Genomic DNA, 57,671 nt, shown 5'->3' with positions numbered 1-57,671 from the left:
CACAATATATATAACCCCAACACATCAAAAAACAAAAAAACTGCATAAAACCAAGGTAACAAACCTTGATTCCAAGCAGTTTCAAAACGGCACAGTACAAAATAGTAAACAAATTTATCTAATCAACGTCACCTATGCTGTCATTATGCCTTGTGCTGTCCTTTCAACCATTCAATTGCAACACTTGCATGTAAAGCAGCCCCGTATTTAAAGATGCTTTCGTCTTGCTTCATGCGTGGATTGTGGACAGGCGCATCGCCTTCTTTTCCAGTGCCTAAAACGACAAATGCAGAAGGGACAAGCTGAGAAATATACGAAAAATCTTCTGATCCGCTCATTGGCCCGTTGTCTATCAGATTGTCTAGACCCACCACATCTTGTAAAGCCGCGCTAATCTCATCAATGAACCCAGGATCGTTGTACGTTGTCGGAGTGTGGAATTCTGTTGTGCTATACTCACCACGCCAAGCTTTCACCGTGTGGTCTATCATTTCAGGAATGCGACTACACAGATGATCACGTGTTGTTTGATCATAACTCCGCATATTTCCACTCAATACAGCTTTATCGGGAATGACATTCGTCACTGTCCCACCGTTCATTGAACCGATTGAAAACGTCACATTATGATTGGGAGGAACTTCACGTGTGAATAAAAGATTTAAACTCGTGTACAGCTGATTCATGATCATATTGGCGTCAATTGTCTTATGGGGTTGCGAACTATGACCGCCAGAACCTTTAATATCCACAATGTACGTGTCCATCGCTTGTGTCAGTGTACCTTTTGTCACGGATAATGTGCCCGCTTCCTGGTCAGGCATAATGTGTATCCCGAACGCAGCATCCACTTTTGGGTTTTCAAGAGCGCCAACGTCAATCATTAGTTTTGAACCGTATCCCCATTCTTCACCGGGTTGGAAAAATAATTTTACAGTTCCTTGTAATTCATTTTCACGATTCTTCAAAATTTGAGCAGCGCCTAACAACATGGCGACATGCGAATCATGTCCGCATGCATGCATGAGACCAGGTTTTGTCGACTTAAACGTCGTTTCTACTTCTTCTTCAATCGGTAATGCATCCATATCGGCACGAAGTAGAATGCAAGGAGTGCCTTGACCGATTGTTGCGATTACACCTGTACAATTTGCTTGTTCCGCAAATCCAGCACGGGCATATTTTTCACGCACTTCAGGAGGAACGACACCGCACGTTTTGTGTGCAATCCCCATTTCATCAAGACGTTGTTGAATGAACTTTTGCGTATTTGGAAGGTCGAAACCTAACTCGGGATGTTGATGCAAATAACGGCGGTCATTAATAATCTGCTCTTCATAGCGCTTTGCTTCTTCAAGAATAGTAGTCATCTATCGTTCTCTCCTTTATTCGTAAAATAATTGAGGATCTAGTAGAAATAGTGAGAGGCGTCGTGCTCACGTTCTAGCACGTCCGCCTTTCTCAAATTACGGCATTACAATGAATAATCGCACCGATTAGTGTGGTCCTAATCCAAGATAATTTGCAATGACAATTAATAAAAATGCAGCGAAATGTAGTAACAGGAATAACTTCATTGAAAACTTAACCCATGCTGAATAACTTACATTGGACATTCCTAGAGCAGCCATTAATCCACCAGATGTCGGCCATAAGTAGTTTGTAAAACCGTCCCCAAACTGATAAACGACAACCATTACTTGTTGATTGATACCTAAAATCTTTCCTAATGGCCCCATAATCGGCATAAGAATGACGGCTTTTCCGCTTCCTGAGACGACAAAGAAATTAAAGAAGATGACGACTAGGAAAAGTACAAGTAACGTAATAACAGAGCCTGTATTGCTCAATAATCCTGATAATGCATGGACAGCTGTATCAATGATTTGTGCTTGTGTCATTAATATCATGACCGAACGTGCAAAACCAATTGCAAGTGCAGTAGGGAGAAGTCTAGCAGCGCCTGTCCCGAAAGTCGTCGCAGCTTCACTCGGATTAATACGCAAAATGATGACTAAGAATACGGCGTAAATTGCATAGACAGCAGATAATTGAGGCATGCCCCAATCAAGTTGGATTGCACCGAAGGCACTACCGACTAAGACGCCTACTAGTCCTAACAATGCAATTTTGCGAGGGAGGGTAAAAGCTTCCTCTTCATACTCGGCAGATTTTGCATTTTCTAATTGCTCGCTATATTCTTCTGCAACAATACTCTTTGTTGGATCGGCTTTTGTTTTATTCGCATAACGAAGAATGTACACAACCGATATGGCGATAAAAATGACCAATGCGATTATTCTGAAAATTAAACCCGAGTAAATCGGCAAACCAACGATAGATTGGCTGACGCCCGTCGTGTAAAAGTTAACGGCTCCAGCAGTGAAACCGATCGCTAAACCGACTGTTGACGTAGCAAAGGCGGTAATTCGGTCATAGCCCATTCCCATGACAACCGCCATAGCGAGGGGGATGAAAGGAATTCCACCTTCACCAAATCCAATCGTACCCATAATTGCAAACACTGTTAGTAAGACAAAAATAATTAGTTTCTCTTTACCTTCAGCTACTCGCAATAGTTTATGAATACCCGCTGCAATTGCATCCGACTTCTCTAGAATGTAAAGTGCACCACTTGCAAACAACAGCATGACGATAATATCAGCGGATTGGACGACACCGTTATGGAGCGCCGTAAAGAAGTCCATAAATCCAATAGGATCTGATTTCTCGACGTAATTAAACACGTCCGTGTTCAATTTTACTGCTCCTGTCACAGGATCTTCTACACGCTCATATTGTCCGCTCGGTACAATCCAAGATAAAGCGACAACAAGAAGCATAACGATTAGAAACATAATATACACGTGTGGATAGTTAAATCCTTTACGTTTTTTCTCTTGCTTCATTCAAAATTCCCCCTAAACCCTTTTCGTATTGGTTGATCCATTACATTTCTGCTAATCCTTTAAAAAGTTCAACACCTGATTCAATTAGTTCATCACGGAAATCATACTCGCTCGTATGGACATTCGGGTACTCTTCTCCGTTTCCGATGAAGCAATAGGCACCTTTTGTTAATTTCGTAAAGTGGCCAAAGTCTTCCGATCCGCGGAAAGCTTCTTGTAGTTCCACAACATCCATCCCTTTGTTAGTCGCCACGGTGCGAATTTTGTCTGCACTTTCTTTATGGTTAACTGTTTCTGGGAATTCATCGTTATAGTCGAACCGTACAGTAAGACCAAATTCTTCTGCTTGTGTTTTTGCAAAGTTTTCCAAGTTTTCTTGTAGTTGGTCTAATCCCTTCTCGTAAAGCGCACGAATCGTCATGCGAAGTGCACCTTTAGAAGCGGAGAGTCCAAAAGCAGGTTCACCAACGTCAATTTGAACAACCGTACAGAGCACAAGGCCTTCATTGTTTGCCGGTGAAATGAACGAAGGGATTTCTCGAACAATATTGGCAATAGCAAGAGAAGGATTTACTCCATGTTCAGGTTGGCTGGCATGTGCTGGAGAACCTTCCATATGGATTGTCATTCCTTTAGATGCACACAATGCTGTGCCGTCAATAATGGCAACTGATTTGTAAGGAAGCCCACTCATATTATGATAAGCAAAAATTTCATCGATGCTATGTTCATGAATGAAATCTACACACTGGATTGCGCCATCTCCTGTTTCTTCAGCAGGTTGGAAGAGGCAAAAGATATTTTTGTCTGCTCCGTTTTGGTCGACTTCAAGTGCAAACGCTGCCAAAGTTGCAGAGTGTCCATCATGTCCACATTTATGAGCTTTTCCCGGGAATTTAGAAGCCCAAGGGAGATCAATTACTTCGTCCATTGGAAGCGCATCAAAATCCGCGCGAAATGCGATATTCGGCTTGTTTTCACCTGCACGGTAAATCGTGTAAAACCAATTTCCTCTGTCGACAATCTCAAGGTTTGATGTATGCGTTTTCAAAAAGTCTATTAAATACTGTTTGGTCCATACTTCTTCGTTAGAAAGTTCAGGGTGCTGATGCAAGTCGTGACGTAAACGTTGTGCTAATTCATAATTTTGACAATTCAAGATAGAGAACCTCCATACAATCCAAATCATTTTGTATCGCATAATAATACTTGCTTTTAAATATATTGTATATTGTACATTATATTTGATTGATTTCAATAAAAAAATTCTGTTCAGAACAGAATTTTTTGGTGATTGCCTATTTTATAAAGGTAAAAGTGCCGCTTTTTCAGGATTCCAATGTACTTCTTTCATAAACACTTCCAACTCGGATGTCTTGCCCGTTCGAAACAATTCTAACATGTGGCGGTGTTCATTGTTCGTTTCAGTTAGTTTAATTGCAGTCCACTCATGGTCTTCCATCCACTCAAAGTTTTTCAAGAATTTCTTTTCTAATTTCAGTAATAGATTCACGAGACTCTGATTGGGACAGAGGGATAAATACACATGATGAAAGGCCTCCTGCATTTTGTGATACATTGCAAAGTTGCCTGTGTTAATTGCTAAATCAATGCTTTCAATATAAAACTCCATCTCTTTCAGGTGCTTCTCCTTCAGCAATGGGGTTGAAAGGGAAGCAGCTAATCCATCTAATGCACCAATAATAAAATACGTTTCCATTGCTTCTTCTTTCGAAAGACTTTTAATGAAAAAACCTTTTCTCGGAACATTCTCTAGCAAACCTTCCGAGGCAAGTTGTATGAGTGCTTCTCTCACAGGTGTCCTACTGACATTCAGAGCCTCACTCACGACGTTCTCATTAATTTTCTTGTTAGACTGCAGCGTACCACTGTTTATTTGCTCCACAATGTAATTGTATACATGATCCGTCAACGAAAGATAAGTCGTCATACAAATACTCCCATCTCTTTTTCTCCATTATATATAATATATTTTAATACTACAACGGTGCCAGTCCCCGACACAATTCTGAATTGTTTTGGGGACTGGCACCCGTTTTATCGATGTTGGTCGACGAGTATGGGGTTTCCGTCTGGGTCTTCAATCATGAAGTGTGCAGGGCCGGAAGTGGATTCGTCGGCTTCTGCGATGAAGGTAATGCCTTTAGATTTAAGATCATTTTGTAATGCTCTTATGTCTGTAAACGTATCAAGATTTTCTGCATTTTCATTCCAACCTGGATTGAAGGTGAGCATATTCTTTTCAAACATTCCTTGAAACAAACCAATGATGCAACTGCCGTTCTTTAAGATAATCCAACCACCTGTAGCGTTTCCGCCCATAGCTTGAAATCCTAATTTTTCGTAAAAAGTGATTGATTTGTTGAGGTCTTTTACAGTTAAACTATTTGAAAAGGCACCAAGTTCCATGGATGTCACTCCTTTTTATTTGATAATTAAATCATTTCTTTTTTTAGTATACAAAAGTCTTTACTCGCAATCCAGATATACTAATTTGTTTTATCAAAGCATAGAAGGATTTTGAAGAACGGTTGGAGAATTGTAATGTAGACGGGAAGAAGGGGGATATGGAAGATGCTCGCGGATGAATATGGTGCTCTAAAAATTCCTGAGGATGTAGCAAAACTCGTGCGTTTGGAACAAGAATTGCGAAAGAAGAATATGACATTAGATTTAATTGGTTTGATCCCAATCGAGACGCAATATGCGTATGCAATTACACCGATTGACGTTATTCCATTTGCCAATACAGGTGGGGATGGTATACATTTTGGCTTTCTAACTGACTTTGGAAGGATTTCCAATTTAGCAGAAGCACCAATCGTATGCGTCACGCCTACTGATGATCCACCCATTCGCTTAATGGCGCGTTCACTGGATGAATTTTTACAAATGGCGACTTCTGTTCCGCATGTAGAACTACTTGAACGTTTTTGGCCAGGTACAGATGAAGAAAGAATCACCAACGAGATAGAAGAGTTTCTTACTGATGAATTTGATCGAGTACGGGAACCGATAAGAAGTCGGTTAAGAGAGACGTTTCAAAAGGAAGTTGTCGACGTTGCGTCATGCATTAGACAAGCAATGGACGAGCGGCAACAAGCAATTGCATTGCCAACGTTAGATGGGTTAGGCGTTGTTGCTTATCAGGATGAAGTAGCAGAAAAGCGCTACACGTTCAATCCGAATCGGAGTCAAGATGAGCAAGAACTTGCAAACATGCGGGCTTTTCTTGAAGGGGCCAATGTGACAGAAAAACTAGCTTTCGTCCGTGATGCTTCTTATTGGTATATCCTCGCACCAGATTATGACGATAAAATCTTACAACTCATCCGCGAAATACTGCACACACTGCAACTGGAAGATGAACGCAAAAGACTCGAGTTCAGAAATAATTGAGTGCCAGTCCCCGGCACAATTCAGAATTGTGTTGGGGACTGGCACCTAAAAAACAAGGGAGGCGTAGAAAATGGGTAGAGTCATTCATTTTGAAATCCATGTTTCGGACATGGAGCGTGCAAAAGCTTTTTATGGAGAAGTCTTTGGGTGGGAATTTCAAGACTGGAGCGATTACGCAGGAATGCCGTATTTCGGTGTCGTCACAGGCGACGATAGTGAACCAGGCATAAATGGCGCATTGATGCTTCGATTAAGCGGGGAGCCAGATTTGAGTAATGGATTCCATGCTTACGCCTGTACAATCGGAATCGATCATTATGATGAGACAGAAGAAAAAATTCTCCAAAATGGCGGGAAAGTGGCGAAACCGAAAGGGGCATTGCCTGGTATGGCGTGGCAAGGCTATTATGTAGACACGGAAGGCAATATTTTCGGTATCCATCAACCTGACGAAAACGCAAAATAAGCAAACAGAAAAAAGGTGCCAGTCCCCCCGAACAATTCCGAATTGTTTTGGGGACTGGCACCAAATTTATTATTCGATTTTGCCGTCTCGCATTGTAATAATACGGTTTGCGTATGGGAGCATTTCGTCGTCGTGTGTGACCATGAGTGTTGTTAAGCCGAGTGATGTAGTGAGTTGCTTGATTAGCTCCATCACTTCTTTTTTACGCTTCGTATCTAAGCTTGCAGTCGGTTCATCGGCAAATAAGATTTTCGGTTTGTGGATGATGGCACGTGCGATGGCAACGCGTTGTTTTTCTCCACCGGATAATGAAGGGGGATAGGCATCTTTTCGATGCTCCATGCCAACGAGTTTAAGAATGTTAACAATCTCTTCCTTTTGTTGTTTTCTCTCCATCTTCGTTTCAGACACGTCGAGCATCAGTTCCAATTGTTCTTCGACAGTCAAGAAAGGCACGAGGTGTGATGCTTGAAAGACGAAACCGAATTCGCTGGACCGTATTTTACGGATGTCCTCTTGGCTCATCGTTGTCAAATCTTTGCCGTCAAACAAAATTTGGCCACCTGACGCTTTTTGCAAGCCAGCTGCAATTGTCAAAATCGTGGACTTACCAGAACCAGAAGGACCGACAAGTGCTGTAATTTCACCTTCCTGCAATGCTAAACTGACCCCTTTTAATACTTTCTCTTCAATTTCACCGTTTGGAAAGGATTTCGTAACGTCTTCAATTTTGAATGCTGACATTTTACATCTCTCCTTGTTGAATCGCTTGAAGCGGTTCGATCTTTTTAATTTGCAAACCTGAAATTGTCGCGCCTATGAACCCGACAACTAAAAATACAGCTGACAAGATGAGTATAGTGTCCACAGTCAACGCAAAAGGCATCCCTTCCGGTGCTAACAAGTTGAATCCTTGACTAAAGAGAATGGAAAGTAGCAATGCAACGGCTGTAATCGCAAGCATTTGATACCAGATCATCTGAAACAGTGAGATGGTTTTCATGCCGATTGCTTTTAGTATCCCGTATAAGCCAATCTTTTGGACATTCATCATATAGAAGAAAATTGCAAAGAGCATTCCGCTAATGATGACAAGAAACCAAATAATCATGTTCAATGACATTTGCTCTGCGTTATAGCTTGGAATCGTGTTCAAGAACCCTTTATTCGTAAATGAATCAAGGCCACCTATTACTGGTGCATCTTGACCGGGAATAAACAATGTCTGCATCTCCATGACACGATACATTTCTTGATAGTTTGTCATATGAATATAAGCGACAGGGGCATGACTATATTTCTTTTGATCGACAAACCCAGCAACAGTAAATGAGCCGCTAAATTGATTATTCGTCAATACATCTCCAACTTGAATACCTTCTTTTTCAAGTGAGCGATCGAGGACAATTTCTCCGTCTTTCACGCCCTCAAACAAATCCGAATCAGTCGATGTAACGAAAGCGACACTATGTTGTTTATCTTCCGCATCGTTGACAAACCCCATTTGAATGGAAAATGCAGTCGCCTCTGGATGTTCTTTAAGTACGCTTGCCTGCACGTCTTCGTCAATTTTAGATAAATTATACGTACCATCGGCAGCTTCATCTAAGTAAAAGTGGCCGCTCGGTAGGTCTTTAATGAGCGCTGCGTTGTCTTGCGATAGCCCGTTCGCAAGTCCTGAGATGATGAATGTTAAAAAACTAACTAAGAAAATTATTGAGCCAAGAATAAGGAATTTTGATTTACTTTTTTTCATTTCCTTCCAAGCTAACTTCATGAACATCGCCTCCGTAATCTTTTGTTGTCTTTATAGTAATCCTCCAACATGAACGGAGAATGAACAGCAGGTTACAGATCAAAAAGGTGCCAGTCCCCAAAACAATTCGGAATTGTTTTGGGGACTGGCACCGTTCTTTTTGAAAGTTAAACGTCATAAATTAAAATAACATTGACAGTAAACTATCAATTTAGTAGAATCAGATTAATGAAATTTGAAAACGTTTTCAATGAAGGGGGATGACGAGGCGAGCTACTTGTTTCATTCGTAAGACTAGACTTGTTGTTTCACGTAACAAACAATACATGTAAAGGTGAGGGGAAGAGAATATGAAAAAGGGACTTGCAAAATTTGGGGCATCACTCGTACTGCTGTTTGGACTCGCTGCTTGTTCGGATGAAGGGGATTCGGGTAGCACAAGTAAAGGGGATGCCAAGGAATCTTATGAATTGAAGTTTGGAATGGTAGCAGGCAATCAGCAAAATGAGTACAAAGCTGCTGAAAAATTAGCAGAGTATGTTGACAAAGAAAGTGATGGACGTTTGACGATTAAGTTGTTCCCGAATTCTCAGTTAGGGGATGATCGAGCAATGCTGGAGCAAGTTCAAGCAGGTAGCCTGGATCTTACTTTTGCAGAAACAGGACGATTTGGAACATGGGTACCACGCGCGTCGTTAATGAATTTACCGTATATTGTTGATGATTTTGACCATGCACTTCAAGCGGTTTATGAAACAGAGTACGGAAAAGATTTGCATGAAGAACTCCTTACAGATTACAACTGGAAAATTATGAAGACTGCATATAATGGAACGCGTCAAACGACTTCTAACCGTGCAATTGAATCGTTGGAAGATATGAAAGGGCTAAAATTGCGCGTGCCTGAAGTGGATACATTGCTGGACTATGCAAAATACACGGGAGCCTCTCCAACGCCAATGGCTTTCACGGAAGTGTATTTAGCTTTACAAACGAATGCGGTAGATGCACAGGAAAATCCATTATCAACAATTAACGCCCAGAAGTTCTACGAAGTGCAGGAATATTTAGCGTTGACGAACCATGTAGTGAACGATGCAAACTATGTGATGAGCAATAAAAAGTGGGAAAGTCTACCGGAAGATTTACAAAGCATTTTAGAAAAAGGCATTGAAGAAGCAGCGGAATATCACACAAGCCTTTTCATGGATGAAGAAGAAACATTGGTCTCGAAGTTTGAAGATGCAGGCGTTACTGTAACGAAACCGGATTTAGAGCCATTCAAAAAAGCTGTTGCAGAAGCATACCCGAATTACTTAAAAGCCATCGGTGATGAGGGAGAACAGTACTTACAACAAATCCAGGATGCAAATAAATAAAAAATTAGGTGAAAAGAATGAAAAAGTTTATGCGTAACTTGGAAGAGATCGTTGGCGGAATTCTTTTCATCATCATGTTAGTCGTTTTGGCATTACAAATCTTCTCTCGTCAAGTAGTAGACAACCCACTAACTTGGTCAGAAGGACTTGCAAAATTTATCTTTGTGTATGTCGGTTACTTATCCGTTTCCATTGGTATTAAAGAAAATGGTCATGTGTTCATTGATTATTTTGTGAAGAAATTCCCAAGACGTATCCAAACGATTATTAACTATTTATTTCAAGCGACCATTGCGATTGTCATAATCGCAATGGGCTACATCGGATACGAAATGGCAATGCGTAAAGTACCTGTCCAAATCGTTTCGCTCGGTATATCCTATGCGTATATGTATATGGCATTACCGTTATTGTCCGTCCTGATGTTATATCGTTTACTTGAACGGAATATCCAAGAAATTAGAAACAAAAACGAGGTGAAGTAAGTGAGTGTATTATTCATATTCATTGGCTGGCTCCTCCTATTGTTTTTAGGAATGCCGGTAGGTTTCACACTAATCGTTGCTGCACTCGCTTATTTCGTCGTCACGGATTGGTCGTTAGTGTTCTTTTCTGGAGCTAGACTTATTGACAGTATTGATAGTTTTGCGTTATTAGCGGTTCCGTTTTTTATCCTAACAGGTACACTAATGAATTCTTCAGGCATTACACAACGCATTTTTGCTTTTGCAAAATCCCTCGTTGGTCATTTTACCGGTGGACTTGGGCATGTAAACATTTTAGCAAGTTTGATGTTTTCAGGAATGTCTGGTTCGGCGTTAGCGGACGCTGGAGGATTAGGTCAATTAGAAATCAAGTCGATGAGAGATGAGAAATACGATGATGACTATTCCGGTGGTTTGACAGCAGCTTCAGCCATTATCGGACCGATTATTCCACCGAGTATCCCGCTGATCATTTATGGGGTTATTTCCGATCAATCCATTACAAAGTTGTTTTTAGCAGGTGTTTTGCCTGGATTGCTCATGACGTTTTCGTTAATGGTTGTTGCGTATACGTTTGCAAAAAAGAGAGGCTATGCAAAAGCACCTAAAGCGACAGCGAAAGAAAGATGGTTTTATTTTAAACGGGCCATTTGGGCGTTGCTGACACCAGTTATTATTATTGGTGGTATTTTCTCAGGGCAATTCACACCGACTGAAGCAGCAGTTATTGCGACATTGTATGCAATGTTCTTAGGGTTTTTTGTGTATAAAGAACTGACATTAAAGAAGTTCTTCCTTAACGTAGTAGATTCCATGAAGCTAACAGGTGTTGCCGTATTAATGATTATAGGTGTGGAATTTTTTGGCCAAATGATTGTGCATGAACAAGTGGCAATAACGGTTGCGAATTTCTTCTTATCCATATCAGACAATCCGCTCATGCTTTTGTTGCTCATTAATCTGTTGCTAATCTTTTTAGGGATGTTCATCGAATCGTTAGCATTATTAATCTTGCTCGTCCCTATATTAATACCCGTCATACTGACAGCGGGTATTGATCCAATCCATTTTGGCATTATCGTCATCTTAAACTTAATGATCGGCATCCTAACCCCTCCGATGGGGATGGCTCTGTTTGTGGTTTCGAGAGTAGGAAACATACCCGTTTCGGTCATTACGCGTGGTGTAATTCCGTTTATCGTTCCATTACTAGTCTGTTTGGTACTCATTACACTTTTTCCGCAAATCGTTCTATTTCTACCAAACTTACTGAGTAAATAAAGGATACATGTAGAGGAGAAGTTATATGCTGATAGCTGTTTTCGATATTGGTGGCACATCAATTAAATATGGTGTAGTAGATGAACAGGGGGAAATCCTTTTTTCCTCCTCTTTACATACACATGCTCATTTAGGCGGCTTACAAGTTGTTCGAAATGTCATCGCGACTGCTAAAGAGCTACAGAGGGATTGGCCGATTGTTGGTGTATCTGTCAGTACTGCTGGACAAGTCGATGACCGAGGCAGGGTAATTTATGCCTCCGATAATATACCAGCGTACACAGGTTTACACGTGCAAGAAATGATTACCGAACACTTGAATTTGCCAGTAGTTGTTGAAAACGATGCAAATTGTGCAGCGATTGGAGAGCATTGGAAAGGAGCCGCTCAAGGGATTGATAATTTTATTTGCATCACGTTAGGTACTGGTATTGGCGGAGCGATTTCATTAAACGGTAAAGTCTATACAGGAAGTGCATACTCTGCTGGTGAAATTGGACACATGAATCTCTATCCAAATGGCAAGCCCTGTTCTTGTGGAATGAATGGATGCTATGAACAATATGCTTCGAGTCGGGCACTACAAATGCTTGTATCTGATAGGTTGAATGAACCTCTCTCCTTAACGGAATTTTTTCAAAGGATTCATGTAAACGATGCACAAAGTTTACAAGTATATGAGAGATGGTTAGACGATTTGACCATCGGTTTGAAATCAATTATTCACTTTTTGGATCCCCAGTTGGTTGTTATCGGCGGTGGCATCTCTGAACAAGGGGATCGTTTTCTAGAAGCGATTAAGGATGCACTTTATCCTAAACTCATGATGAGTCATGCGAGGAATGTACAGATAAAGCTTGCAGAACAAGGGAATCGTGCCCAGTTATTAGGGGCGGCACAAAATTTCTTTCAGTTCAAATTCGAATGAGGGGGAGTATTGAACATGTCTACAAGTTATTTTGAGAATGGAAATGCACGCAAACCTTCTATTCTGATGGAACAATATAAACCTACTTTTACGAAATCTGAATTGAAGATTTATGACTATATACAAGAACATCCCGATCAAGTTCTTTATTGCTCATTGACGGAGTTATCAGAGGCTTGTGAAGTGGCAGAGGCGACAATTTTACGATTCTTTCGCAAGCTGCAGTTAAAAGGGTTTCAGGAGTTTAAATTACTGTTTGCACAAGAAGTGTCTTCCGCTTCTCAAGACAACAGTGGAGAGACGTATATTGGTAAGATTAAAAATAGTGCAATCCAAGCAATTTCCGATTCATCGGAGATTGTAAGTAAAAAATCGTTGGATGAAGCGATTGAACGGATTGCAAGTTCAAAGGATGTTGTGTTGTTTGGTATTGGCTCTTCGGGCATTGCTGGCTTGGACATGCACAATCGTCTAATGCGTATTGGGAAAAATGTTGAGGTCATTACGGATTCTCATTTCCAAGTGATGCGTGCAGCTTCGATGACCAACAATACGGTTGTTGTGGCAATTAGTTTGACAGGGAGTACAAAAGATATCGTAGATGCAGTAAGTGCAGCAAAAGAAAATGGCGCGACAATTATTGCATTGACAAGTTATGCAAAATCACCGTTAACAAAATTTGCAGATGTCGTACTTTTATCTTCCGCAAAGGAAAGTCCGTTGGATAGCGGGTCGCTCGTATCGAAAATATCGCAGTTATATCTAATTGACCTTGTATGTACAGGATTGGCAATGAAAAATGTGGAAGAAGCAAAATCAATTAAGATGAAGATTTCAGAAAATACCTCCAGCAAACTGTATTAACAAATGGAGTGAAATATTCGTTGTAAGGGAGTTAGCAGATGGACAATTACAAACTGATAGAAGAACTTAGAGGAGGCCTGGTTGTTTCTTGTCAAGCTTTAGCAGACGAGCCGTTACACAGTTCATTTATCATGTCCAAAATGGCTCTTGCAGCAAAACGTGGTGGGGCTGTTGGTATAAGGGCAAATGGATTTGAAGATATTACTGCCATTCGACAAGAAGTTGAACTTCCGGTCATTGGAATCGTGAAAAAGGATTACCCGGATAGTCCAATCTATATTACTGCCACGATGAAGGAAGTGCAAGAAGTTGTTGAGGCAGGTGCAGAGATTGTTGCAATTGACGGAACAAATCGGGTAAGACCAAATGGCCAATTGCTTGAAGAATTTTATGTGGACATTAGAAATACGTATCCTAACGTGTTGATCATGGCGGACATATCTACATTTGAAGAAGGAAAAAAAGCAAGTGAACTAGGGGTTGATTTAATCGCTACGACACTTTGTGGCTACACCGATTACACGAAAAACGTCGCCTTGCCAAATACTGAACTAGTTAAGTCCCTAAGTGATCAATTGCCTACACCCGTTATGGCGGAAGGTGGATATTGGACGCTTGAGGATGTTGAACAAGCAATGATGGCAGGTGCACACGGTTGTATTATTGGATCGGCCATTACACGACCAATGGAGATTACAAAACGTTTTGTCGGAAAAATAGCAGAACTGAAATTAATGGAGTAGGGGGAGAGGCATCTTGAAGGGCTTATTTACTGCGCTAATGGTATCTTACGACCAAGATGGCAACATTAACGAAAAAGGGTTACGTGAAATCATCCGCTATAATGTGGATGTCAATAAAGTTGACGGATTGTATGTTAACGGGAGTACCGGAGAAAATTTCATGATCTCTACAGAAGAGAAAAAAGAGATTTTCCGAATCACAAAAGATGAAGTAAAGGATCAAGTGCAATTGATTGCCCAAGTAGGTTCAGTGAATGTAAAGGAAGCTATTGAACTTGCAAAATATGCAACCGATTTAGGGTATGGTGCGCTGTCGGCTGTTACGCCGTTTTACTATAAATTTGATTTTGAAGAGATTAAACAATATTACAACAGTATTATCAATGCCGTTGATAATAAAATGATCATCTACTCCATCCCGTTTTTGACAGGCGTCAACATGAGTTTGAGTCAGTTTGAAGAACTATTTGAAAATGAAAAAATCATCGGTGTGAAATTTACAGCAGGCGACTTTTATTTATTGGAAAGAATGCGCAAGACATTCCCCGATAAACTGATTTATGCAGGTTTTGATGAAATGCTTTTATCTGCGACAGTCCTTGGTGTAGACGGAGCGATCGGAAGCACATTCAATGTGAATGGAAAGAGAGCTAGGCAAATTTTTGAACTTGCCCAGCAAGGGAAAATTGAGGAAGCGAGAGCAATTCAACATGTTACAAATGACTTGATAACAGCTGTTCTAGACAACGGGTTGTATCAGACATTAAAAGAAATCTTAAAAGATAAAGGTGTGGACGCTGGGTATTGCCGTCAACCGATGAAAGAGTTATCGAGTGAAAAAATAGCTGTTGCGAAAGAGATTTCCAATCTATTTTTATAAGAATCGGTGTAATGTGAGTCAGCTGAATCCGTTAACATTTGCACGAGTAGATTTTATCCAGACACAGGTCATGTCCATTTGACGACTGTGTTTTTTTGTAGACTGTGAGATGAGAAAGGATAGAAAAGATGACTGTAACAGACAATAAGATCTTGTTGAAGGGTGCGCAGCTATATGTAAACGGAAAGTTTGAAGCAAATGGCTACGTAAAGGTTGAAGGGGATAAAATTGTTGATTTAGGAATATGGGAAGAAAGTTTCCATGATAACTGTTACCAAGTGTTTGAACTTATGTCGAATGATAAAATTATACCTGGATTTATAGATATTCATATTCACGGTGCGGCAGATGCAGATACAATGGATGCCACGGTAGAAGCGTTAGAAACGATTGCAAATGTACTACCGTCAGAAGGAACGACAAGTTTTTTGGCGACAACAATCACTTCATCAAACGATCATATTGAAAAAGCGCTAGTCAATGTAAAGGATTTTATAGAGGGTATTCAACCTGAAGGTCAAGCTGAAATAGTAGGTATACATTTGGAAGGTCCATTCATTAACCCTGCGCGAGCTGGAGCCCAACCGCTGGAACACATACGCCCTCATGATCGGCATCAACTGAAGGAGTGGTTATCGCTTGCCGGTGGTCATATTAAGCAAGTGACATTAGCCCCCGAACAAACAGATGGGCTGCCTGTCGTAGAGCTATTAACTCGCCATGGTGTGATCACTTCCATCGGTCATTCGGATGCAACTTTTGAAGAAGTTCGTGCTGCTGTGGAGGTAGGTGCGACATGTGTAACACATCTATACAACCAAATGAGGGGGCTGCATCATCGGGAACCCGGAACAGTTGGAGCAGCATTCTTGTTCAATGAAATGCGAGCGGAAATCATCGTAGATGGTATTCATGTAAGACCTGAAATGGTGCAACTCGCTTTCAAACAGAAAGGGAAAGAAGGGCTAATCTTAATTACGGATGCGATGCGTGCAAAATATTTAGGGGATGGCGTATACGACTTGGGCGGACAGCAAGTAACAGTGACTGGTGAAACAGCTATGTTAGAGGATGGGGCGTTAGCAGGAAGTGTACTCAAAATGGTGAACGCTGTGAAGAATATGATGACGTATACAGGTTGTAGTTTAGCGGATGCAATTATGATGGCTTCAGAAAACCCTGCAAGACAAGTGAATGTTTTTGATCGAAAAGGAAGCCTTGCGATTGGGAAGGATGCAGATATTGTCATTCTAAATGAAAGCAATCAAGTAGTTAAGACGTTTTGTCGGGGAGTGCTTGCTTATACTGCAAAAGGAGAGTGCCATGAAAATCATTGAGCTAGAAACATACGAAGAAATGAGTCAATTGGCAGCGCAAATCATTATTCAAAAGGTACGAGAGCATCCTACTACAGTGCTCGGACTTGCGACGGGAAGTACACCAAGTGGATTATACGAAAAGCTCGTTCAAGATCATGTTCATAACATGACTTCTTATAAGGAAGTGAACACATTTAATTTGGATGAATACATCGGCTTAGCTGAGACGCATGAACAAAGCTACCACACATATATGGACAAAAACTTGTTTAGTAAGATTAATCTACGAAAAGAACAAACACATATCCCAAAAGGAGATGCCGTTGATCATCTTATAGAAGCTCAAAAATACGAAGAACGCATACAACAAGCTGGGGGTATTGATTTGCAAGTTCTTGGGATAGGGAAAAATGGGCATATTGGTTTTAATGAGCCTGGAACATCTTTTTCCTCCAGAACACATGTTGTTGACTTGACCCCATCGACAAGGCAAGCCAATCAGCTTTTCTTCAATTCACTTGACGAAGTACCCAAAAAGGCAATATCAATGGGCATTGCAACCATTATGGAAAGCAAGGAAATCCTCTTGCTTATCTCAGGTACATCCAAAAACGATGCATACAAACGTCTCTTACACGGTGCAATCGATGAACAATTTCCAGCATCCATCCTAAAAAGACATCCTAAAGTCACAGTAATACGGTGCCAGTCCCCAAAACAATTCTGAATTGTTTTGGGGACTGGCACCTTAAAATTAGTTATTTATTCCTACCTGTGGTCATTTGATAGATGAATACGCTCGCAAAAACGAGGAATTCTGATGCAGGGATAGCTAGCCATATGCCGTTGAGTCCGAAGAGGGGCGGCAATATGAGAAGGAAGATGAGCATAACGATGATTTCTCGTGATGCGGTCATCATGGTTGCAATACGGACATTGCCGACGGATTGGTAATAAGTCATCATAACGAAGTTTGTGCCCGTAAATAGATAGGCAATGAAAAATAATTGGATGCCCGTGACAGCAAGAGAAGTAACTTCTTCAGGGAAGTCACCAAAAATCGAAACGATTGGTTCTGCGGCAAATTGACCAATAGAGAAAAATACAATGCCTGCAACAATGACAGTTGCTGTAGCATAGAGTACTGTCGAACGCATTCGTTTGACGTTTTCAGCTCCATGGTAATAACTGATGAGCGGCTGAATTGCTCCGCCCATTCCAAGAAAGAGCATAAGCATGACGCCATGGACGTAGTTCAATATGGAGAAGGCGGCGACACCTTCTGTTCCGGCCGCCCGTTCAAAGGCGATATTATGAGAAATGGTGAAAACCGAAATGCCGACTTCGGCTAGAAAGCTTGGAAAACCAATTACGATAATAGCTACAAATAGCTTTTTATTGAACGCACATCGTACGAGTTTCAAGTTATTCGATTTTCTGAAAAAGTGCGTAGCCAAAACGAGCATTCCTAAAAACGATGCAAGAATTGTTGCAAATGCAGCTCCACTGACACCAAAATTGAATACATATAAAAAGATGTAATTTAGCACGATGTTGACGACAGAAGTGACGACTAATCCTGTCATGGCCAGAGTTGGTGCACCATCGTTTCTGACGAACACGCTAAAAGTGTTTTCAACCGTGAATATAAAACCGAACAGCAAAATGACGTGTAGATAATCGGCGACATACGGAAGCGTTGAAGCATTTGCCCCAAGTGCAAATGCAAGAGGATTTCGGAAAGTAAATGCTAACAACCCAATAACAATTGTAAAGACAAAAATGGAGAGCAGAGCATGTGTAAAGACAATACGGCTTTCTCGAATTTTCTTTTCACCCATTGAATGAGAATATTTTGTCGCAGCGCCAATCCCAATCCATAACGAAATGGCAAAAAAGAGCGTGTAGACGGGGGATGCGATACCTACACCTGCAAGTGCTTCTGCACCTAATCGATTCCCAACCATAATGCCATCCGCGACAATATTCGCCGCCATTAACGCCATTCCAATCATGGAAGGAATTAAATAGCGTAAAAATATCCGACCAACTGGTTCAGTATCCAGTCGATTCAGTTTGTTTGAAGTCGTGCTCATGTTGTCGTACTCCTTTGTATGACTAGTTCCATGATGAGGCAAGGGAATTCCCCGACATCGTCAATTTTTCCGTTTAACGTAAAGCCTAGTTGCTCATATACATGTTTAGCTTTTTCGTTTTCAGGAGAGACGCTAAGAAAAATCACATCTGGTTGATAACTTCTTTTCATTTCCTCAAGAAGAAGCATAAGGAATCGTTTTGCGTAGCCTTGACCTTGGCACGACTGGTCAATCATGAAACGGTCTAACCAAACCTCACCATTTACCCGATCCCTTCCATGCATTGCATACCCAACAAGTTTTTGCCCATCATATAAGCCGACAGACTGCCATTCAGGTTCAAACTTTGATTGTGCCAATGAAAATAAATTGCTTTCAATAAAATCTTTCTGATTGTCATTCACTGATAAGGAAGCGATTTGCATCCAATTTTCAGCGGTAACCTCGCATATGCGGAGGTCCATAATTCCATCTCACTTTCTATATAATGTTGAAACGATAAAACTACTATTGTTTTATTGGTTTTCCGTGGCGGCAAAAAAAACCGCTCATTTCGTCGGTCTTTTACTACACGTTCTTTCTAATGATACCGTTTAGCAGCACATCCACTATAGCATCCAATGCTTCTGAAACAGTAATACGATTTTCAAAGAAAAATTGTCGGTCAAGCGTCGAATTCGTGGCGTCAATGATCAGTTTCATGAGGAGAGGCACATTTTGGTCGACAATTTCACCTTGTCGAATGCCTTCTTCAATTAACTCCCGTAATGCATCCCATTCATTTATTGCGGTATGGACGCGTTGCCATTGGGCAGGATGTGACTTTTTCATTTGCTCAAGAATTTTCCAATTGTAGAAGTCATTGTATTTTGGAACAACTGTAATGGCGCATTTTATCTTCTCAATGAGCGTCAAGTGGGGGTTCTGAACGATTGCAGCTGTTTTCTCGTCAAATTCCTGTAGTGTTGAATCAATGATTGCGTCAAGGATTTCAGTTTTAGACGAAAAATGCTCGTATAATGTCCGTTTACTAATCCCAAGTCGTTTTGCCAAATCATCCATTGTGAACTTCATGCTTTTCTCATGAATTTCCTCCAGGAAAGCTTTCATAATCCGAGCTTTCATGTATCCTCCTCCTATGCAATAAAACTAAATAAACAGTTTTGGTTTTCAAAGTATAATTGTAGTATAATGACTTTCTTGTTGAAAAGCAATTGGTATCACTTGGTACAAAAATTCACAAGTGGCTAACAATAGACTAAAAAGAGACAGGTGAAAGCTACAATACTGTCGCTTTTACCTGTCTCCAATATTGCGTTTAGTAGGGGGATTAGCTAAACTGTTTTAGGAATTTCTGTTAGAGTTGTTGTTATTGGAATTATAGTTATTGTTCTGTTCCGCGCGAGCTTCTCCGCCTTTTTGACCAATCTCTTCATAGAACGAACGATCATGGTTTTGGGCAGTTGCCTCGCCACCTTTTTTACCGATTTCTTCGTAAAAACTACTGTTATGATTTTGAGCTGTTGCTTCTCCGCCTTTGCGGCCGATCTCTTCGTAAAATCCGCGATCATGGTTTTGAGCTGTTACTTCTCCACCTTTGCGACCTGCTTCTTCAAGGGACATTTTGCTACGGTTGTTTTGATTGTTGTTGTTTTGTGCCATAATACAAATCTCTCCTTGTTTAGTAGTTTTGATCTTACATCCACTGTATAGCCGCTAGACATTTTTTAAAACATCTATAAATATTTATTTTCATCAAAGATAATTGAAAACGTTGATTTAATCGTGTTTATCGGTTTGAAAATATTTTTTAATTCCTATTTAAGGAATAAATATAATGCATAAATACATAATTATTCTCAACATTTTTATTAATTTAAGTAAAAAAACCTTCCATTTCTACATAATGGAAGGTGTGAATTCACTGTTGCAACTTACCTAATATTTACCGAAGTTCTTCATTGCTTCTTCTCTACGCTCGTTCTTTTCTTGAATCGCAGCAAGCTCAGCACCTTCTGCGTATTTCATCGCCTCTTCCGCTTTCCGCTTATTATCAATGGTTTTCTTCAACCGTTCCACGTCATTTGCGGAGTCGTCGGGTGTCGGTAAAATTCTAGACAATGTTTTGCGCCACCTTTCTACTGTAATGGGTACACGTTGTAGTGTGTGCGAGTGGTAGGTAATTATTTATGCATAAATTCAACAATTTCTTATAGCAATTTTAAAAATAAAACATAGGAACAGTATTTGTGGACATTCTAAGTGAAATCGTTAGTGGACAAATGATAACAATTACTGAGGGGATGTTTATGTTAATTGTACGATCGTCTGAATGGAAAGATCAGTTTAGTGAACGGTTGGAGAATGGAGCAAAATCAGATAGCTGGACCCTATACAAAATGGCATATAATGTTGTTAAAACATCGCTAATAAAGGACTTTCGCGGTTTGCAATGTCCAAAATTCTTGCCACATCTACAACCGTTTAAACATCAATTGGAAGTAGCTGAAACCGTTATCGAACGGATGAATGGAAAAGCGATTTTGGCAGATGAAGTCGGACTTGGGAAGACCATTGAAGCCGGTCTCATTTTAAAAGAGTACTTAGTGCGGGGACTTGTGAAAAAAGCACTTATATTAGCGCCTGCGTCACTTGTAAACCAATGGATTGATGAATTGAATCGGAAATTTCATATCCCAGCTATGCAATACAATAAAAAATATGACTTAAGCTTATGTGATATTGTTGTCACTAGTATCGATATGGCAAAAAGGAGTCCACATAAAGAAAAGATTTATGCACAAAACTTTGATTTAATCATTGTTGATGAAGCACATAAATTAAAAAATCATCAAACAAAGAACTATGAATTTGTTCAACAACTAAAGAAAAAGTTTTGCTTGCTATTAACAGCTACCCCTATTCAAAATGATGTGTTTGAACTGTTCTATTTAATCACGTTATTGAAACCTGGCCACCTTGGGAATTATGAAACATTTCGAACCGCTTTTTCAGCAAGCAAACATGATGTAGAGCATGAAGAGTTCTTAAAAGAATTGGTCAATCAAGTGATGGTGCGAAATACAAGAGAGGCAACAGGGATTGAGTGGCCAGACCGACATGTTGCCATTATTCCAATAACGTTTTCGGACATCGAAAGAGACATTTACAGCATGATTACGCACTTAAAGACGAATTCATCTTTGTTCTCTGACGCCTTTTCAATTATTACACTCCAACGAGAAATGTGTAGTAGTAAGGAAGCCGTTCAATACACGTTAATGAATATGCGTGAAAAATGTACACGCCATGAAGACTTGCAAGCAATCGATCAAATTGTTGAAAAGCTAGCAGCTCTTCAATTACATGCGAAAGCAGAAAAGACGTTTGAACTCATTCAACAAGCAAATGATAAAGTGATCATTTTTACTGAATACCGAGCGACGCAAAATTTCTTGCAAGCTTATTTATATGAAAAAGGGATTACGAGTGTTTTATTCAACGGGAAGTTCAGTAAAAGTAAACGGGACTGGATGAAACAGCTGTTTCAACAGAATGCCCAAGTGTTGATTGCTACGGAATCAGGAAGTGAAGGCATCAACTTGCAATTTTGCCGATACGTCATTAACTACGACTTGCCGTGGAATCCGATGAAATTGGAACAACGTATTGGCCGTGTTCATCGGTTGGGACAAGCGAATGATGTCCATATTTATAACTTAGCAATTCAGGATACAATTGATGATCATATTGTAGACTTATTGCATACGAAAATTGACGTGTTCGAAAAAGTTGTAGGAGAATTAGATGCAATTCTTACTTCATACAAACTATCCATTTGAAACGGAGGCTCTCCATGTACCCTCAGCAAATCCATGCATACTTGCATCGATTTTTCCAAGAAAACCAATGTGTGATTACCGAGGATGCGGGGAATTTTATGCGTGTTCAATTGACAATTGAAATGGATAAAAAAATGATGAATCGTCCATTTTACTGGCAATATGTTGAGACAACGGGTGCCGTCCCTTGTCCAGCACAACTCACATTCATTACGGATACGACAAATGTACGTGAAGATGTACGAGGGGAAGTTGTTCATTTCGGTTCCTATCGGCTCAATCAAGTATTCAATGTGACTAAGCAGCAAGGTTCGATTGTACATCTCTTTGAGAAAGTTCGGGTTAACGACAGGACAAAAACAATTTTAACACCATGGCTAGGCGTGAATTTTAAAGTTACATACGCCAGCGACCAAACGAAAGAAACCCTTTTTTCGTTAGGAATGAACTTAATGACAGGGCAAATAATTGATGGTTTTCAAGAAAGTGTAGTGAACAGGGGATTCGATGTAGAAATGACTGCGCATACATTCAACTTGCCGTATACGATTAAGCCACTTCGTGCATTAGGCCGTCTGGAAGGAATGATTATTGATTTAATCAAGCAGGATGATCATCAATGGATTGACGAAGCAACTAATCGTTGGAAGAAGGATCAACGGGTGCTCGAGTATTTTTATGAAGGCGTTGAACATCGCCCTGAAAGCTACGAAGTTGAGAAAAAAGCAATGGAGGAGCAATATAGGCCGAAAATAGTAATTGAAATTATAAATGGCGGGCTTTTTTATGTGACAGCTATTCATGCTAACTAACGGTTAAATTATGAAAGGTGATAAAAATTTGTGAGGCGATGTACATTGGCGTTCAAATCGTACATCTGGTCATGAATTTCATGACCGAAACAAGAAAACTCATCCCCTAGATCTATCGGAGGATGAGTTTCATTTTTTATTCAGTTTCTACTGGTTGCACAGCTGGTGTTGTAAAGTCAAAATCGATTTCATTTATTCCATCAATTTCAATTTTGCCTTTTTTCCCTTCCAAAGAACTGTTAACAGAAAATTCAATCGTCAATGTAATACGATCTGCAGATAGAGAGCTATCAACTTTTTCTAATTCCTTTACTGAACCATCTTTAAAATACGCTTCGATGTAGAACATATCAGCAATGTCAGCAGCAGTTAATTCTTTAGGTGCCGCTTCTTCCATTTTAATTTCTAAAGTTGTTGGACTCAAAATAGTTGCTGATTCAGCAAATGGCAAATAGATGGAAAACAAGATGGTGTTGTAAAGAAGGTTAGCGAACTCACCACGTTTGATATTATCATTAGTACCAAATGTAGTTGGCGTCTTCCCGTTTGTGATTCCTGTACCATATAAAGCTTCAATATGAGGTGTGAATACCCCTACTGCATCTGTAAATGGTGTTGTTTTAGCATAATCTCCTAAACCAAATCCAAGATTCAAGAATTTGGCCATCGCTCCACGGCTTAGTAGAAGATCCGGACGGAACTCGTCTTTCGTAACTCCAGAAATAATATTTGCTTCTGTTAGTGCGTTTACTGCACCTTTGACACGTGAGTTTAAATCTTTAAAACCAGCGGAAGGTGCATTTTCCACATCTAGTCCAAGCACGTTTGCTAAGATGACCGCAGCATCTCCTCTAGTTAGGTTTAAATCTGTACCAAACGAAGTAGTTGTTTTCCCTTTGATTAAATCAAATTCATATAAGAAACTTACGGCCTCATCATAATTTGAATTTACATCGGTAAATTGGTGTTCCGCGGCTGATGCGGAGGGGACAATGGCAGATAAAGCCAGAATTGCTACTAAGCTAGTAACAAAAAACTTCTTAAAACTCTTAAACATTTACTTTTCCTCCTGTTACTAATCAAACTTATAATTTAGTACATCTCAATTTACCACGAATGTTTTTTTGAAAATACAAGTAAAAAGTGGGAAAAAAATAAGGTGGAGAAGTATGGAAAAGTCGCTACCGTATGTAGATAGTGGCCTTATTTGCATTTTGGTATTTTTGCTCCAATTTCTATGTACTTGCCCTAAAAAGGACATGCTATTGGTTGGCTTGATGACTGAAATGGAGAAGCGGTCCAAGATTTCTATGTTGCGAAATGAGACGAGAAAGAGAAAACTGTTAAAGAGTGTAACGTTGCGATGCGCCCGCATTATGTAGTGAAGTAAAGAATTTTTTCATACGCCATTTATTCAAATTGCAATAAACATAAAAATGTACCGTATGTGCACAAGATTGGATGATATGTGCAACTGCTATTGTAGAATCGCCTAATTGCCTATAATCTAAAAATTAGTACATCGACATATGAAATTGAGCGAATGTAAGTCATTACTAAATGGAGGGTCCTCATGACAGTGTTTACAAATGTGACACCTGAGAACTTTGAAAAAGAGGTACTTCAGTGCGATTTGCCTGTTGTTCTACTCTTCTCAATTGACGACTGTGAACCTTGGACGGTCATGGAGCCAGTTTGTTTGAAATTGGCCGAGGAGTATAAGGGAAAAATCGCCTTTAAAAACTATCATGTAGAGATAGAAGATGTGTTTAGTGGAACGAACGAGCTATTAAAAAAATATGATGTCATCGGATTTCCGACGACCATGCTATTTGTTCCAGGCAAACCGCCAATCGCAAGTTTAGGGAACATGGATCGCGAATTATTCCTCGCATTCATTTCAAAAATTGAATGCTAGCTTAGCAAGGAAGGAACTCGTGCTCCCCTTTACGAGTTCTTTCCAGTTCTTTATCTAACGAATTAACAGAAAAGTAAAATAAGTAGATGCGGCAAAACGTTTCTATACATAGGAATGTACTTTAAGGAGGGACCGAAATGGTATCGAAATCTGATAAAACAGATACAATCTTTGCGAAAGGTCAAGATGAAGAACGCGGAATTTGGAAATCTTATTTTAAACTAATCTTTAAAGCGAAAATTCCATGGGTATGGATGCTAATCGTCATTGCCGTTTGGATCGGGCAAGCACAACTAACGCTTATGCTACCAGGGTATTCATCAAAAATAATGACTGGGGTTATTGAACCAAATGTCGTTTATGGGGCAGTAGCAGTTATCGTATTAGGGACGATCATGGGGGGAGTCGTCCGGTACATGAATAACTTGCTGAACTTCAAAATTGACGTCCGTTACCGTTCGTTAATTTGGAGACGTCTCATGAAATCCCCAATGGGCATGTTCGACAATGTAAAACCGACTGAGATGATTAGCCGGATCACAACAGATTCAGCGACAATCAGTTCAGTGCTTGGCACATGGTTGCCGTCCACTTTGGCAACCGTTTACACGACAGTTGGTGTCATTGCAGTTTTGTTTACATATGATTGGCGATTGTCCGTTGCAGTTTTACTTTACATACCGATTAATATCCTGTTTACGGTTTATTATGGAAAGTGGAGCTATCGCGTCAATCGAATGACATTTAACAGACTTTCGAAGCTAACATCGTTTTTATCAGAATTGCTAATGAGTGTACCGTTAATTAAAACATTTGTCACAGAATCAAAAGAGGATTTGCGTGGACAACAAAATTTACAGTATTACTATAAAGCAAACTTAAAACGCTCAATTGTCAATTGGATTGAAAACCCGGTAAATGGAGTTTTAGGGATTCTTCAAAATCTAATCGTGATTGGCTATGGTGTCTATCTACTAAAAGCTGGCATGATTGAAATGACAGAATGGGTTGGATTCTTCTTGTATGTCGGCATGCTTTCCGGAACGATTGGTGTCTACTTCATGGTGTATATTGAACTGAAAAATAGCCAAGGGGCTACGACACGAATTGCACAACTTATGGATAATGAGCTGGAAGAGTACGACCATGGTATTCCAACGGATAAGCTTACAGGTGATATCACATTTACTGACGTCGCGTTTGGCTATGGGGAAAAAGAGGTTTTTACTGAACTGAATTTTACCATTCCTAAAGGTAAAAAGACGGCAATTGTTGGACCGAGTGGTAGTGGTAAATCAACAGTGTTGGCATTGTTGCAACAATTTTACTCCCCTCAAAAAGGTTCCATACAAGTTGGTGAAACGCCTGTTTCAGAATACACACTTCATAGCTGGCGTAATCTGTTTTCTGTTGTTGACCAAGACAGTTCGATGATTTCAGGAACTGTGCGAGAAAATATGTTGTATGGTGTCAAACGTAAAGTGAGCGACCAAGAAATTGTTGAAGCGGCTGAGAAGGCAAATGCCCTGCAATTCATTGAAGAATTGGAGTTTGGTTTTGATACGTATGTAGGAGAAGCGGGTTCCAACTTGTCTGGAGGACAACGGCAGCGAATCGCGATTGCGAGAGCATTTTTGCGGGATGCTGAAATTCTTCTATTAGATGAAGCGACCGCGAGTTTGGATAGTAAAGCAGAAAAATTCGTACAAGAAGCGATTGATAAATTAGCGTCACAATGCACTGCTGTTATCATTTCGCATGATTTGTCCAATGTAAAAGATGCTGATCAAATCATTCTCATTAATGAAGGAAAAGTAGATGGGACAGGAACGCATGAACAACTTTTGCAAACGAATGAGCTGTATCAAGAATTTGTCCGCTTGCATCAAAAGCCATCTGCGCAATAATCATGTAAACGAGAAGGAGGAAATTTCATGGACGAACAGAATCAGCGCGGATGGAAACCGTTTTTTAGACTTGTTAAAAAGTCGAAATTGCCATGGGGACTCTATATTATCGGTTTAGTCATCGGGTTTGGAGGAGCAGGAATTGGCCTCATCCTACCTCAATACACAATGGAAATTATCGATGGAAACATCTTTGATAATAAAATTGTAACGACTTATATCCTAATTGGAGTAGCGGGTGTTATCCTCGCAGCAGGTTCGGCATTGATGGGTGCGATAGCAGGACCAATCGCTAAAAGAAATATTCAGAAAACCGTTTGGACAAAGCTCATGCATATGACAATACCTCGTTATCATAAACAACCGTCACAACAATTAATTAGTCGAATTACCGCCCGGGGTATATAGATGTTGTGGTTCGTAACTTGAAAACGGCGATTCTCGCGACATTTACATTGATTTCATCAATTGTCATTATGTATAACATGAACGTTAAATTGACGCTAGCTCTACTTCCTGTAATCCCATATATGTTAATTGTTACTGCTGTCGTCGGGCATTACACGCAAAAAACGCAACTCGGTGTGCAAGCAAGATTCGCAGGAATTACAGCTTTTTTTGCGGAAAGACTACAAAGAATGCGTCTTGTGAAATCATTCGGAAAAGAAGAGGAAGAAATTGAGCAAGGCGAAGAAGTTTTATTAAAACATTATACAGCGGAAAAGAAACGAGCAATTGTCGACTTGTTTGCAGAACCGCTCATGCAAAGCACGCAAGCAATTGTTGTCGGAACCGTTCTAATTTACGGAGGAATACTCGTACAAAACGGTGAATTACGCGTAAGTAGTTTAATTGGCTTTTATATGTATGTAAATTTCATTCATAACAACGTTTTGAAATACGGGATTTTGTGGCAATCACTTAAGCAAGCAAGAGGGGCCACAGAAAACATTGCTCACATTGTAGAAGGTGAAGACGAAGAGCTGAAAAGGCAACAGTCAATGGCAAATGACGTACACAATGATCTGAGTCTGCAAAATGTCTCTTTCGGTTACAGTGAGCGAACAATCCTGAACAACTTGAATGTAACCATTCCGGCAGGTAAAGTGACTGCATTAGTGGGGCCGAGTGGATGTGGGAAGTCGACAATTCTTAATTTGCTGGAACGCTTTTATGAACCGCGTGTGGGTCGGATTATGATAGGCAATACGCCAGCGGAGAACATTCACATAGATGAGTGGCGTGAAGCGATTGCTTATGTCTCTCAAGCAAGTCCATTGTTGTCTGGGACGATACGAGACAATATCACGTATGGTTTGCCATTTGAAGCAAGTGAGGAAGATATCCGTCAAGCAGCCGTTCAAGCAAACGCATTGGATTTCATCGAACAGTTTCCAGATGGATTTGAAACAGAAGTCGGGGAATTTGGCACGAAACTTTCAGGTGGCCAAAGACAACGGATTGCCATTGCACGCGCGTTCATCAAAAATGCACCCATTCTTTTACTTGATGAAGCAACAGCTAGCTTGGACGCGCGTTCAGAACATGCAGTCGTGAAGGCATTAAAACAATTAATGAAAGATCGAACGACTGTCATCGTTGCCCATGACATGGATCTCATTAAGGATGCAGATCAGATAATTGTTATTGATCGAGGGGCTGTATCTGCTGCCGGTACGCATAAAGAGCTCTATAAGCATAATGAATTGTACAAACAGTTAGTAGAAATCCAAGATGAAAAAGAGAGTAGGCTATCTGTGCAATTTTAACGGCGAAGATAAGTCTGCAATGGGAATCATGTACGTTGTGATTAATTGAATACAGGATGTTGGAAAAGCTATACAAATTCAAGGAATGAACACTTGGTTTGTATGGCTTTTTCTATGTATAGGCTTGAGGTCATCTAAGTTCGGATTGTAAAAAGAGAGTCTCTATCGTGTATGATATGAGTGAAGCATATTTGGGTCGACTAAAAGTAGACAATAGCTCTTGGGAATGGAGGGTTTTTCTTGAAACTTGAAAAGATCAATCTACCAGAATACGTGTTAGCACAAATATTAGAAACTGCTTTTCAATGGTTTGTCGTTGTGGATAAAGAGTCTAACATCACTTATATAAACGAGGATTACTGCAAGTTTTTAGAAATTAAAAGAGAGGATGCGATGGGGAAACCAGTCAATGAAGTAATTGAAAACACACGAATGCATGAGGTTGTACAATCCGGCGAAGAACACATTGCATCAGCTCATTACATAAAGGGCACGTATATGTTAGCTAACCGAATCCCTATCAAAGTGAATGGTGAAATCGTTGGGGCATTCGGCAGTGTTGTTTTCCGCGACTTGCACGATTGGCATCATCTCAGTTCGCATGTCAAACAAACATTGGAAAAGATTAATGTCCATGCAATGCCAACAGAGGAGAACCAATACCGGTTAGGTGACATTAAAGGATCATCACAAACGATACGGTCGATAAAAGAAACGATTCAAATGATTGCGCCAAGCGATTTGCCGGTATTATTGCAAGGTGAAAGCGGTACTGGGAAAGAAATGTTTGCACAAAGCATCCATTATTTGTCGGACCGTTCAGATAAACCACTTATTAAAGTGAATTGTGCTGCCATTCCAGCTGACTTGTTGGAAGTTGAATTATTTGGACAAGGGAGATCAGCAACGTCTACTGAGAGACAAGGAAGAATCCATCTTGTGAATGGTGGAACGTTGTTTTTGGATGATATCGGGAGCTTGCCACTGCCTGTACAAGTAAAATTATTACGCTTGTTGAATGATGGTGAAGTGGAATCGGTCCATTCACATAAAACAGAAAAGGTGAACATCCGTCTTATCTGCTCGACGAATCAGCCGTTAACCGAGTTAATAGAAGTAGGCCAATTCCGAAAAGATTTGTATTATCGAATTCAAGCGATTACACTGCGTATTCCACCGTTACGAGAACGAATGGAAGACTTCTCTGAAATTACGAGTTTCATGTTTCATGAGGCAATTAGTAAAGCTGGAAAAAGAAATATGGTGTTTGCTGAAGAGACATTACGTGTTCTTCATTCCTATCACTGGCCAGGCAATATTCGTGAACTGCAAAATGTCATTCAAGCAGCTGTTTACTTAACAAACGGTGAAACCATCTATCCGGACGCCCTTCCTCCTCAAGTGAAACAACAAATTCATTATTATTCACCAAGTTCTAGAACATTAGCGGAGTCACTAGAAGAAGTGGAGAAGAAAATTTTAAGCGAAACACTCCAAGTTTGTACAAATAAGAGAGAGGCAGCGGCCGTCCTAGGTTTAAGTAAAAGTACATTTTATGAGAAATTAAAAAAATATGAGTTATGACCTATTTTCCGTAATTTCGGAAAGTTGTCCGATTATCCGGAAAAAATAGTGTTGATTGTAATTGATTTGTAGATTCTAATTCCGACAAATCGGACAAATGACAGTCAGTAAAGCTTGTAAACCTTATTAAAACAAGGTTTGCAAGTTTTTTTGTTATCTGATTTAATGAATGAAAGCGCTTTACCGTTAATAAATTGGACATAAATGATAGGAGAAGAAGATATGAAAATCGTGTATCCATCTGCAAGAGAAGCTGTACAACAAATAAAAGATGGTTCTTCCGTCATGGTTGGTGGATTTGGTTTGGTCGGAATTCCTGAACAACTGATTCTTGCGTTAGTAGAAACGGGTGTAAAAGATTTGACGATCATTTCCAACAACTGCGGCGTTGATGATTGGGGTTTAGGCCTGTTATTAAAGAATAAGCAAATCAAAAAGATGATTGGTTCATATGTAGGCGAAAATAAAGAGTTTGAACGTCAAGTGTTAGCAGGCGAAATTGAAGTTGAATTGACGCCACAAGGTACTTTGGCTGAAAAAATACGGGCGGGTGGTGCAGGAATTCCTGCATTCTACACGCCGGCTGGAGTTGGGACGCCAATTGCTGAAGGCAAAGAAGTGCGTACATTTAATGGTAAACAGTATATCTTGGAGGAAGCACTCACTGCTGACTACGCGCTAGTGAGAGCGGCTACTGCAGACCATATAGGCAATTTACTGTACAACAAAACCGCTCAAAATTTTAATCCAATGATGGCAGCTGCAGGGACATTCACAATTGCAGAAGTTGAAGACATTGTGGAGGTAGGCTCCTTGCATCCAGCGCACATCCATACGCCAAGCATTTATGTGCAAGGACTCCTTCAAGCAAAACAAGAAAAGCGTATTGAGCGTCTCGTTACAACATCGTCATAAGAAAGCGAGTGAAATCATTGAGAGAACTTACACATAGAGAACGAATTGCAAAACGAGCGGAAAAAGAGATTCAACATGGCGACTATGTCAATTTAGGCATCGGTATGCCGACGCTCGTTGCCAATTTCATCGCAGAAGATAAAACGGTCATCCTGCAGTCTGAAAACGGCTTATTAGGAATCGGCCCTTATCCAGAGAAGGATGAAGTGGATCCTGAGTTGATCAATGCAGGAAAAGAAACCATTACAACGATTCCAGGCTCAGCATTTTTTTTAAGTGCAGAGTCATTTGCGATGATTCGGGGAGGACATATCGATGTCGCGATTTTAGGCGCAATGGAAGTGTCTCAAACGGGTGATCTTGCGAATTGGATGATTCCAGGAAAAATGATTAAAGGAATGGGAGGGGCAATGGATCTTGTTCACGGTGCGAAAAAAATCATTGTTATTATGGATCATGTAGCGAAAGACGGAACACCTAAAATCAAACAAGTTTGCGAACTACCTTTAACTGGAAAAGGAGTGGTGGATGTTATTATCACTGAACGAGCTTTCATTGAGGTGACAGAACAAGGATTGGTTTTAAAAGAAGTATTCGAAGGATTTTCTGTACAAGACGTCATTGATTCAACTGAAGCGGAATTGATCGTCAACGGTGTGAAAGAAAGCGTGCACGTGAAGTAAGGTAAGATAAATGACTGGGGGATAAGAGGTATGGGCGTTTTAGGAATGATTGGTTTAGTTGGAGGTTTGGCTTTACTCATTGTGTTGACAATGAGAGGAATGAATATACTAATTGCGGGTCCCATCTCTGCACTCTTCGTGGCATTAATGAGCGGGATGTCATTATTTCCTCAATTGGCGGCAGAAGGGGAAGCGAATTTTGTAACTAGTTATATGACGGGGTTTACGAGTTTCATTGCATCGTGGTATTTAATGTTCCTATTAGGAGCAGTGTTTGGTAAAGTGATGGAAGATAGTGGTGCTGCGGATGCGGTTGCCAAATGGACTGTTAGTAAGTTAGGGATGAAATACGCAGTACTGGCAATTGTAATGGCTTGTGCAATTTTGACGTATGGTGGCGTGAGTCTATTTGTCGTAGCATTTTCAGTGTATCCAATGGCAATTTCCTTGTTTAAACAAGCCAACCTACCAAGGCGATTTATTCCCGCTACATTGGCTTTAGGATCGGTTACATTTACAATGACTTCTGCAGGTTCACCTGAAATTCAAAACTGGATTCCAATTGAATACTTAGGAACAACTGCGTATGCAGGGTGGGAAGTAAGTATTATCGTTGGATTGTTCATGGCGTTCTTCGGGTATTGGTGGCTGAAAAGAATGATTACAAAAGCTGTGAATAAGGGAGAGCGTTTCGAAGACAGAAAGACGGATCCTGCATTTGATACAGAACGAGCATTACCGAATCCTTTTTTGTCTATGATTCCTCTAGGGATTGTATTAATCATTTCGTTCATTTTCCACGATAAGTTGGCGCAGTCTGCTTTAATAGTCGCCTTGCTAGGCGGAATTATCTCAACGTATTTCGTAGGAAGAAAATACTCAAAAAACTATGGAGCAGCCATTTCTGCAGGTACTCTCGGTGCAATCGTTGCAATTGGGAATACAGCTGCAGTTGTAGGGTTTGGCGGTGTAGCGAAAGCGGTTCCTGCTTTCCAAAGTGCAGTTGATATTATGACAAATATTCCTGGGTCTCCTCTAATAGGTGCTGCAATTGCGGTATCGGTCATTGCAGGGATGACAGGTTCGGCTTCAGGCGGCCAAGTTATCGCTTTGCCGTTAATCGCTCCACATTACATGGATATGGGTGTAAATACAGAAGCCCTTCACCGTGTTGTTGCGATATCATCAGGTGCGCTTGATTCATTGCCGCATAATGGGTACGTCGTTACGACCATTCAATCGATTGCGGGAGAGACACATCGTGCAGCATATGGTGCGATGGGCGCGGTGACAGTCATAGTTCCGGTGATTGGTGTTATCATCGCAATCGTTCTATTTTCACTCGGATTAGGAATCTAATAAAACTTGTCGAGACACGGTCGTTCGGTTGAGGAGGAATTACATTGGTAAAAGATAAAGTGCTTTTTATAACAGGAGCAGCACAAGGGATAGGATTTGAAATCTCTAAAGCGTTTTCTGAAGCAGGTGCACATGTCGTATTGACTGATTTGAATGAGGAAAAGGTAAAGGCATCCGCATCGACGTTAGGTGAACGTGCAATTGGAATAAAGTGTGATGTTACGAAAGAAGAGGAAATCCAGCAAGCAATAAATGAAGCGATTGAGCATTTTGGTAGAATCGATATTCTCATTAATAATGCAGGTTTACAGCACGTAGCGATGCTGGAAGACTTCCCAACTGAGAAATTCGAGTTGCTTGTGAAGATTATGCTAACTGCTCCGTTTGTTGCAACGAAATTGGTGTTACCGCATATGAAGAAGCAGCAATTTGGACGGATCTTGAACATGGCATCTATTAACGGTCTTGTCGGATTTGCAGGCAAAGCAGCTTATAATTCATCCAAACATGGGGTAATTGGTTTAACGAAAGTGGCGGCATTGGAAACAGCAGCTGACGGAATTACGGTGAATGCGATCTGTCCAGGATATGTGGATACGCCTCTCGTTCGTAATCAGTTGGAAGACTTAGCGAGTGTCAGGAATGTACCATTGGCGTCTGTATTAGAAGAAGTTATTTATCCGCTAGTTCCTCAAAAGCGTTTGCTCGACGTAAGTGAAATTGCCGATCTTGCTTTGTATTTAGCGAGTGACAGTGCAAAAGGAATAACAGGGCAAGCGGTTGTGTTGGATGGCGGGTATACGGTGCAATAAATAAGGGATGAAAAAGCATGAGACCGTTTCTTTTTGACGGGTTCATGCTTTTTATATTGAAATTCTTAATTAGTCATGACAACAAGTACTGCCTTCTACACTGCAGTTGCATGACGGCATGCCGGGTACGTCACCGCTTGTAGGAGATAACCGTTTTTGACGGCATTGTTCTTGAAGTGCAGCAAGAAGAAGTGGTTGTAACGCGAACGATTCAGGGGTTTGAAAGGCGGGATTGGCAAGATTCTTTTCTTCAAACGGGTCTCTCGTTAGGTTATACATTTCAAATTCATCCGGCAGAGGACACCGTTTTGTCGTTGTCACACAGACTGCACTTTCTGTCTTTGTTCCTGATTGAACAGGCGAACTTTGTACAGTTACAGTATCTTCACAGCCGGGATTACTCCAAAATTGTGGATTATCGTAGTACCTTGAAAACTTCCATATCTCGTCTGCCTTATCCATACCAGTAGGCAATCGCGTAATGATGGCTTCGATATGATTAGGTTGAATGACGGCTTCGTAGGGTTGCCCTGAAACTGTAACTTGGTTCAGTCCTTTTGTGACGTCATCATCTGTCATGAAGTATAGGGGTTCATTTGCACGAAAGAATTCTTCCTCACCTCGTAATAGAGGAGATAGATCCCTTCCAACGAAAGGGTGTACTTCAGTGAAACTAGAACGCAATTGCTTTTGGACTTCTTCTGCATGAATGCCCGCAAGTCCTAACATTGTCGGTAACACATCGACATGACTCGTCAGCATATTGGTGGTTTTCCGTTGGTTGAACAACTGTGGAGAATGGATGATGAACGGGACATGAATGGATTCTTCATATGTGTTGTACCATTTCTGAAAGAGGCCACCATGCGCGCCTAATAATTCTCCATGATCGGACAAAAATAGTACAATCGTGTTTTCGTAGAACGAAGATCTCCGCAATGCATTGAAAACTTTCAACATTTCTTGGTCGACTTGCTTTTGAAGTGAATAATACAATTGGCGATAAAATAATGTATCGCGTAAAGGTTGGAATGCTTGTTGGTAAACAATACGGTAGCTCTCTTGGGCTGATGGTTTTGTGTCAAGAGATTCTGTAGCTGTTGGGGCAGGGGGGATAAAAGGGACGGAAGGATCGACGGTAAACTTAAATAACGGACTTTGTTCGGTAAATGCACCAAATAACGCAATGTCGTGTGGATTTACAAATGAAGACATGATGAACCATGGTGATGCATCAGACGCATCCTCGTGCGATTGTTTTTCTAGTGACTGGATAAGTTGAACAGTTTCTGCTGCATAGACAACATCCCGACCACTTAGACCGATTGCAGCTGAGGATGCGGAGTTGCGCGGAGCAGATCCATGTGGTTCAGGCCCGACCCACCCGTCGAAACCGTAAGCGCCTAAGCGATTCGCTTGAAGATAGTAGTTGACGTTCTCCTTATCGGGCAAACCTGTTGAAGTGTAGCTAGGCAAAGAGTTTTTTGTACCGGGAATAAGAATATCTTCTTCTGAAGCATGCCATTTACCTTTCCAAAATGTTTGATAGCCTGCTGCCTTGAAATAGTCTCCCATTGTCGGCACACTGTTTTGATCCAACCAAAACATGTCAGGGTCAAAACTTGTTTTTGCAGCTCCACTCGTTTGTGATACACCGTGAAGAGAAGGATATTGTCCCGTGTAAAGGGTCGTCCGGCTCGGTGAACAAGCTGAACTACCAGCATAATGATTCAGAAATTCCATTCCATTACGAAGCAGTAGCCGTTCAGTTCGTAAATTCTCTCTTCTCCATCTCTTTAGTTCGTTGTTGTCATAGGCAGAAGGAAACCTTTGTTGGTCCACCATCAATATGAGGAAATTGGGCTTGCTTTTTCTATTCGTGTTCTTGTCCATTTCTTAACCTCCTGTTGAAAATCTGTATAGTTGGTGTACGGTATGTTAATTTGTAAACCCTTATTGTAACGTATGGAAAAATTGATGAAGTGACTGGAGGAAATACCTACTTATCAATGAAATGAAAAAGAACACTCTGCCTGTCAGCGAGAGTGTTCAATCTAGCGTTACATCGATACTTTGGGTGGCGATGCAGCGCTCATCTTTTTACGTCTTCCATTAAAGAACGTCTGCATTTGATCAAATACGAACGGATGATTTGGAAGCACGTTTGACTTTTGGAGCATGACTTGCATTTTATTTAGAACACTAATACATTTATTGCGCTGGATTTCCGTCATGATGAACTGTACACCGTAATAGTGCAGGTCGTTATTGAAAGTATGATGCGCAATCGTTCCTCGAAGTGAGTGGATTTCATCCAAAATCTTTACATCAAATTGGAAGACAAAATCTACTTCTGTCGGCAACTTAATGTCTGATACGAATAACAATCCGCCAGCTCCGATATTCTTCACTAATATTGTTGCCTTACTTACTTCAACTTTTTTGCCGTTCATTTCCGATATTGTCATTTGGGCTTCTAAAGGATATGCAAAATCTAATCTGAAATATTTTCTATTTTCACGGCCTGAATGTTGGGTTTCTTCAGGTTTCCATTGCCGCTCCAATAATTTTTCTACGTTACTGCTTGTAACAGGTCTGCTGAATAGGAAGCCTTGTAAATAATCACAATGTAAATCAATTAGGATATTCTTTTGTTCCTCTGTTTCAATACCTTCTGCAATTACAACAACGTCGAGTTCTTTGGCCATTTGCATGACTGAAGAGATAATGCTTTTGGAACCTTTATTCGTAAGCAGCTCTTTAATGAATAGTTGGTCAAGTTTAATTTTGTTCGGTTTAATCGCTTGCAGGTTACTTAACGAATTATACCCCGTTCCGAAATCATCAAGGGACAATGAGAAACCGTTTCTTTGTAATTCAATTAATCGTTGAAGTGTTTCTTCATCATCTAGCTTGTAGTTTTCTGTTATTTCAATATCAATCCACTTTGCATCCAAATCTGCTTCTTGAAGTTGTGAATGAATTGCCTGGAGAAAAGCAGGATTTTTCAATTGCTTGAGTGAAACATTAATCGAAGCTCTTACGAAGAATCCTTTATTGTGCCAACGAGCCAAATCACGAATCACTGTTTGTATCGTCCAAGCGCCAATCTCATCAATAAGTTCATAATGCTCTGCTAAGTATATGAACTCATTGGGCGTTATGTAACCATGCTCGGGATGTTCCCACCGGATGAGGGCTTCCACACATTCGATGAGATTTGTATTTGTATGATAAATCGGTTGATAAAACACTTTAAATTGGTCTCTCTTAATCGCAAATTGTAAGTCATTGCGTAACGCATATAGCTTATGTAACGCATTAAGATCAGCTGTCGAAGAAATGCGATACTGATCTGTCCCAGTTTTGTCGGCTAAGAATAGCGCAGATTTTGCATTCATAATCAGTTCGTTCGTATTTTGTCCAGTATGAGGGAAGACGCTAATGCCAACTTTAGGCGTAAGGTAGAGACAATAGGTATTAAATTCGAATGGACGTTTTAAGAATTGAATGATCTTTTCCGCTAGATCTGCTATGGAAGCAGGATTTGATAAGTTTTTAGTAAGAATGAAGAACCCATTTTCATTGGCCACTGATAGTAGTTCAATATGACGATTAAATTCATTCTTTAAGCGCACAGCAACTTCTTGGATGAATGTTTCACCAAGACGATGATCGACCACATTTGTTATAAACTCATGTCCTTCAAGGTTAAGAGACAAAACGGCAAATGAAGTATTGAATGTAGTCGCGAGTTTGATCTCTAAATCGACGCGCTCTTCAAATGCTCTTCTGTTTGGAAGTCCTGTGTACGTATCGTGTGCCGACAAGTACTGAATTTTCGCTTGCTGTTTTTTATACTCCGTAATTTCCCGGCAGTTATAGAGGATACCGGCTACTTCCTCATTATGTAAGAAATTAGTGAACGTGACTTCGTAGTCATGCCAATCTCCTTTATTGTCCACAAAGAGAAGTTCTAAAGTCGTTGGGCATTCCGGTTTTTGCAGAACATCCATCAACACTTGCGCAAAGTCATTACGGTTATTTTCATGTATAAACTGAACGAATTCCTCCCCAATTACATGTTCTACTTCGTAACCAAGTAAATGTTGAGTGGATTGGCTTTCATACATAATGACACCCTCTTCGTCCAGCAATCCGATAATTTCTTTAGAATTACTGTTAAAAGGACTAATTTTATTGTATGAAATGAGAGGTGTAGCTTTAGGTACAGCGATTTGTTTCACTACACAACATACACCTTGAATCGTTTGATTGTCCGAGGTAATTGGGAAAAAAGATAAGTTCAATTGCATGACATCTGCGTAAACGAGTGAAAAATTTTCAGCAAGTTGGATGTGCCCGTTAAGAACTTGGTTAAACAAATTTTCAAAACGATCAATATCATCATGATGAATAAAATCTTTAAAAGACTTACCGATTAGAGAGTGATAATCATAAGACGGATTTGCTTTTAATATACCTTTGACGGAGTTGATCTCTCCACTTTCATTTATTTCCATGACTAGGGAATCGGAAGGTGCGCCGACTAACAAATCGACTATGCTGGCAGTACTTGATAAGTAGTTCGAATTCTTTTTCTTTAAAAAGTTCCTTAACATGACCTCTTACCCACTTCCTATTTTTGTATATTAGTAAAGACTATCTTAGTTGCTTTTTTAATAGTACATTAGTAATTGCTATTAAACAAGTACTTTTTTCTTATTTCGGGTTTGGAAGTAATGATTAAAGAAGTACTTTTGATATAAGTTTGTGGAATAGTAAACGAATTTTTGAAAGGGGGAATTTTTTTACAAGCATATACTTGAATGCGCACAGATGTCATAAGAGGATCATCAATCAATTTCTCAGGAGATACAAAAGAGTAAGTTTTAGCACAGAAAAACCGTATGAAACTTTTGCGTTTCATACGGTTGATAATCGTTTAATGGAGATGTCAGACAAAGATTTTCTTTATTATTTTATCAATCCTTTTGCTTGGAGAAACTTTCGTGCTACTTCTTCCGCACTTGCCCCTTCGACGTTCACTTTGTAATTCATCTCTCTCATTTCATCATCTGTAACGACGCCAGCCAATTTGTTTAAGATGCCTTCCAACTCTGGATGCTGTTCGAGCGTATCTTTGCGTAGAAGAGGGGCCCCTTGATAAGGCGGGAACAATTCTTTATCGTCTTCGAGGACGACCATTTCATATTCTTGTAATTCGCTATCCGTTGAATAGGCATCCATGACGTTGATAGCACCCGTTTCAATTGCTTGGTAGCGAAGTTTTGGTTCCATCGTTTGAATGGATGGAAAATCGAGACCGTACAATTTCTTAATGCCTCGGTAGCCATCTTCCCGGTCGTTGAACTCGAGCGTAAAGCCAGCTTTGACAGCATTTTGTACGGCTTGTAAGTCAGAAATGCTTGTTACGCCATACTGCTCAAGGAATGCCTTGGAGACAGCGAGTGTATACGTATTGTTAAATTCCATGGGTTCTAGAAGGCGTAGATTGAATTGATCTTCCAACCCTGAACGTGCTTGTTCATAAACTTCCTTGCGATCATTGCTAACGGCTTCTTCTTTTAGAAATTCAGCGATTGCTGTTCCGGTAAATTCAGGGTAGATATCGATGCTTTTTGATTGCAATGCGTTAAAAACAAATGAGGTCTTTCCGAGTCCAGGTTTTAATTCAACCGTTAAATCTGACTCCTCTTCAATAAGTAGTTTGTACATATTAATGAGAATTTCAGGTTCTGCGCCTAACTTTGCACCTATGACAAGGTGATTGTTTGATTTTCCTGAAAGTAACGGGAATAAAAGAATGAGCAAAGCAGCGGCGGAAAATGTAGCCACTGCAACAGCAACACGCTTAAAGGACATCCCTTCAAACTTCTTCAATAAAAAATCAAACGCAAGGGCTAGCAATGCAGCTGGAACTGCTCCTAGTACAATTAAGGATGTATTATTTCGGTCAATCCCTAGTAGTATCAGATCACCAAGTCCACCTGCCCCGATGAGTGCAGCAAGCGTCGTCGTTCCAACGATTAGCACCATCGATGTACGGATACCCGCCATTATGACAGGTGATGCAAGCGGAAGCTCAACTTTTACTAAACGTTTCCACTGATTCATGCCCATTGCGGTGGCAGCTTCCTTCAAGGATGGGTCGACTTCTTTTATCCCTGTGTATGTATTGCGCAAGATTGGCAGGAGTGCGTACGCCACAAGTGCAATAATTGCAGGGACTTTCCCGATTCCGAAAAGAGGGATTAATAAGCCGAGCAAAGCAAGTGATGGAATGGTTTGCAACACCGCGCTTGCCCCAATGACTGCTTCAGCGATTCGCTCTTTATGCGTCAAATAAATGCCAATCGGAATTGAAAGCAGTACAGCAAAAAAAAGCGCAATTAAGGAGATTTGAATGTGCTCAATGAAAGCCGTTAATAAGTCTTCTTTTCGATCTTGAAACACGGTAATTAGCGTATTCATCATTGGCCCACCTTTTCTTTAGCTTCCGTCGCTAAAAATTGGAGTACCGCTTCTCTAGTAAGTGTTCCGACGATTTGATTTCCTTGTTGAACGGCGACACGGTCAGAGGTGACCATCAATTCCAGCACTTCACTCCATGTTGCATCAATTGATAGATACGGTAATTGTGTGGCCTCATTGGGGATGGATTCAAGGTGCTTGGCGATGTCAAAAGAAGGTGAGCTTCCACTTTCTATAAATTGTTGGACGAATGGCGTCGCAGGTGAATTGACAATTTCCTCAGGCGTTCCAATTTGCTCAATTCCACCCTCATTCAACACGCAAATACGGTCACCTAGCTTTAATGCTTCTTGGATATCGTGTGTAACGAACACAATCGTTTTTTGAATCGTTTTCTGAAGATGGAGTAAATCTTCTTGAAACTTGGATCGACTAATCGGGTCAAGTGCACTAAATGGTTCGTCCATCAAGATAATATCTGGATCTGCTGCAAGCGCTCGGATGACGCCAACTCTTTGTTGTTGCCCACCAGACAATTCACTCGGTTTGCGGTGCCTGTATGTTTCAGGCTCCAAACCGACCATTTCGAGCAATTCTCCTACACGTGCTTGAATTCGTTCTTTCTTCCATTGCTTTAACTCGGGTACAATTGCAATATTTTCCTCGATCGACATATGTGGAAATAGTGCAATCTGTTGGAGTACATAACCAATGCGCCATCGGAGTTCATGGATTGGATAGTCACTAATTTTTTTCCCATCGATCGTAATGAATCCTTCTGTCAACGGGATTAATCGATTAATCATTTTCAACGTCGTCGTTTTCCCACATCCACTCGGTCCAATTAACACAAAAAACTCACCTCGTGAAATTTCTAAATTTAATGCGTCAACGACAAGTGTATTGCCATCATAGGACTTGGATACATTCTCAAAACGGATCACGCACTTTCTCCCCCTTAATGATACAAACTTACAGAAATCCTTAATGAAAGGAAATGTATGCTAGTAATCTTCTTTAGCCTAAATAACTAGGTGGAAAACCTCTTATCTTAAATTTAGATTGCTTCTTTTCTTGGATGAGAATAGGTTATGTTCTGAGTAAGGTAGTTTATGTTTATTGTGACATAGCGAGAGCGTTGCGATACAAGAGGGTAACGTTGTGATGGGAGGCGTTTATGTTGTGATGCGAAGGGTTTACGTTGTGATACGGCGCGAGCGTTGTGATACGAGAGGGTAGCGTTGTGATGCGAAGCGTTTATGTTGCGATGCAAAAGGTTTACGTTGTGATACGCCGCGAGCGTTTCGATACGAGAGGGTAGCGTTGTGATGCGAGGCGTTTATGTTGCGATGCGAAGGGTTTACGTTGTGATACGGCGCGAGCGTTTCGATACGAGAGGGTAACGTTGTGATACGAGGCGTTTATGTTGTGATGCAAAGGGTTTACGTTGCGATACGGCGCTAGCGTTTCGATACGAGAGGGTAGCGTTGTGAAGCGAAGCGTTTATGTTGCGATGCGCAGGTTTTACGTTGTGATACGGCGTGAGCGTTGCGATACGAGAGGGTAACGTTGTGATACGAGGCGTTTATGTTGCGATGCGCAGGTTTTACGTTGTGATACGCCGCGAGCGTTGCGATGCAAAGCATAAACGTCGTATTAAGGATTAACCAAAAAAAGTGTGCAAGCTCAACGTATTTTGAGTTTGCACACCGTAAGATAAAGATCCTATATTTGATTCATTCAGGAAGCGTTTCGTAAGCTAGTTTCTTAATAATTTCTTCATGCTGAGGATATTTCGCTAACAGTTCGGCTTGTGTGAACAGTTCGAAGTCGGTGAATTCAAACCCTGGAGATACCATGCAGCCGACTAGAGAGCACGTGTCTTCTTCCATAACAGATGAACCGAAGATCGAGTTTTTTGGTACAAGTGCTTGTGGCACTTCGCCGTTCTCTAAGTCCATTCCGAGTTTAATTTCACGATAAGTGCCGTCTTCTTCAATTACATGAACGGTTAATGAACTGCCGGCATGATAGTACCATAGTTCATCCGATTTTAGCCGATGGAAGTGAGAGACGTTATCTGACGTCAGAAGGAAATAAATGCTCGTATATAGTTTGCGTGTTCCTTCAAAATTGACCGATAACTCCTTGTCGGTTGTCTGTTCTTCAGATTTAAACGTGTTTTTATAAAAACCGCCTTCCGGGTGAGGGAGGAGTCCAAGTTTTTCTACCCAATATTGTGCATTTCCATTTTTCAATTCGTAACACTCCTTTTCATTACCAAACAAATAATCCTACAATCATTGCTGTTAAACTCGAAACAAGTATACCACTTAGCAACAATAGCCATGTATATTTTGCGATGAATTTAGCTTTCATGTCACCAAATAGGGACTGGACGCTACCTAAAATAATACCGATTGTCGCGAAATTACAGAACGATACGAGGAATGTTGTTGCTACTGCTTCTGTATGCGGATTAAAACCGGACAGTAATTCACTCAAATTTGTCATCGCAACAAATTCATTTAATACGATTTTCACACCCATCAACTGGCCGACTGCAAGGATTTGAGAAAACTCAACACCCATTAACAGACTAAGTGGTGAGAAAAGGATGCCGAAAATATTTTCAAGTGCAAGGTCATCGTGTAGTAGCCCTAAGAAACTGTTTGCAGCAGTTATTAATGACACAAAACCAATGAGCATGACCGCAATAATTAACGCAAGTCTTCCACCTGTCATCATACTCGTGGAAATCATATCGAAAAAGTTGCCGCGCTCTTCTTTCGCTGGCTTGTAAACAATGTCCTCTTCTTTCGTTACTTTGTATGGATTAATTAACGAAGTAATGATTAGCGTCCCTAACGCATTTAAAGGAATGGCTGTTAAAACGTATTTAGGATCCAACAATTGCAAATAGCCACCGAGCATTCCCGCACTCACACAAGACATGCTAATCATCGCAATCGTTAAGAGCCGTTTGTCATCCATTTTGTTCAGTTGCTCGCGTGTTACTGCCAACGCTTCGTTATTCCCTAAAAACATCACTTGTACAGCATAAAAACTCTCAAAACGAGGCATTTTAGTAATTTTGGAAAAGACCCATCCAAAGCCGTTGATAATCATTGGCAAGATGCCGAAATACGTTAAAATGTCAAAGAACGTAACGACGAAAATGATCGGCATGAGCACATTCATGAAAAATGTAAACGTTGAGCCATCAAGCGGTGCAAAATCACCAAATACAAAATTGATGCCGGACATGGAACTGCTTATTAGCCAAAGAAAGAAATCTGAAACGAGCGTAATCACTTTGCCGCCGATAGAGGTCGACAACATGAACCAAGTCGTGATTGCCTGTAAGACAAGTAGAATGAGTATTGGTTTGAAAGCAATTTCCCGTTTGTTGAAAGATAGGAAATAGGCTAAACCAAGTACTACTAAAATTCCGATACTATTAATCAATACATACATTTACTTATTCTCCTTTATACAACTGTCTGTGAAATATTTGTTTGAAAATAATAAAAACCCAAGAAGAATTGCGCACCAGTAATGAGTGAACAATGCTTCTTGGGTCGTCAAAAGGTCCTCCTATCACAAGTGGATAGGAAGTTAAACGCCAATTTGTATTGGTTCACTCATAGTCAATCCTTTACGGGGATCGGTAGAAACTTGCAAGCCATATTCTTGCGATTATATGAGTGGAATATTATTTTCGAAAAAAATCACTTTACGAGTATAACAACTATACGAGTGAATGAAAAGAGGGAATTTAAGAGAGCTAACTGGTTGGAAAATGAATTCTTTTGTAAAAAATGTAATCCTGTAGTATTGTAAAATAAATGAGAGAGTTTGCGAACTATTACTTTCTTAAAAGATAGCTGTAAAAATAGAGTTGAATAGAGGAGGAGACCCCTATGAAGCTAGCTGAAGCATTAATTGCACGTGCAGATTATCAAAAGAGAATTCAACAATTGAAAAAGAGGATTAGTGTGAACGTGAAAACGCAGGAAGGGGAAGAGCCTGCAGAAAATCCAAATGCCTTGTTAACGGAGCTAAGTGAGATTATGAGTGAATTGACTGATCTTATTAAGCGGATTAATAAGACCAATTGTGCAATCCAATTTGATGAAAACCGGACACTTGCGGATGCGCTAACCGAACGTGATCAAATTTGGGAGAAACGCTTAATTCTCGCGAGGGTTGCGGAAGAAGCTTCTGTGCGGAATGATCGATATAGCAGAACTGAAATTAAGATGATCAGTACGGTAGATGTCGCAACTATCCAAAAACAGGTCGATCAATTGTCGAAAGCTTTTCGTGAAATGGATACGACCATCCAAGGGTTGAATTGGACAACTGATCTACAGTAAAACGAAATGTAAACAATTTAGTCGGTAGCTGTATTAAGCAAAGGTGAGTACAAACCCGCCAACAGGGCAAGTTGGATTTAATGGTGGTATTGGGGCGATACCGAGCGGTTCAAAGCCGTTACAAATGACGCCCAGTACTGTAACATGTGTACAAATAGATTGTAATTGTAACGACCGTGTACTAATTTGCTGAAACAGTGAGGGTGGGTTCGGGGACTAAAAAAGGAACGTATGCATTCAATTGCACACGTTCCTTTTTGATACTGTTGATAAGTAAGTTTGAAAAGAGTAGTTAGCGTCCGTCTTATTGGTAGGCATTGAAAAATCTGAGGATTGAAACGGCATATTCTGCTCTTGTAATCTTATTATCTGGATAAAAAGATGCATGAATAGTTGGTTTTAAGTCAAAAGGACCTTGTGTCACTGAAAACTTAGCATTTAAGATATTAAGATCTAAAGCAACTTGTACATATCCTTTAAGGTGTGGAGGGATTTTAGAGCTATCTTCAATTGTTAATCTTTGATTGTTGTATTGGACAGTTACCTCACCGTTGTGGGCTTTAGCAAGTTCTTCTAAACCTAAACTTTGGACGAGAGTGTAAGCTAGTTCAGTACGAGTTACAGCATCATTGGGGCCAAACTTATTTGGTGTCTTTGCAATTTGAACGCCTTGTTGGGTTTGAGAGAGATCTTTTAACGCTGCACCATTAGCAGTGGTTGCTTCTACATACGGTCGTAAATTAGCATTTACATCTGTGTAAACTTTTTGGTTACTTAGTGATTGTCTTACACCAGTACCCATTACTAAGAACTGCGCCAATTCGCCTCGAGTTAATTTGTCATCAGGTTTGAAGTAACCGCCTTGTCTAGCATCCACTAGACGTTCCTTCACCGCCATTTTAATGGCACTCTCTGCACTGTGTCCTGTAATATCATTTAATCCTGAGAAGCCTGACACAGAAGAAAGTATAATGGTTCCTTGTACATTTTCCGGCAAACCAATTGCGAAGGGATTTTCCTCACTACCCCTTAAGCCTCGAACCTCAACCTCCCACATACCAGCTTTAGGTGAGTTCACTGAAACTGTCCGATCAGTATACAAAGGAAAGAGAAGACTGACACCGGAGCTGAACTCTTCACCATCAGGAGAAGTAAGAATAAGGTTCACTGGGTTTCCAGTTTCTCCTAAAAGACCTTTTCCATTAACTTTAGCGACTATTCCGGTTGTTCCAGAAGGCACTTCAAATTCGTATTTATTAGATGAAATTAAGGTAAGTGGATTGTAATCCACTGCAAAGCTAGATCTCGTTTCATTCGAGTTCACATTACTATTAAATGTACCATTCATATTTAACGTCGTTCCATAGTCTTTATTGTTTAGGATGCTATCAATAGCAGTGTAAGCGTTTACATATCCGGCGCCTACTTCCCAATTTTCGTACCCAGGCATATTTGTTGCGGTCGTTTGAAGGATTTCTTTTATGTCATTAGGACTAAGTGTTGGATTTGCTTCCAACATTAGCGCGACGATTCCTGCTACGTGAGGAGTTGCCATCGATGTTCCACTCATTGTTGTATAGAAAGGCAGATAACCGGGTTCAATTAACTCTGCGTCTTTATCAAGTCCAAGGGCTGACAATGGAGATACGACGCGTGTAGAGATAATATCAACGCCAGGCGCTGTAATTGTTGGTCGATCTTCCCACGTCCAAGACTGTCCATTTAATTCGAATGTTCCCCCTGAATGTTTTGTGCCTCTAGAAGAGAAGTCGGCTAAACGTCCGTTTTTCTCACCTGCAGCGACAGAGATTACCCATGGTGCTTTAGCATAAGGATTATGCGTATCTTCTGAAGGACCTTCATTCCCAGCAGCAAATAGAACGGTAATCCCACGATCGTATGCTTTTTTACTAGCAATATTGACAGGGTGGAGAGGATCGAAGCCGCCTGAAGACCCCCAAGAATTAGTAATAACTCTTATATTATACTGTCTTTGGTGGGTTATTGCGTAATCAAAACCGCCGATTGCATCAAGGATGAATAATGCTGCTCCAGAACCATAACCGATTAAATCAGCCCCAGGTGCTGCACCTTCATATTTACCACCTGACATGACACCTGTTCCTCCAACCGTACCTGCTACATGTGTACCATGTCCCGAGTTTGTATCTGTATTTGCGATATTCTCTAAATATGTGACAGGGAGCAAGTTGTTGTTCACTCCGTTTAAGTTTGTTGTTCCCATAACATTTTGCACTAAATTCTTACCTAGTTCATGGTCTTTATGGGTCCCATCTACACCACTATCGTTTACCACTACACCGACTCCATGTCCCGTAAATGGAAAGCCGTTGTTTGCTTTTATCATATCTTGATTAGTTCGAACTTTATTGACACCTGTAATGTCTTTAGCATCTGCATTGTAATAGATAAGCCTTTCATTTAAGTAAAGGGAAGCCACTTGTTCATTTCTTGAAAGGTCTTCAATTTGTTTCTTTGTAGCGAGAACACCTGCTACTGGCAAAGAGTGCATGCTCATACCTTTTGCTATCCCTATCTCCCTGAGTAATTCAAGCTGTGCATCGGAAGGTGCTCCATCCCCATTAAAAGTAACTATAACTTGCAATAATCCTGTCGTAGATTCCATTGCTTTTACCAATTTCTCATCCAGTTTCGCTACAGGTTCTGGTTGATCCATTGCTGAGGTGAAGGTATAGTTTCCGATTAGCAACATCCCCATTAAAATAAATAAAGCAAAACGACGCATCAATGTCTTCATCAAATTCCCTCCTCTTTCTATTTATTAGTACTATTATCGAGAAGATTCAGTGTTTTTTCTATTCAGCAAAAGGCGTAATTATGAATCCTAACGAACTAGCACCGTATACATAAGAAGTAGTATGGAATCTAGTGCTTATTATTAATAAAGTTAATTGAGAAGACTTTGTGCAAGAACAATATTAATCTTTACTAACATGGGAGATTTCAAATAGCTTATAGTGGCAGAATCCTATTTTGTATCGTGTATATGACCGCTTGTGACCGGCTTTTGACATCTAACTTCTTAAAAATTTTGCTGACGTGTATCTTAACTGTTTTGTCACTAATAAAAAGTTTCTTTGCAATTTCTTTATTGCTTAACCCTTCCAGTAGACAAAACAGTACATCTTTTTCTCTCTCTGTTAGATCTTCGTGTTTTGGGGTGAATTGCTTTTGTTGGTGGAAATCGAATAGTTTTTTAGTCATTGTAGGATGAATGACAGATTCACCCTGTGAGACACTGCGAATCGCGTCTACGACCTGATGGGAAGGTGCGTCCTTTAATAGATAGCCGTCTGCGCCTGATCGTATAGCCGATAGAAAGTATTCGTCATGATTATGCATCGTTAAGATGATTACTTTGATGCCTGGATAGACGGCTTTGATTTCAAAAACTACTTCAATACCGTTTTTATGTGGCATATTAATATCCATCAAAACAACATGAGGTGTAAGATCATTAATCTTTTCAAGAACATCAACGCCTGAAAGTGATTCACCTATTACAACAATATCTTCTTCCAGCCCAATGAGACTCTTAAGTCCGTCAATTAATATTGTATGGTCATCCACTAACAAAACTTTGATCATGTATATTGCCTCCTCTGTCTTCCAGTTTCGGGATTGTGAGCGTAATCTCTGTTCCTTGACCAGACTTGCTGTCAAATTGTAATGTCGCTTTAATTTTTGATGCTGCTTCATTCATATTAATTATGCCAAAATGAGGTTCAAGTCGTGCTTTTAACATTGCATCCATTAACGAAAAGCCACACCCATCATCTTTTACTTTGAGTAATATTTGTTCTGATTGGTAACTGATTAAGATTTGGATGACTTTTGCATTCGCATGTTTGCTAATATTCTGCATACTTTCTTTAAAGATATCAAATATTACTTTTTCAACCATAGGACTAAGCGTTATTTTTTGTCCTCTTTCCTCAAGAGTAATTTGAATCTGGTTGTTATTCTGCATTTCTCTTATTACTTTATCAATTGACTGCGAGAGACCGGATTGCTCAGTTGGATAGGGTCGTAAAGCGTAAATGGATTCTCTCACTTCACGAAGGCCTCCTCTTAATTTTTCAATACTATCGGTCATCAGTTCCAAAGCTTGAGCGGGGTGATTTTGATGCTTCTTCGTAGCTGTTTCCAATTTCATGATAGCCCCTGCTAAAGTTTGTGCAATTCCGTCGTGAATATCCCGAGCGATTCTGTTCCTTTCTTCAAGTATCAGTCTTCTTTCTTGCTCATCTAAAAGTGAGCGCGTTTTAAAAGCGATGGCTAATTGATTGGAAAGGGTAGCCACTGACCGTACATCATCTTCTGTAAAGCTTTTAGGTCGAATTCGCCCAACGATGAGCAATCCAATTGTTCGATTTTCAAGTAATAATGGTGTATAGATGAGACATCGGATACTGGGCGGAAAACAAGAGTTAAATGGTACTTGCATGTTCTTACGATTATTGACCAGCGTCGGTTGTAGGACTCCGTGGATTTTCTGAAAATCCTCATTTGGGATTTGATGATCGGCTATTAATTCACCTGCTTCGAAGACGCGCTCCCATGCGCCATTATTATTTATCCACAAAATAGCGGAGTCAAAATCTATGAAATGCTTCAAGCTTTTGAGTGCATTGAAAACTTCTCCTGAAAGGATGAGACGATTAAGTTCAGATGTTATATTAAATAAGGATTTAAGACGATTTTTCTCTGTTTTAATTCTTACAATTATGGAAGTGAGTAATGCTAATCCTATTAAAGGTGAGAAAAAGAAAAAGAATGAAAACGTATCAATAATTCCTCTGTTTTGACTTCCTAGCACTAACAATAAAGTACTATAAAGTAGTGAAATGAAGAGACTTCCAATTTCAGATAAAGTTTTTTGCTTCCAATTAACAAAGTCATACTTTTGAGGTCGTAATAATAAGACACCATCTACAATTACGTTGTTTGTAAGATAATAGATCGATGTTAGTAGGAACATCTCTAGCAGTTTTACTGGTAACACTTCAATAGGTGTGAATAGTGAAGCTTGCATGATGGAATTGGTTATGGTAACAGCTAAAGAAAGACTAATTGCCAGTTGTGCAGGATTAAAGAATATGATTCTTAAAGGTCTTTTTTTTACAATGCTTATTAAACAAGTAATTCCAGCTATAATAACGATTGCTAAGGAAGTGCCGTAAATAAGATGAATTGCGTATAAGAGTGGAAAACTAATACTACTAAAACCTTTCCATACAGGCATTGGAAAATATTCTGCAATGGCTATGAACAAAATAAATAATAAAAGTGTAAGAATATCTCCACGAATAGTCATGGTGAGACTACTATGTAAAATAATTGAACAACCAATAATGGAGATCATTATTATGAATACGTTTGCTTTAAACTCTTTACTTCGTGCAATGCTTTTCATCTAAATCTCCCCCAACTTCACATCCTTTCTTATAGTTTACTATAAATTCAAAATAAAAAAATCAGAACTTTTTAATCATTATGTTCTCAAAGAAGTGATAAAGACGAGGGATTTGGTAATTAGTTCTGTGACATGTTGTCGTATTCGTCTCAAGAAGGCTTTACTTTAAAGCTGATGAATTGCTGGATTGAGAGGGATAGTATCTAGTAGGACGAGGCTGGGACAAAACAAAAAAATGCATGAAGGCAAATTTCGCCGGCATGCATTTTTTCTGCTTTTACAATGTTTCTTTTTTATATTCATGAGTGGAGCGCAGAGAAACGGTCTACTTAAAGTTTTGTCCCAGCCTCGTATGTTCGGTTTTACTTACACAAACGTCGCAATCTTCTCCAAAGGTAACCGCGTGGAACCATAAGCAGGGGAAGCGGCCTTTCCTAAAGCGATGAGGACGAGTGGAACATACCGGTTGTCCAAATTAAACGCTTCTGCGAATTGGCCTTTATCGAATCCACCCATCGGAACTGTGTCGTAACCTTTCGCTTTTGCGATCAACATCAGTTGCATGGAGATGAGTCCTGCGTCGAATGCTGCGATGTTCAGTCTTGCGTCATATGGAGCGTTCGGATATAAAGCTTTCGCATTATTTGCGAGTCTTTCCATACTTTCTTTGTCCATATTGCCTGCCTCATAATTGGACTGATATATTTCATCGATATTGTGATAGGCTTCGGTATCGCCAATCACTGCGATGATGGCAGAAGCTGTTTCTAATTGTTGTTGATTGAAACCGAAGCCTTTAATTTTCATTTTCGTCTCTTGGTCTTGGATGACGATGAAACGCCAAGGTTGAAGATTACTGGATGAAGGCGCTTGTGTGGCTTCAACTAACATCGCTTCGATTTCTTCTTTTGCAATTGTATAAGTTGGGTCGTAATTTCGTACGGATTTACGTTCGTGAATTACTTCGGAAAGTATTGAGTATTTCTCGGTCATTGGTGAACACTCCTAAATAGATAATGTACTTACTATTAGTAAGCTAAGATATAAGGTTACTATTAGTAAGCTTGTTTGTCAATAATGTGTATGGTAAAGTGAATGTATTATGAAAATGGGGTTTTGTTAATGAAAAAAAGCGAAGAAGTCATTCAAGCGAAGCAGCAAAGTGCTTGTGACAGTTTTCATGAAATGATTGAATTTATTGGGAAAAGATGGACGGGTATTATTGTCTATCGATTGTTAGACGGGCCAAAAAGGTACCATGAATTGTTGGCGGAAATCCAAGGTATATCGGATCGTCTGTTAACGGAAAGGTTACGCGATCTGGAGGCACATGGAATTGTTCGTAAAAACGTTTTAGACCAAGCAGTTCGAAAAGTCGAGTATGAGTTAACTGAGAGTGGGAAAGAACTTGAAGACATTATAAAAGCCATTATGAAGTGGGTTAAGGTGAATGGTTGTTTATCACGTATCGCAAATAGTTGATCATGCTTGTGACAGAACAAGTGGTACGCGATCTCAAAAATGAATGTTTGTATAAACCAATACGCAAGAGAGTAGATAAAGTTTAAATGGACTTTGTCTACTCTCTTTTTTCTGTCGACATCATTTTTCTATGAAGGATGTATTTTTGTGTAATGTACACACATGCTAAGCAATACTTATAAACCTTGGCGTTTTTGTCGAAGCTGAACGATATTATAACGTTAGAGGGTTTTTCAATGAATAAAATTGGGTCCATCAGTATCCTACATGTCATTTTCTTATCAATGACGGTCATTGGATTGAAAAACCATGTGACCATATTACCACCGCTACTCGCTGTCGGTGGAAGAGACAGCTGGATGGCGGTCATCGGGGCAGCAGTTCTCATCTTTCCATGGCTTTTCCTATTAATGTACATTCATAAAGCGACGAACCAAGAACCGCTTATCGATTGGTTATCCGTCCATGTCGGTCAAGCCACTACTTCCATCATTCGATATGTTTTGGCCGTATTCTTGCTCATTATCGCGGCGTTTTCACTAGCTGAAACATTGCAATGGATTACCGGAACCTTTTTACCTGAATCCCCGATGTTGCTCATGTTGCTCATCTACACGGGACTTTGTATTGTTTTTGCGTCCAGCAATTTGCAGACGATTGTAATGGTTAATGTACTCGTATTATTTTGGGTTGTTGTCCTTGGTTTTTTTGTGGCATTTACAAATATCCAAGTAAAAGAGTATGAATTGCTTTTACCAATGTTAGAACATGGTCTAAAACCAGTTGCTGCTTCATTGGTATACCCTGCGTCTGGATTTGTGGAGTTGTTCATGTTGTTGTTTTTACAACACCGATTTAAAACGCAAATGCGTTGGTACCATTACGGCATCATGCTGTTCATCTTAATGGGGTTAACGATAGGCCCACTGATTGGTGCAATTACGGAGTTTGGTCCTGATGAAGCAGCAAAACAGAGATATCCTGCTTATGAGGAGTGGGGACTTGTCTCCATAGGGCGTTTTATAGAGCACCTTGATTTTTTATCAATCTACCAATGGCTTACAGGAGCGTTTGTCAGAGTTGGTTTCATTTTATATATTGTGACAATTTTACTCAAAATGGCAGGCGACAAAGTGCGCATTTGGAAAGTAATTGCCCCTCCATTTTTCTTCTTGTGCGCATCTATGTTTTTAATTGATGACCATATTTTCCTTAAGATTAAAGGCAAAGTGATCCTAGCAACAACGTTCCTGTTCTTTTTCGTACTATCTCTGTTACTGGCTGTAGTCGTACGCATATCTAGCACATCAAAAAAGAAGGCGAAATCCAAATAACCTTAACAGAAAATGGTGAGTCCGATTGGATACAACTAACATTGAGTTGACAACATTGAAACAACTGTTCGAGAAGTCTGCGGATGTACATTTTCAACCCTATTTGTTCGGAAAGCAACATGTCGTGTTTATTACTTGCGAGGCAATGGTTGACCAGCAAATGTTGAATGAAGTAGTTGTCGCTCGCGTGCAACAAATGTTAACACGTTCACAAGAAGAACCAGTTGAACAAAGAATTATTAATGAACTGCATGTGCCCGGTCTAACAAAAGTGAGCGATAAAAGTGAAGTTATCTCGCTCGTCTATACAGGCAATGTACTTATGTATTTTGACAATCAATGCATTTTTGCAAGCAATATTTCCAAAAAACCGAACAGGAGTCCTGAAGAGACGAAATTAGGCGTGCCTGTAAAAGGCCCACGTGATAACTTCATTGAGGACATTGCGGTAAATATCGCTCTCGTTCGAAAACGTTTGCCGACAAACTCGTTAGTTGTAGAAAAATTCGAGTTAGGAAGACGTTCGAAAACGACTGTGGCACTTCTGTATTTTGATGATATTGCTAGCAAGGAGACTTTGTATAGTTTAAAGAAGCAAATACGAAAAGTCGATACTGATATCGTATTTAGTGGAGATTTACTGATGGAAAACATCAATAAGAGCGGTAATTTATTTCCACGTGCCGATTATACGGGACGAGCGGATAATGCAATTCAAGCACTTGTGAGAGGACGTTTTCTTCTTTTTATTGATGGCGCAGCATATGGCGTCATTACACCCGTCAATCTGTTCTTACTTGTTAAGACAAGCGAAGACAATGAGTACCCTACTGTCTTTAGTTCTCTTGCAAGGTTGTTACGTATTTTTGGTATGACGATCGGAATTATACTACCGGCATTTTGGCTAGCTTTGACGACTTTCCATCAGAATCAGTTACCTTTGCAACTGTTAGCAACAGTCGTCCAATCTAATACAGGTTTACCCTTCCCGTCTTTTTTGGAAATGTTGCTCATGTTGCTCATGTTTGAGTTGTTTCGTGAAGCTGGGCTACGTCTTCCTTCAGCTTTAGGAGGAACAATCGGTGTGGTAGGCGGACTAATTATTGGTGATGCTGCCATTCGTGCAGGAATAACAAGCCCTGCAATGATTGTCATAATAGCTACATCGACAATTGCCACATTTACACTTGTCAATCAAGCCCTTGTTACTGCAGTAAGTATTTTACGTATTAGTTTTATTTTACTGACAGCGTTACTAGGTTTGTTCGGTTTTTTTATGTCGGCGTATTTCACTTTACTATTTTTAGCAGGCATACGGATATTTGGAGTACCGTATATGAGCGTGGCAGCTGATTTAAGTTGGACTTCTATAACAAAGAATCTTTTCCGTTTACCGGCATATCAATACAAGACAAGACCGAATATGTTAAGTCCTATTGATAAGACGAGGGGCAATGATAATGATCAAAAACAGGAACAACAAAAGTAAAGCGCTACTTCTATTCTTATTACTGCTTACTGGTGTTCTTTCAGGTTGTTGGGATGATGAACAGCCTGAAAGGATGCTCTATATTAACGCCATAGGAGTAGATTTTAAAGACGGGAAATATGAGGTTTATGCACAGTTTATCGGTTTTGGAAATATTGCCAAATCAGACCAGCCTCCTGGTGATGAACCTCAGGCAGAAGTCGGAATGGCAACAGGAGACACAATGGATGAGGCGATTTATGAACTGTATCATTCCATTGATCAAAAAGTGTATTGGGGACACTTTTCATACATCATCATCTCTGAAGAAGTGATGGAAAAAGGTAAATTAAATCCGGTTATAGATAGTTTTATCCGATACAGGGAGACGCGTTATCAAATTTGGGTATACACGACAAAAGACCCTGTGCAAGAAGTGTTGCTAGTAAGACCCGTTATAAATCGTGCAGTGACATTATCGAAGCTCGGAGACCCTAAAAATTCTTTTCGACAAGAATCATTCATTAATCCATTGAATATCCGTAAACTAATTATCCACTTAAATGAACCTAGCCACGAAGCGTTAATTCCACTCATTGCGGTTGAGGAGAATTGGCGTTCAAGCAAGGAAAAAATTAAAGCACCTATCCTTGCAGGTGTCGGTTCTGTGACGAATAAAGGGTACAATGGTTTTATTGAAAAAGAACATGTGAGAGGTATCCAGTGGATGTCAAATGAAATGGAAAGAGGAGAGGTTACATTTGAGGCGAATGGTGGGGATTATTTAACGGTCGTTATCGATCATTTGAAAGTAAAAACTGAGCCGACCGTAAAGGCGGGGCAATTGCGAGTTGATATTGAAGTGCGCGTGAATGCCACTCTCTATCTTGTAGAAGGCAATCCGACAATTTTTGAAATTGAAGAAGGCATAAAAAAAGAAATTAAAAAAGAAATTTTGGATACGTATGAAGTAGCGATGGAGAAAGGAATTGACGTCTATCGTTTCTCGGAAAAACTTTACCGATCAGATTTAAAAGAATGGAAACAGATTCAACAAGGGGGCAAAGTTGAATTAACGAAGGACACAATACAAAAATTGACTGTGAAGATTGAGAAGCTTGATTCGGAAAGAAAGTCATTCCATGAGACGATTGAACAGTAAGGATCTATTTTGGAACGCTTGAATTCGAATAAACATGCAGAGAGAGGGATTCTATGAAGAGGAAAATTCTATTTTTATTGCTAGTAGTTATGACCTTCCTCTCGGGGTGTTGGGACTCAAATGAACCGGAAAGAATGCTCTATATAAATGGAATCGGTGTAGACTTTAAAGACGGTAAATACGAGCTGTATGCTCAAATCATCGACTTTACAAATATAGCAAAAACTGAACAGCCATCATCTGACCAACCTCAAATGGAAGTTGGTCATGCAACAGGAAACACCGTGGATGAAGCAATCTTTAACTTGTATCACTCTATCGACCAAAAAGTGTTCTGGGGTCATATGAGTCATCTTGTTGTTTCAGAAGAAGTAATGAAAAATGTAGAGTTAAATCCAATTATCGATTTATTTATTCGATACAGGGAAACACGTTATCAAATTTGGGTTTATACTACGAAAGATCCAGTGGATGAAATCTTGCTCGTACGGCCAGTCATTAATCGAGCAATTACATTATCAAAACTGGGTGATCCGGAAAATTCATATAAACAGGAATCGCTTATTGATCCAATTAGCATTCGACAATTGATTATTGATATGAATGAGCCTCCCCATGAGGTAAAGCTCCCACTAATTCGGATTGATGAAAACTGGCAATCCATAAAAGAATCCATTAAAGCACCGGTCATCGCCGGTGTTGGTGTTGCTACGCCAAATGGTTTTAAAGGGTTTATCGAAGGGGATAATGCACGCGGAATACAGTGGATGTCCAATGAGACGGCAAGAGGGCAAATTACATTTAAAACGGACGATGACCATGGCATCACTGTAAATGTGGAAAAAGTTAAAGTGGATATTCAACCCGTCGTACGCAAAGAGGAAGTGTTATTTGATGTGAACGTAGAACTGGAAGCGACCATAAGCGTAATTGAAGGAGCCATTACAGTAGATGAAATAAGAACAGGTGTGATAGATAAAGTGAAAAAAGAAATTAAAACGACATATGAGGAAGCGTTAAAGAAAGATATTGACGTCTACCGTTTAAGTGAACGCGTGTATCGAAAAGATTTGAAAGCTTGGGATCGTAGCCATAAAGATGGTAAGCTTGACTTACATGAAGACTCTATAAGAAAACTTGATGTGAAATTAGCAAGACTTGATGCTACACGGAAATCCTTCAAAGAAACAATTGAACAATGAAGCGAAGGCGGTTACTACTAACATGTGAGTTAGGTTTTTCGGTAACTGCCTTTGTCCTTCAGCTGTACATTTTCTAAAACCGTCTTACGGTTGAATAATTGGTAGTCAGCTAAGTCGTTCGTATGGACAAGTAGGGGACTGCTTTCATTGAAACGCAAAGGACCAAAAGAGGCTAGAAATGAAGTTAAATGGGGGATGGGAAGATGGTTATTCCGATATTACGAATCTATAATCGTGAAAAAGCATTGGAATTTTATCAAACGTATTTAGGATTTGAGGTGGACTGGGAACATCGATTTGAAGAAGGCTTCCCCTTGTATTTGCAAGTGTCTCTAGGACAAGACGTTATCCTCCATTTGTCAGAGCATCATGGGGACGCGTCTCCAGGTGCTGCAATTAGAATCAGGGTAGATGATGTGAGTAGCTACCATGCCAGTTTAACGAAAAAGAAATACGTTTTTGCAAATCCAAGCTTAGAAGTTGTACCATGGGGGACTCCAGAAAAAAAGGAACTGACGGTCATTGATCCATTTAGTAATCGACTTGTGTTTTATTCTGCATGAT

Annotated in this window: 52 protein-coding genes and 1 riboswitch; of the genes, 29 read left to right on the top strand and 23 right to left on the bottom strand. The window is 40.1% G+C overall.

What is annotated here, in order from left to right; genetic code table 11:
• Nucleotides 1-143: 143 nt before the first annotated feature.
• The 5 genes from QT711_RS14980 to QT711_RS14960 form a co-directional block, all read right to left on the bottom strand.
• Entirely contained in the window at nucleotides 144-1,370 is a 1,227-nt protein-coding gene (locus QT711_RS14980) for a M20 metallopeptidase family protein (RefSeq protein ID WP_317945577.1), read from the bottom strand.
• Between the two features lie 126 nt (nucleotides 1,371-1,496).
• Nucleotides 1,497-2,909 (bottom strand): YfcC family protein, encoded by a 1,413-nt coding sequence (locus tag QT711_RS14975; RefSeq protein WP_317945575.1) that lies wholly within the window; start codon nucleotides 2,907-2,909, stop codon nucleotides 1,497-1,499.
• A gap of 40 nt (nucleotides 2,910-2,949) precedes the next feature.
• Nucleotides 2,950-4,068 (bottom strand): M20 metallopeptidase family protein, encoded by a 1,119-nt coding sequence (locus QT711_RS14970; protein ID WP_317945573.1) that lies wholly within the window; start codon nucleotides 4,066-4,068, stop codon nucleotides 2,950-2,952.
• Nucleotides 4,069-4,212: 144 nt separating this feature from the next.
• Nucleotides 4,213-4,860 (bottom strand): GntR family transcriptional regulator, encoded by a 648-nt coding sequence (locus QT711_RS14965; protein WP_317945571.1) that lies wholly within the window; start codon nucleotides 4,858-4,860, stop codon nucleotides 4,213-4,215.
• A gap of 107 nt (nucleotides 4,861-4,967) precedes the next feature.
• Complete coding sequence (locus QT711_RS14960) at nucleotides 4,968-5,339, bottom strand: VOC family protein (RefSeq protein ID WP_317945569.1); 372 nt, start codon at nucleotides 5,337-5,339, stop codon at nucleotides 4,968-4,970.
• Between the two features lie 165 nt (nucleotides 5,340-5,504).
• Here QT711_RS14960 and QT711_RS14955 point away from each other — a divergent pair, with 165 nt between their 5' ends.
• Together QT711_RS14955 and QT711_RS14950 are read left to right on the top strand one after the other, a co-directional pair.
• Nucleotides 5,505-6,329, top strand: coding sequence for a hypothetical protein (locus tag QT711_RS14955; RefSeq protein ID WP_317945568.1), 825 nt, complete (start codon nucleotides 5,505-5,507; stop codon nucleotides 6,327-6,329).
• Between the two features lie 70 nt (nucleotides 6,330-6,399).
• Entirely contained in the window at nucleotides 6,400-6,795 is a 396-nt protein-coding gene (locus QT711_RS14950; RefSeq protein ID WP_317945567.1) for a VOC family protein, read from the top strand.
• Between the two features lie 69 nt (nucleotides 6,796-6,864).
• Here the strand turns inward: QT711_RS14950 and QT711_RS14945 are convergent, their stop codons facing one another.
• Nucleotides 6,865-7,539, bottom strand: a complete 675-nt coding sequence (locus QT711_RS14945; RefSeq protein WP_317945566.1) for an ABC transporter ATP-binding protein — start codon at nucleotides 7,537-7,539, stop codon at nucleotides 6,865-6,867.
• 1 nt (nucleotide 7,540) lies between these two features.
• A complete protein-coding gene (locus QT711_RS14940; RefSeq protein ID WP_317945564.1) occupies nucleotides 7,541-8,572 on the bottom strand; it encodes an ABC transporter permease in 1,032 nt (343 codons plus the stop codon).
• A 329-nt stretch (nucleotides 8,573-8,901) separates the two neighbouring features.
• Between QT711_RS14940 and QT711_RS14935 the strand changes: the two genes are divergently transcribed.
• The 9 genes from QT711_RS14935 to nagB all read left to right on the top strand — a co-directional run bounded on the left by QT711_RS14935 (nucleotide 8,902) and on the right by nagB (nucleotide 17,157).
• On the top strand, nucleotides 8,902-9,930 hold the full coding sequence (locus QT711_RS14935) for a sialic acid TRAP transporter substrate-binding protein SiaP (RefSeq protein WP_317945563.1): 1,029 nt from the start codon (nucleotides 8,902-8,904) through the stop codon (nucleotides 9,928-9,930).
• Between the two features lie 17 nt (nucleotides 9,931-9,947).
• Entirely contained in the window at nucleotides 9,948-10,415 is a 468-nt protein-coding gene (locus tag QT711_RS14930) for a TRAP transporter small permease (protein WP_317945561.1), read from the top strand.
• Entirely contained in the window at nucleotides 10,416-11,696 is a 1,281-nt protein-coding gene (locus QT711_RS14925) for a TRAP transporter large permease (RefSeq protein WP_317945559.1), read from the top strand.
• 25 nt (nucleotides 11,697-11,721) lie between these two features.
• Complete coding sequence (locus QT711_RS14920) at nucleotides 11,722-12,624, top strand: ROK family protein (RefSeq protein WP_317945557.1); 903 nt, start codon at nucleotides 11,722-11,724, stop codon at nucleotides 12,622-12,624.
• Between the two features lie 15 nt (nucleotides 12,625-12,639).
• Nucleotides 12,640-13,488: a MurR/RpiR family transcriptional regulator gene (locus QT711_RS14915; protein ID WP_317945556.1), complete on the top strand. Its 849-nt coding sequence runs from the start codon at nucleotides 12,640-12,642 to the stop codon at nucleotides 13,486-13,488.
• Nucleotides 13,489-13,526: 38 nt separating this feature from the next.
• The gene (locus QT711_RS14910; protein WP_317945555.1) at nucleotides 13,527-14,231 is read left to right on the top strand and encodes an N-acetylmannosamine-6-phosphate 2-epimerase; all 705 of its coding nucleotides are present in this window, start codon (nucleotides 13,527-13,529) and stop codon (nucleotides 14,229-14,231) included.
• A gap of 13 nt (nucleotides 14,232-14,244) precedes the next feature.
• The gene (locus QT711_RS14905) at nucleotides 14,245-15,111 is read left to right on the top strand and encodes an N-acetylneuraminate lyase (RefSeq protein ID WP_317945553.1); all 867 of its coding nucleotides are present in this window, start codon (nucleotides 14,245-14,247) and stop codon (nucleotides 15,109-15,111) included.
• Between the two features lie 128 nt (nucleotides 15,112-15,239).
• Entirely contained in the window at nucleotides 15,240-16,448 is a 1,209-nt protein-coding gene (nagA, locus tag QT711_RS14900; RefSeq protein ID WP_317945551.1) for an N-acetylglucosamine-6-phosphate deacetylase, read from the top strand.
• Nucleotides 16,435-17,157: a glucosamine-6-phosphate deaminase gene (nagB, locus tag QT711_RS14895; protein ID WP_317945549.1), complete on the top strand. Its 723-nt coding sequence runs from the start codon at nucleotides 16,435-16,437 to the stop codon at nucleotides 17,155-17,157. Before nagA ends, nagB begins: the two co-directional genes overlap by 14 nt.
• 31 nt (nucleotides 17,158-17,188) lie before the next feature.
• On the opposite strand, the gene QT711_RS14890 is transcribed toward nagB, so the two are convergent.
• From QT711_RS14890 to QT711_RS14870, 5 genes are all read right to left on the bottom strand, one after another.
• On the bottom strand, nucleotides 17,189-18,526 hold the full coding sequence (locus tag QT711_RS14890) for an MATE family efflux transporter (RefSeq protein WP_317945547.1): 1,338 nt from the start codon (nucleotides 18,524-18,526) through the stop codon (nucleotides 17,189-17,191).
• Entirely contained in the window at nucleotides 18,523-18,990 is a 468-nt protein-coding gene (locus QT711_RS14885; protein WP_317945545.1) for a GNAT family N-acetyltransferase, read from the bottom strand. Before QT711_RS14885 ends, QT711_RS14890 begins: the two co-directional genes overlap by 4 nt.
• Nucleotides 18,991-19,093: 103 nt before the next feature.
• The gene (locus QT711_RS14880) at nucleotides 19,094-19,651 is read right to left on the bottom strand and encodes a TetR/AcrR family transcriptional regulator (RefSeq protein WP_317945544.1); all 558 of its coding nucleotides are present in this window, start codon (nucleotides 19,649-19,651) and stop codon (nucleotides 19,094-19,096) included.
• A 219-nt stretch (nucleotides 19,652-19,870) separates the two neighbouring features.
• Nucleotides 19,871-20,188 carry a general stress protein gene (locus QT711_RS14875; RefSeq protein ID WP_317945542.1) on the bottom strand — a complete coding sequence of 106 codons (318 nt, stop codon included), beginning with the start codon at nucleotides 20,186-20,188 and terminating at the stop codon, nucleotides 19,871-19,873.
• 276 nt (nucleotides 20,189-20,464) lie between these two features.
• Complete coding sequence (locus QT711_RS14870) at nucleotides 20,465-20,647, bottom strand: small, acid-soluble spore protein tlp (protein ID WP_317945540.1); 183 nt, start codon at nucleotides 20,645-20,647, stop codon at nucleotides 20,465-20,467.
• A gap of 182 nt (nucleotides 20,648-20,829) precedes the next feature.
• Between QT711_RS14870 and QT711_RS14865 the strand changes: the two genes are divergently transcribed.
• Together QT711_RS14865 and QT711_RS14860 are read left to right on the top strand one after the other, a co-directional pair.
• A complete protein-coding gene (locus QT711_RS14865; RefSeq protein ID WP_398296224.1) occupies nucleotides 20,830-22,368 on the top strand; it encodes a DEAD/DEAH box helicase in 1,539 nt (512 codons plus the stop codon).
• Between the two features lie 14 nt (nucleotides 22,369-22,382).
• Nucleotides 22,383-23,180: a YqhG family protein gene (locus QT711_RS14860; protein WP_317945536.1), complete on the top strand. Its 798-nt coding sequence runs from the start codon at nucleotides 22,383-22,385 to the stop codon at nucleotides 23,178-23,180.
• 136 nt (nucleotides 23,181-23,316) lie between these two features.
• Here the strand turns inward: QT711_RS14860 and QT711_RS14855 are convergent, their stop codons facing one another.
• On the bottom strand, nucleotides 23,317-24,237 hold the full coding sequence (locus QT711_RS14855) for an S-layer homology domain-containing protein (RefSeq protein ID WP_317945534.1): 921 nt from the start codon (nucleotides 24,235-24,237) through the stop codon (nucleotides 23,317-23,319).
• Between the two features lie 516 nt (nucleotides 24,238-24,753).
• On the opposite strand from QT711_RS14855, the gene QT711_RS14850 reads away from it, so the two are divergent.
• From QT711_RS14850 to QT711_RS14810, 9 genes are all read left to right on the top strand, one after another.
• Nucleotides 24,754-25,098 carry a thioredoxin family protein gene (locus QT711_RS14850; protein WP_317945532.1) on the top strand — a complete coding sequence of 115 codons (345 nt, stop codon included), beginning with the start codon at nucleotides 24,754-24,756 and terminating at the stop codon, nucleotides 25,096-25,098.
• A gap of 137 nt (nucleotides 25,099-25,235) precedes the next feature.
• Nucleotides 25,236-27,005 carry an ABC transporter ATP-binding protein gene (locus tag QT711_RS14845; RefSeq protein WP_317945530.1) on the top strand — a complete coding sequence of 590 codons (1,770 nt, stop codon included), beginning with the start codon at nucleotides 25,236-25,238 and terminating at the stop codon, nucleotides 27,003-27,005.
• Between the two features lie 27 nt (nucleotides 27,006-27,032).
• Nucleotides 27,033-27,413: a 6TM ABC transporter family protein gene (locus tag QT711_RS14840; RefSeq protein ID WP_317945528.1), complete on the top strand. Its 381-nt coding sequence runs from the start codon at nucleotides 27,033-27,035 to the stop codon at nucleotides 27,411-27,413.
• 5 nt (nucleotides 27,414-27,418) lie between these two features.
• On the top strand, nucleotides 27,419-28,774 hold the full coding sequence (locus tag QT711_RS14835) for an ABC transporter ATP-binding protein (RefSeq protein WP_317945526.1): 1,356 nt from the start codon (nucleotides 27,419-27,421) through the stop codon (nucleotides 28,772-28,774).
• Between the two features lie 240 nt (nucleotides 28,775-29,014).
• Complete coding sequence (locus QT711_RS14830) at nucleotides 29,015-30,358, top strand: sigma-54 interaction domain-containing protein (protein WP_317945524.1); 1,344 nt, start codon at nucleotides 29,015-29,017, stop codon at nucleotides 30,356-30,358.
• 222 nt (nucleotides 30,359-30,580) lie between these two features.
• Complete coding sequence (locus tag QT711_RS14825; protein WP_317945522.1) at nucleotides 30,581-31,273, top strand: CoA transferase subunit A; 693 nt, start codon at nucleotides 30,581-30,583, stop codon at nucleotides 31,271-31,273.
• Nucleotides 31,274-31,281: 8 nt separating this feature from the next.
• A complete protein-coding gene (locus QT711_RS14820) occupies nucleotides 31,282-31,956 on the top strand; it encodes a 3-oxoacid CoA-transferase subunit B (RefSeq protein WP_398296214.1) in 675 nt (224 codons plus the stop codon).
• Between the two features lie 30 nt (nucleotides 31,957-31,986).
• The gene (locus tag QT711_RS14815; RefSeq protein WP_317945521.1) at nucleotides 31,987-33,315 is read left to right on the top strand and encodes a GntP family permease; all 1,329 of its coding nucleotides are present in this window, start codon (nucleotides 31,987-31,989) and stop codon (nucleotides 33,313-33,315) included.
• 44 nt (nucleotides 33,316-33,359) lie between these two features.
• The gene (locus QT711_RS14810; RefSeq protein ID WP_317945520.1) at nucleotides 33,360-34,127 is read left to right on the top strand and encodes a 3-hydroxybutyrate dehydrogenase; all 768 of its coding nucleotides are present in this window, start codon (nucleotides 33,360-33,362) and stop codon (nucleotides 34,125-34,127) included.
• A 69-nt stretch (nucleotides 34,128-34,196) separates the two neighbouring features.
• On the opposite strand, the gene QT711_RS14805 is transcribed toward QT711_RS14810, so the two are convergent.
• The 6 genes from QT711_RS14805 to QT711_RS14780 form a co-directional block, all read right to left on the bottom strand.
• On the bottom strand, nucleotides 34,197-36,020 hold the full coding sequence (locus QT711_RS14805; protein ID WP_317945519.1) for a sulfatase-like hydrolase/transferase: 1,824 nt from the start codon (nucleotides 36,018-36,020) through the stop codon (nucleotides 34,197-34,199).
• Between the two features lie 167 nt (nucleotides 36,021-36,187).
• Nucleotides 36,188-38,749 carry an EAL domain-containing protein gene (locus QT711_RS14800; protein WP_317945518.1) on the bottom strand — a complete coding sequence of 854 codons (2,562 nt, stop codon included), beginning with the start codon at nucleotides 38,747-38,749 and terminating at the stop codon, nucleotides 36,188-36,190.
• Between the two features lie 355 nt (nucleotides 38,750-39,104).
• A complete protein-coding gene (gene opuFB / locus QT711_RS14795) occupies nucleotides 39,105-40,622 on the bottom strand; it encodes an osmoprotectant update ABC transporter permease/substrate-binding subunit OpuFB (RefSeq protein WP_317945516.1) in 1,518 nt (505 codons plus the stop codon).
• Complete coding sequence (locus tag QT711_RS14790; RefSeq protein ID WP_317945514.1) at nucleotides 40,622-41,566, bottom strand: ABC transporter ATP-binding protein; 945 nt, start codon at nucleotides 41,564-41,566, stop codon at nucleotides 40,622-40,624. Before QT711_RS14790 ends, opuFB begins: the two co-directional genes overlap by 1 nt.
• Nucleotides 41,567-42,358: 792 nt before the next feature.
• Nucleotides 42,359-42,880, bottom strand: coding sequence for a cupin domain-containing protein (locus QT711_RS14785; protein WP_317945512.1), 522 nt, complete (start codon nucleotides 42,878-42,880; stop codon nucleotides 42,359-42,361).
• A gap of 19 nt (nucleotides 42,881-42,899) precedes the next feature.
• Complete coding sequence (locus QT711_RS14780) at nucleotides 42,900-44,099, bottom strand: NupC/NupG family nucleoside CNT transporter (RefSeq protein WP_317945511.1); 1,200 nt, start codon at nucleotides 44,097-44,099, stop codon at nucleotides 42,900-42,902.
• Nucleotides 44,100-44,249: 150 nt separating this feature from the next.
• Nucleotides 44,250-44,349, bottom strand: a riboswitch (purine riboswitch).
• A 196-nt stretch (nucleotides 44,350-44,545) separates the two neighbouring features.
• Between QT711_RS14780 and QT711_RS14775 the strand changes: the two genes are divergently transcribed.
• A complete protein-coding gene (locus QT711_RS14775; RefSeq protein WP_317945510.1) occupies nucleotides 44,546-45,001 on the top strand; it encodes a DIP1984 family protein in 456 nt (151 codons plus the stop codon).
• A 304-nt stretch (nucleotides 45,002-45,305) separates the two neighbouring features.
• Here the strand turns inward: QT711_RS14775 and QT711_RS14770 are convergent, their stop codons facing one another.
• The 4 genes from QT711_RS14770 to QT711_RS14755 all read right to left on the bottom strand — a co-directional run bounded on the left by QT711_RS14770 (nucleotide 45,306) and on the right by QT711_RS14755 (nucleotide 51,452).
• The gene (locus tag QT711_RS14770; RefSeq protein WP_317945508.1) at nucleotides 45,306-47,780 is read right to left on the bottom strand and encodes a S8 family peptidase; all 2,475 of its coding nucleotides are present in this window, start codon (nucleotides 47,778-47,780) and stop codon (nucleotides 45,306-45,308) included.
• Between the two features lie 215 nt (nucleotides 47,781-47,995).
• Nucleotides 47,996-48,631, bottom strand: coding sequence for a response regulator transcription factor (locus QT711_RS14765; RefSeq protein WP_317945506.1), 636 nt, complete (start codon nucleotides 48,629-48,631; stop codon nucleotides 47,996-47,998).
• Nucleotides 48,606-50,459, bottom strand: a complete 1,854-nt coding sequence (locus tag QT711_RS14760; protein ID WP_317945504.1) for a GAF domain-containing sensor histidine kinase — start codon at nucleotides 50,457-50,459, stop codon at nucleotides 48,606-48,608. Before QT711_RS14760 ends, QT711_RS14765 begins: the two co-directional genes overlap by 26 nt.
• A 366-nt stretch (nucleotides 50,460-50,825) precedes the next feature.
• A complete protein-coding gene (locus QT711_RS14755; protein WP_317945502.1) occupies nucleotides 50,826-51,452 on the bottom strand; it encodes a nitroreductase family protein in 627 nt (208 codons plus the stop codon).
• Between the two features lie 129 nt (nucleotides 51,453-51,581).
• Here QT711_RS14755 and QT711_RS14750 point away from each other — a divergent pair, with 129 nt between their 5' ends.
• From QT711_RS14750 to QT711_RS14725, 6 genes are all read left to right on the top strand, one after another.
• Nucleotides 51,582-51,941 carry a winged helix-turn-helix transcriptional regulator gene (locus tag QT711_RS14750; RefSeq protein WP_317945500.1) on the top strand — a complete coding sequence of 120 codons (360 nt, stop codon included), beginning with the start codon at nucleotides 51,582-51,584 and terminating at the stop codon, nucleotides 51,939-51,941.
• Between the two features lie 236 nt (nucleotides 51,942-52,177).
• Nucleotides 52,178-53,275, top strand: coding sequence for an endospore germination permease (locus QT711_RS14745; protein ID WP_317945498.1), 1,098 nt, complete (start codon nucleotides 52,178-52,180; stop codon nucleotides 53,273-53,275).
• A gap of 25 nt (nucleotides 53,276-53,300) precedes the next feature.
• Nucleotides 53,301-54,764, top strand: a complete 1,464-nt coding sequence (locus tag QT711_RS14740; RefSeq protein WP_317945496.1) for a spore germination protein — start codon at nucleotides 53,301-53,303, stop codon at nucleotides 54,762-54,764.
• Nucleotides 54,736-55,905 (top strand): Ger(x)C family spore germination protein, encoded by a 1,170-nt coding sequence (locus tag QT711_RS14735; protein WP_317945494.1) that lies wholly within the window; start codon nucleotides 54,736-54,738, stop codon nucleotides 55,903-55,905. The genes QT711_RS14740 and QT711_RS14735 overlap by 29 nt, the downstream gene beginning before the upstream one ends.
• Nucleotides 55,906-55,958: 53 nt before the next feature.
• Nucleotides 55,959-57,107 carry a Ger(x)C family spore germination protein gene (locus tag QT711_RS14730; RefSeq protein ID WP_317945492.1) on the top strand — a complete coding sequence of 383 codons (1,149 nt, stop codon included), beginning with the start codon at nucleotides 55,959-55,961 and terminating at the stop codon, nucleotides 57,105-57,107.
• A 203-nt stretch (nucleotides 57,108-57,310) separates the two neighbouring features.
• Nucleotides 57,311-57,670: a glyoxalase superfamily protein gene (locus QT711_RS14725; protein WP_317945490.1), complete on the top strand. Its 360-nt coding sequence runs from the start codon at nucleotides 57,311-57,313 to the stop codon at nucleotides 57,668-57,670.
• Nucleotide 57,671 lies beyond the last annotated feature (1 nt).

Source organism: Sporosarcina saromensis (genome assembly GCF_033253735.1).
GTDB classification, from domain to species: domain Bacteria; phylum Bacillota; class Bacilli; order Bacillales_A; family Planococcaceae; genus Sporosarcina; species Sporosarcina saromensis.
Note: the sequence above shows the minus strand (reverse complement) of the source record. Positions and strands in the feature narration are given on the sequence as shown.

Bases quoted from the DNA above. Each gene is read 5' to 3' on its own strand.
- QT711_RS14980 (WP_317945577.1), bottom strand. From the start codon at position 1,370: ATGACTACTATTCTTGAAGAAGCAAAGCGCTATGAAGAGCAGATTATT.
- QT711_RS14975 (WP_317945575.1), bottom strand. From the start codon at position 2,909: ATGAAGCAAGAGAAAAAACGTAAAGGATTTAACTATCCACACGTGTAT.
- QT711_RS14965 (WP_317945571.1), bottom strand. From the start codon at position 4,860: ATGACGACTTATCTTTCGTTGACGGATCATGTATACAATTACATTGTG.
- QT711_RS14960 (WP_317945569.1), bottom strand. From the start codon at position 5,339: ATGGAACTTGGTGCCTTTTCAAATAGTTTAACTGTAAAAGACCTCAAC.
- QT711_RS14955 (WP_317945568.1), top strand. From the start codon at position 5,505: ATGCTCGCGGATGAATATGGTGCTCTAAAAATTCCTGAGGATGTAGCA.
- QT711_RS14950 (WP_317945567.1), top strand. From the start codon at position 6,400: ATGGGTAGAGTCATTCATTTTGAAATCCATGTTTCGGACATGGAGCGT.
- QT711_RS14945 (WP_317945566.1), bottom strand. From the start codon at position 7,539: ATGTCAGCATTCAAAATTGAAGACGTTACGAAATCCTTTCCAAACGGT.
- QT711_RS14940 (WP_317945564.1), bottom strand. From the start codon at position 8,572: ATGAAGTTAGCTTGGAAGGAAATGAAAAAAAGTAAATCAAAATTCCTT.
- QT711_RS14935 (WP_317945563.1), top strand. From the start codon at position 8,902: ATGAAAAAGGGACTTGCAAAATTTGGGGCATCACTCGTACTGCTGTTT.
- QT711_RS14930 (WP_317945561.1), top strand. From the start codon at position 9,948: ATGAAAAAGTTTATGCGTAACTTGGAAGAGATCGTTGGCGGAATTCTT.
- QT711_RS14920 (WP_317945557.1), top strand. From the start codon at position 11,722: ATGCTGATAGCTGTTTTCGATATTGGTGGCACATCAATTAAATATGGT.
- QT711_RS14915 (WP_317945556.1), top strand. From the start codon at position 12,640: ATGTCTACAAGTTATTTTGAGAATGGAAATGCACGCAAACCTTCTATT.
- QT711_RS14910 (WP_317945555.1), top strand. From the start codon at position 13,527: ATGGACAATTACAAACTGATAGAAGAACTTAGAGGAGGCCTGGTTGTT.
- nagA (WP_317945551.1), top strand. From the start codon at position 15,240: ATGACTGTAACAGACAATAAGATCTTGTTGAAGGGTGCGCAGCTATAT.
- nagB (WP_317945549.1), top strand. From the start codon at position 16,435: ATGAAAATCATTGAGCTAGAAACATACGAAGAAATGAGTCAATTGGCA.
- QT711_RS14890 (WP_317945547.1), bottom strand. From the start codon at position 18,526: ATGAGCACGACTTCAAACAAACTGAATCGACTGGATACTGAACCAGTT.
- QT711_RS14885 (WP_317945545.1), bottom strand. From the start codon at position 18,990: ATGGACCTCCGCATATGCGAGGTTACCGCTGAAAATTGGATGCAAATC.
- QT711_RS14880 (WP_317945544.1), bottom strand. From the start codon at position 19,651: ATGAAAGCTCGGATTATGAAAGCTTTCCTGGAGGAAATTCATGAGAAA.
- QT711_RS14875 (WP_317945542.1), bottom strand. From the start codon at position 20,188: ATGGCACAAAACAACAACAATCAAAACAACCGTAGCAAAATGTCCCTT.
- QT711_RS14865 (WP_398296224.1), top strand. From the start codon at position 20,830: ATGTTTATGTTAATTGTACGATCGTCTGAATGGAAAGATCAGTTTAGT.
- QT711_RS14860 (WP_317945536.1), top strand. From the start codon at position 22,383: ATGTACCCTCAGCAAATCCATGCATACTTGCATCGATTTTTCCAAGAA.
- QT711_RS14855 (WP_317945534.1), bottom strand. From the start codon at position 24,237: ATGTTTAAGAGTTTTAAGAAGTTTTTTGTTACTAGCTTAGTAGCAATT.
- QT711_RS14850 (WP_317945532.1), top strand. From the start codon at position 24,754: ATGACAGTGTTTACAAATGTGACACCTGAGAACTTTGAAAAAGAGGTA.
- QT711_RS14845 (WP_317945530.1), top strand. From the start codon at position 25,236: ATGGTATCGAAATCTGATAAAACAGATACAATCTTTGCGAAAGGTCAA.
- QT711_RS14840 (WP_317945528.1), top strand. From the start codon at position 27,033: ATGGACGAACAGAATCAGCGCGGATGGAAACCGTTTTTTAGACTTGTT.
- QT711_RS14825 (WP_317945522.1), top strand. From the start codon at position 30,581: ATGAAAATCGTGTATCCATCTGCAAGAGAAGCTGTACAACAAATAAAA.
- QT711_RS14815 (WP_317945521.1), top strand. From the start codon at position 31,987: ATGGGCGTTTTAGGAATGATTGGTTTAGTTGGAGGTTTGGCTTTACTC.
- QT711_RS14805 (WP_317945519.1), bottom strand. From the start codon at position 36,020: ATGGACAAGAACACGAATAGAAAAAGCAAGCCCAATTTCCTCATATTG.
- QT711_RS14800 (WP_317945518.1), bottom strand. From the start codon at position 38,749: ATGTTAAGGAACTTTTTAAAGAAAAAGAATTCGAACTACTTATCAAGT.
- opuFB (WP_317945516.1), bottom strand. From the start codon at position 40,622: ATGAATACGCTAATTACCGTGTTTCAAGATCGAAAAGAAGACTTATTA.
- QT711_RS14780 (WP_317945511.1), bottom strand. From the start codon at position 44,099: ATGTATGTATTGATTAATAGTATCGGAATTTTAGTAGTACTTGGTTTA.
- QT711_RS14775 (WP_317945510.1), top strand. From the start codon at position 44,546: ATGAAGCTAGCTGAAGCATTAATTGCACGTGCAGATTATCAAAAGAGA.
- QT711_RS14770 (WP_317945508.1), bottom strand. From the start codon at position 47,780: ATGAAGACATTGATGCGTCGTTTTGCTTTATTTATTTTAATGGGGATG.
- QT711_RS14765 (WP_317945506.1), bottom strand. From the start codon at position 48,631: ATGATCAAAGTTTTGTTAGTGGATGACCATACAATATTAATTGACGGA.
- QT711_RS14760 (WP_317945504.1), bottom strand. From the start codon at position 50,459: ATGAAAAGCATTGCACGAAGTAAAGAGTTTAAAGCAAACGTATTCATA.
- QT711_RS14755 (WP_317945502.1), bottom strand. From the start codon at position 51,452: ATGACCGAGAAATACTCAATACTTTCCGAAGTAATTCACGAACGTAAA.
- QT711_RS14750 (WP_317945500.1), top strand. From the start codon at position 51,582: ATGAAAAAAAGCGAAGAAGTCATTCAAGCGAAGCAGCAAAGTGCTTGT.
- QT711_RS14745 (WP_317945498.1), top strand. From the start codon at position 52,178: ATGAATAAAATTGGGTCCATCAGTATCCTACATGTCATTTTCTTATCA.
- QT711_RS14735 (WP_317945494.1), top strand. From the start codon at position 54,736: ATGATCAAAAACAGGAACAACAAAAGTAAAGCGCTACTTCTATTCTTA.
- QT711_RS14730 (WP_317945492.1), top strand. From the start codon at position 55,959: ATGAAGAGGAAAATTCTATTTTTATTGCTAGTAGTTATGACCTTCCTC.
- QT711_RS14725 (WP_317945490.1), top strand. From the start codon at position 57,311: ATGGTTATTCCGATATTACGAATCTATAATCGTGAAAAAGCATTGGAA.